This window comes from Paenibacillus sp. FSL R7-0302, assembly GCF_038006885.1.
In the GTDB taxonomy this organism is placed as follows: domain Bacteria; phylum Bacillota; class Bacilli; order Paenibacillales; family Paenibacillaceae; genus Paenibacillus_AQ.
The window spans coordinates 3746781-3804451 of record NZ_JBBOWB010000001.1 but is presented as its reverse complement, the minus strand read 5'-3'; the positions used below and the strand labels follow the sequence as shown (position 1 = coordinate 3804451).

Here is a 57671-nt window from a genome sequence, read left to right as displayed (position 1 = left end):
TCTTGTACAGCTGGTCGCCCGCTACCTGCGGAGCCAGAATGTTCAGTGTGATATTGAATTTGTCTTTCAGCAGCTTGCCGTACCATCCCGTCTGCTCGCCTTGATAGTTAGCTGCGTTGTCGAATACCGTAATGGTTAGAGGTTTGCTGTGATCGATGCCTGTGCTTGTGCCCGGATCGGATGACTCAGTAGGTGTTCCGGGTTCGGCCGTCCCCGCAGCAGTTCCTCCATTGTTGGAATTACCGCTGCAACCACTTAACGCCGTTGTTACCAGCAGGATGGTCGTTCCTAGTAACAGCGCGGACTTTCTGCCCAGCTTAATGTGTGTTTTCATGTGTAGCCCCCCGAATGATTAATGTATCATAATGGCGCAGGTCCGTTAGCCTTTCACGGCGCCAATTATAATTCCTTTGACAAAAAATCTCTGGAAGATCGGATATACCAGCAGGATTGGTGCGACTACGATAATGGTTACAGTCATGCGGATGGAGGTAGAGGTCTGCTTGGTCGCCAGGGTTGCCATCGCTGTCGATCCGGCATTCTGCAGGTTGACCATGGTGGATAAGGAGCTCGCCTGGTTGATGTAGTTATACAGAATGAATTGGAGGCTGTAGAGCTTGCTGTCCGTCACCAGCAGCAGCGTATCCTGGAAGGAGTTCCACTGGTTGACCGCCGAGAAAATGGCAACGGTTGCAAGGATCGGCTTACTGATCGGCAGAATGACTTTGTAGAAAATCGTGAAGATTCCTGCACCGTCAATGCTGGCCGCCTGCTGAAGCTCCTTCGGTGTTGCCTCCACGAAGGTTTTGACCAGGATAATGAAGAAAGGAGCAACAACGGACGGAAGAATATAAGCCAGGAAGTTGTCCGTCAGATGCAGCGATCTCATGGTAAGATACCAGGGGATGATCCCGGCGTTGAAGAACATTGTGATGATGGTGAAGCGGTACCAGAACTTCTTGCCCCACATATCCTCCTGGGCGAACATGAATCCGAGGAAGGCCGAAGCGCCGACCGTCAGCAGCGTACCGATCACGGTTCTGCCGAGGGAGATCATGAACGCATTGCCCAGACCCGGGATTTTGAACACATCGATATAGTTCTGGAAATGAATCCCCTTAGGCCAGAAAATAATTTCGCCCTTTGCGCTAAGATCGTTCGCGCTGATCGTATTGATAATGATCGAGTAGAACGGGTAAACGCAGATGAAGGCGAACAGTGAGAACAGGATATAGATAATAGTAGAGATGATTTTATCGGTAGCGCTGACCTGCATTTTGACCGTTTTTTTGGTGATGTCGATCTCCCGGGTGTTTGGCGTAAGACTGGTCTGGTTGTCACTCATACAATGCCCTCTCCTCTCAGCATTTTGGACAGCCCGTTCACCGAAAAGAGAAGCACCACGCTGATTACACTCTTCAGCATACTGATCGCAACGGAGACGGAATAGCTGCCGCCGCCCATGGCGAGGTTATACACATATAGATCAAGAACCTGAATAGTGTCCTTGTTAAACGCATTTTGGAAGACGAAATATTGCTCCAATCCGTTATTCAGGAAGCTTGCAATCTGGAGCATCAGGAGGACGAAGTAGGTTGGCATCATGCTTGGCAATACGACATGGCGGATAACCTGCATCCGGGTAGCCCCGTCCACATAAGCCGCTTCATACAGCGATTCGTCGATGCCCATGATGGCTGCGATGTACAGAATGGCGGACCAGCCGAGTGTCTTCCAGGTAGCCCAGGCCCACATGGTCCACCAGACATGCTCTGAGCTCTGCAGGAACATTGTAGGTGAATCGGTCAGCCCAGTCATATGCAGGAAGCCGTTGACCATCCCCTCACTGGAGAACATGGAGAAGGCGAGGGAGTACACAAGCACCCAACTGATAAAGTTCGGCAGCGTGGTGACCGTCTGGATGAATTTGCGGAAACGTACCGCCTTGATCTCGGTCAGGAAGATGGCGAAGATCATCGGGAGCCAGGAGAAGAGGATGCCCAGTCCGCTGATGCCGAAGGTATTCCAGATGACCTGCATTAACTGGTCAATCTTGACCTGATTCTCGACCAGGGAATGGAACCATTTGAAGCCGACAAACTCGGATTGTGACAATGGGATAGGCGGGGTGTAGTCAAAAAATGCATATACCCATCCATAGAGCGGATAGTAGGCAAAGACAGCGAGTAAAAGCATAAAGGGAGAGATGTACAGGAATTTCCGGAACGAATTGCTTCTCATGCTCTGGCTGCGCATTGTTTCACTCCTCATCATATTCTCTTTGTATGATTGCTTCCTGAAGCTAAGCCGGGGCAAGCAATCCTGAGTAACTTGTCTGGCTGTCATCCCCCTTCATAATATAAGCAATGAAAAGCAATTTCGGAGCAATTGATAACGCTTTCATGTATGAAACTATAATAAGTTATCGTCTATCTTCCTACAATGACCGATCCTCACCAATTATTGATCTATTGTCAGGTGAAGGAAACGCGGACGAGAAGGGAAAGTGCATGGGAGGGGAAGCGAGAGAAGCAAGGGGCACAGACAAAACGGGACTTTATAGGAGTGGGAAGAAAGGAGGACGGGAGGCTAAACGGAAACCCAGAGGGTGATGAGGGGTATTAGTGCACCTGAATTCTTCAAATGTGGGCAGATGAGCCGAATGAAGGGTATTAATACACCTGATTTTATCAAAAGCGGGCGGATGAGCCGAATGAGGGGTATGAATACCAATGTCATTAAGATAAGTTCGAAGATAAGTTTGGAATTAATAAAGAGAATCCAAAACGGTATGGGGAAACGTCCTATGCCGTTTGTTTTTGGTGTAAGGAAGGAAAAAAGCGCATAGCAAACAAAGCGGATGGAAGATCCACTTAAAAAAATGTTCATGCGAACCGAATTATGCTACTCTGTAGACGAAGCTAATGGCGGATTTGCTACGTATTCTGCGTGTATTCCTTTGCCCAGGACGGGTGAGACGAATCGGCAAAATATTTTTGCGAATCAAAGCTTCCACATCAGGCGGGGGTCCATCGCCCTTGGAGCGCAGGAAATGTCTACAGACGTGAACGGCCACCGTGAAGTTGACTTGGTAGAGGTGCCGTTTATCCTTTTGGGAAATGACTACGTGCGAGGTAATCATTTCAGCGAAATTGTAGAGGATCATTCTTGCGAATATCTCTTGGGTAATGGACTCTTGCTTCTTTGCGTGAAAATGGGTCAGACCGATGGTGTATTTTAAGGCCCGGAAAGAGGTCTCAATCCCCCATCGCAGGTGATACAGTTCCCGGAGTTCATCCGGTGAGAATTCAGCAGCCGGTAGATTGGTAATGACGGTTTCATAATCGCCACTGGGCAGGAGGAAACGAACCACCCGAAAGGAAATCGGGTAAAACAGGTTCTTTTGCATGTCCAGAAAATCAAAGCTAGAGGTGGCCGGAAGAATTTTATAGATTTCGGGGTGATCCCTGAACGCTTTCGTTCGTTTTTTAGTCAGCGTCAGGTGAATCTCCTGATCAAACGCCCCTTCAAAGGTCAAGTGCAAGCCCGAAAGAATGCCATTCGAATGCAAATCCTTGACCCGTATGACGTACTTCCATCCTTTCCGTTCCAGATGCGCGAACGTATTGTAGCTTTCCAATCCTCGATCCGCCAACACAATGACGTTCCCCTGAATAGGGGACCGATCCACCATCGTGGACAGCGCCCTTCCTTCGTTGCGCAGCTTTCGAGGTTGAAGGATGGCGTCCACGTAAAGCCGGTTACAGAGGTCATAAGCAGCGTTCAAGTGCAGAAGGTTAAAGCCTTTCGAGTGGGGCTGACTTTGAGAATAGGTCAACGGGTCCGCAGGATCTGTTGCAATATGCAGATCGGAACCGTCAATGGCCAATAATCGATAGCCTCGATAATCCTTGAATTCCGTATGGGACGCGGTAAAGGTGTGAAACAAAGATTCGACCGCAGACGGCAAAATTTTATTTCTTTGCTGAACAAAAGCAGAAGAAGTTGCGGTGTTAACGTCATAGCCCTGCGATTCCAACAGTTCCTTATAGAGGCTGTTGCCGCCCATAAAGATCAGGGTTTGCATAACCATTTCAAAGGGTAGTTTTTTCGTTCGGGTAAAATCCTTTCCCGGGTTTCTGACGTAAGGCGCGGGGGCAGCCGCCATCTCACGGATGAGAGATGTCAGTCTGTCTTTCAGCGAATTTGCATAAGCATTCATTGGCGTAACCTCCTCGTTTTTTCAAGGGGCTTCGCCACACGTTTTCTACGGATTGTCAAGATTTTTTTGTGCAAAAAAAGAGCAGGCTATCTTTTCGATAACCTGCCTTTTTCTTGTTTTTGGCTCTATATCTTAACTTAATGACATTGGTATGAATACACCTGATTTCATCAAAAGCGGGCGGATGAGCCGAATGAAGGGTATGAATACACCTGATTTCATCAAAAGCGGGCGGATGAGCCGAATGAAGGGCATTAATACACCTGATTTCATCAAAAGCGGGCGGATGAGCCGAATGAAGGGTATTAGTGCACCTGAATTCTTCAAATGTGGGCGGATGAGCCGAATGAGGGGTATTAATACACCTGATTTCATCAAAAGCGGGCGGATGAGCCGAATGAAGGGCATTAGTGCACCTGAATTCTTCAAATGTGGGCAGATGAGCCGAATGAAGGGTATTAATACACCTGATTTCATCAAATGGACGGGGAGCAGCGTTTCTATGGTCTGGCAGGTAGAGGCCGTACTTATTCAGAGCCTTGCTCCAGATTTCTCACAGGCCGCTCACTCCACCCCCCCTCCGCCTCAGGCAATGACGAAGCATTGCTTGCGGTATTCATTGGCGCTGGTTCCCGTGTATTCTCTGAATTTCTTGTAGAACCAGTCGATTTCCGAATATCCGACAGCGTCTGCAATCTCATAGATCTTCATGTCGGTCGTTTCCAGCAGCAGCTTGGCCTTCTCCATCCGCTGGCGCAGAAGGTATTCGTTGAAGGACATCTTCTCCTGCTGCTTGAATTTCTGTCCGAGATAGGCGCAGTTGAAGTTCAGGGAGTCGGAAATCCGCTTGAGTGTAATATTATGATGGAGCTGCTCATCCACGTATTGCTTGATCGTACTGACGATCGGGCACGGGGAGGACGGCTCTTTTTGAATGGTGAACTGAGCATAATCCCGCTCCACAGCAGCCGGTCTGCCGGCCGGAGCCAGCACCCGTCGAACCGCCTCCAGACTTCCGCCCAGCTCAGCCGGGTCCACCGGGTCTGTTAAGTAATCGCTTACATTATAGAGTAAGGCTTGGCGCGCCAGCCCGAAATCTCCGCTGCCCCCGAGCAGAATAATCGGAACGGAGCTTCCCTGCCTGATCTGCTCACAGACTCGCATGCCCGGCGTATGGGCATCCCTGATATTCAGAAGCACCAGTGATATCCCCTCGCTGCGGATCAGCCGCAGAATATCGGATGAATAATCAGCATGCGCATGAATGATGAAATTCTTAAGTCTGCTCCCTGCCATATAAGAAGCGATCTCCCGCACTTGGGCGTTTCGCTCTACACATAAGATTCTGTACAACATGAAGACCCCGCTTTCAGAGAGAAGTTAAGCTTCCTTCATTCATTATGTGCAACAGAGCCAGGCGCTACAATGTGCAATTCTTGCACCAGGCTCCATTTGTTTACCTGATCGAAATCCGGCTGCGCGGTGGATAAGGACTTGCGGGCCGGACCTATAATTTGACAGGTGAACACCTGAAATTAGACGGGTTGCTGCCTGAAAATGTAAGCGCTAAACTTTCGAGGTAAGTCATTCATACTTGGGGGGACAGATCATGCGGGCAAAAAAGGTAATGTCAGTATTCATTAGTATGTTGTTATTAGCGGCAACGACGGCATGTGGAGGAGCGGGGAACGGCGGGAACGCCGGCGGGGGAGCATCAGCCCAGCCGGCGGCGGCTACGGAGGCTCCGGCAGCTGAGGCCACTGCGGAAGCTACGCCCACTGCGGAGCCAAGCAATGCTACACCAGAAAAAGACTTCGATATGGGCGGCAGAACGATCAAGATTGTCTCCTGGTGGGATATGACGATTCCCGAGGACAATCCTGACAATATCCAGCGCTCGAAGAATCTGAAGGAATTGATGGCCAAGCATAATTTCAAGGTTGAATATGTCGCGCTGGACTTCGGTGAATACCAGAAGAAGGTTGTGGCTTCACTGGTCGCCGGTGAACCGCTTGGTGATATTGTCAGAATGGGCAAGGGCTATATGATTCCGGTGCTGACCAAGCAGGATATGTTCTGGCCGGTTGACGAGTATACCAAGAATGAGAACGCCTTCAATCAGCGGATGACTACAGAATTCTCACAATATGAGGGCCGGGGCTATGGCTTCTCGGAGAATGCAGGCAATCTGATCAGCGGGATATTCTATAACCGCACCCTGATGAAGAAGCTGGGCATGAAGCCGCTTCAGGAATATGTGAACGAGGATAACTGGAACTGGGAGACCTTCACCCAAGTCGCCAAAGAAGCGAACAAAGATACAGATAACAACGGAAAACTTGATGTCTGGGGCTTGGCCTCCGGCGGGTTCCTGGAAATGGCGCTGGCCTCCAACGAGACCGATCTGACCGTTGACGACAAACAGAATCTCGATGATCCGAAGCTGCTGGAGGTCTTCAAGTTCATCGCCAAGCTGGGTGCCGAGAAGGTAGCACGGCCGACAGAAGGCGGGGACTGGCAGGAACCGGCGCAGTTCTTCCGTCAGGGGAACACGCTGATGTATGCAGGAGCCGATTATGAGGCGAACGGCTTCAAGACGGATATGAAGGATTATGATATCGGCTTTGTTCCTTTTCCAAAAGGGCCTAATGCTACCGAATACCACAGTGTGGAATCCAATGTCCAGTTCCTGACCATCCCGAAGAAGGCCGAGAATCCGGATCAGCTGCTGTATATCTGGGAGAAGATCAACGATATCGAGTCGATCTACGATTATCCGAAGCAGGCTTCCCTGGAGAGCACGTATGACAACGAGGATGATATCAACAACGCCAAGCTGGTCGAAGGCGGCATGCTGCTCACGAATCATAATACCTTCTCGACTATGCCTTACTACGAGATGATTGACGAACTCAAGAAGGGAACCTCGGCCTCTACTGTCATTCAGAAGTACAAGGCTAAGGTTCAGGCATCTGTAGACGCGGTTTACAAAAAATAAACGGATACCGCATGGAACAACAGTCCCCCGCGGACTGTTGTTCCCATTCTTGCTGAAATTTTATGATCCATCGCTTAAGGGGAGGAGTACGATTGAATATTCGAATCAGGAACATAGCGATTATATTGGTTGTTGTCCTGCTGGCCGGGACGATCTGGATATTTAATTCCTCGGGGCAGCCTGTGCATTCCGACTCTCCGGCAGAAGGCAAGTTTACGGCTGCCTCGCAGGACGCTGCAGAGGGCAGCTATGAAGCCTATCTGAAGCAGCATGCGAACGCCGCACGCCCTGACCGGGAGATCCGCATCGAAGGGGAGAGCTATTCCCCCGGCAGCGGAGATGTCTTCGAGGTGAAGCAGCAATTCGAGGGGCTTGACGGAGCAGCAGTCATTACCCCGGAATCGGGAACCATCTCCTGGGAGGTGCCGGTTCCGGAATCCGGGCTGTATAACATCCGGGTTCATTATTATCCGGTGGAAGGCAAAAGCTCGTCCATTGAGCGTTCCTTATCCATCAACCGGGAGGTGCCGTTCAAGGGAGCGGATACCTTGCTCTTCGACCGGGTCTGGGGGAACCGTGAGGAGGACATTAAGCAGGATGACCGCGGCAACGATCTGCGCCCCAGACAAGTGGAGCAGCCGGTGTGGCAGTCCACGGTCATTGCGGACAGTGAAGGTTTCTATGAGGAGCCGTATGCCTTCTATCTGGAGCAGGGAAACCAGACCCTGTCGCTGACTGCACTACGTGAGCCGATGGCCATTGATTATATTGAGCTGTTCCAGGACCAGACAGTGCGCTCTTATGCAGAGGCTAAGCAGGAGTATGAGACTAAGGGTCTTCAGCCGGTAAAGGAGCCTTATATCGAGGTCCAGGCCGAAGCGGCATCTGCCAAATCCTCGCCCACCTTATATCCATTATCCGACCGCTCCAGCCCGGCAGTGGTTCCTTATGCCGTCTCGAAGCTAAGAATCAACACCATCGGCGGGGTGAACTGGAAGCTTCCGGGGCAATGGATCGAATGGGAGATTGATGTCCCGGAAGAAGGTCTGTACCGGATAGCGCTCAAGGAGAAGCAGAATCAGCTCCGGGGCGTCTATGCCAACCGCAGCCTGACCATTGACGGTGAATATCCGTTCACCGAGATGAAGCAGATCCGCTTCAATTACTCTCCCGGCTGGCAGATGAATGTCCTTGGCGGGGAAGAGCCTTATCTGTTCCATCTTACACAAGGGACGCACAAGCTGAGACTGACCGTGACCCTTGGCGATATCGCGCCGCTGGTCCGTACGGTCCAGTCCAGCGTCCTGACCTTGAATGAAATGTACCGCAATATTCTGGCGATTACCTCCAATAACCCGGATAAGTTCCGCGATTATCAGCTGGAGAAGCGGATACCGGAGATGACTAAGGTATTCCGGGAGCAGGCGGAGATTATCCGCGGTGTCGGCGAATATCTGGAGCAGGCCACCGGAGAACGCAGCGACAAGGTATCCGTGCTGTACTCAATGGTCACCCAACTGGAGGATATGGCTAAGCACCCGGACACGGTAGCCAAACGGCTGGTCTCCTTCAAGACGAATGTCGGCGGACTGGGGACCTGGATTCTTAGCGTGCGGGAACAGCCGCTGACGCTGGATTCACTGGTGGTCTCGGCCCCGGATAAGCCGCTTCCGTCTGCGCAGGCGACCTTCTTCCAGAAGCTGAAGCATGAGCTGAGAGCGTATGGCGCCTCGTATACCGAAGACTATGACAGTATCGGTAACGTGACGAAGAACCAGAAGGCGATTACGGTCTGGATTTCGACCGGCCGGGATCAGGCTCAAGTGATGAAGAGCATGATTGACGATACCTTTACGCCGGATTCGGGCATCTCCGTGGCACTGCGGCTGGTGCCTCCGAACATTCTGCTGCCGGCGACCCTGGCGGGCGAAGGGCCGGACGTAGCCATGCAGATCGGTGAGGATCTTCCAGTGAACTACGCGATGCGCAAAGCATCGGCCGATCTGTCCCGGTTCGCCGACTTCAAAGAAGTAGCTGACCGGTTCCGGGACAGTGCCCTTACGCCTTATAAGTACAATGGAAGCGTCTACGGGCTGCCTGAGCAGCAGATCTTCCCGATGCTGTTCTACCGGAAGGATATTCTGCAGGAGCTTGGCTTAGAGCCGCCTGCTACGTGGGAGGAAGTCTACAATGTGGTCTCTGTTCTGCAGAGACATAATCTGGAGTTCTATCTTCCGCTGGAGGATACACTGAACAACGCGACGCTGGTACCCAATGCGGCCTTCACCATGCTGCTCTACCAGAACGGCGGGCAGCTCTACACAGACGACCAGAAGCGAAGCGCGCTGAACTCGGAGACCTCCATGAGTGAATTTAACAAATGGACCCAGTTCTATACCAATTACAAGTTCCCGGTGAAGGTGGACTTTCCGAACCGCTTCCGTACAGGCGAGATCCCGATCGGGATTGCCGATTATACCATCTATAACAGCCTGACGGTAATGGCGCCGGAAATCCGCAATTTGTGGGAATTCACGGTGGTGCCGGGAACGAAGCAGGCGGACGGCACGGTGGACCATAGCGTGGCCAGCCATACAACCGGTGTCATGCTGCTGGAGAATGCCAAGGACAAGGATTCGTCCTGGGAATTCATGAAGTGGTGGACAGACAAGGACACCCAGGTCCAGTACGGCCGGGAAATGGAAGGGCTGATGGGAGCGGCGGCACGTTATCCGACCGCCAACATCGAAGCGCTGGAGGAGTTGCCTTGGCCGGTGAAGGACTACAAGGAGCTGGAGAGCCAGTGGCAATGGGTGAAGGGGAACCCTCAGGTTCCGGGCGGCTACTTCACAGGCCGGCATCTGGACAATGCGTTCCGCAAGGTGGTCAACGGGAATGTGAATCCGCGTGAAGCCCTGTCGGATTATCTGATCTACATTAACGATGAAATTCAGATCAAACGGAAGGAATTCAAACTTCCGTATTAGGTTGGAGGCTGCAAGCTGATGGTACAAATACACAATACCACTGAACCAGCCTTGCAAGGGCTGGCTGGCGGTCCGCTCAAGGAATCCCGCCTGGCGCAATTATGGAAAGATATCAAGAAGAGCAAGCATTATTATTTCATGATGAGTCCCTATATGATCATCTTCTTCCTGTTCACAGTAATCCCGGTGGTCGTCTCCTTCGGGCTGAGCTTCTTCTACTTCAATATGCTGGAGACGCCGAGATTCATCGGCTGGGAGAACTATTCAAGGCTGCTGCTGGGCGATGATGTGTTCATGATCGCGCTGAAGAACACCTTTCTGTTCGCTGTGATCACAGGCCCGTTAAGCTATATCGCATGCTTCCTGTTCGCCTGGCTGATTAATGAGCTGTCGCCCTTTGTCCGGTCGCTGATGACGCTGGTCTTCTATGCGCCTTCGATCTCGGGCAATGTGTTCTTCATCTGGCTGATTGTCTTCTCGGGGGACAGCTATGGCTACCTCAACGGCTTCCTGATGAAGATCGGGGTGCTGCTGGAGCCGATTCAATGGCTGCAGAATGAGAAGTATATTCTCGCCATTGTCATTATCGTCCAGCTCTGGCTGAGTCTCGGCACAAGCTTCCTGGCGTTCATCGCCGGACTTCAGACCGTGGACCAGACGCTGTTCGAGGCGGGGGCGATGGACGGGATCAGGAACCGCTGGCAGGAGCTGTGGTTCATTACCCTGCCGTCCATGCGTCCGCAGCTGATGTTCGGTGCAGTCATGCAGATTACCGCCTCCTTCGCGGTGGCCGAGGTCTCTATTGCGCTTGCGGGCTTCCCGAGCGTTAACTATGCGGGACATACGGTGGTAACCCATCTGATGGATTACGGGACACTGCGCTTTGAGATGGGCTATGCCTCTGCGATTGCTACCATTCTCTTCGCGATTATGCTCGGAACTAATATGATGACCCAGAAGCTGCTTCGAAAGGTGGGTGAATGACCCTGTATTCAAGAGTGATAGGGGCCCTTCGCCCTCAAAAAAGACTGAACCGTTCCTTTGCTGTCAGCTTTATGCTCTTCGGCCTGCTGCTGGGCTTCGGCGCATTCATGGTTCTTCCGCTGATCTACACGGTGAACAATGCCTTCAAGCCGCTGGATGAGCTGTTCATCTTCCCGCCGAGATTCCTGGTGCGGAACCCGACGCTGGAGAACTTCACCGATCTGATGGTGATCATGGGCAATTCCTGGGTGCCGTTCACCAGATACATTGCGAATACACTGCTGATTACACTGGTAGGAACCGCAGGACATATCCTGCTGGCGTCAGCAGCGGCGTATCCGCTGGCCAAGTTCAAATTTCCGGGCTCAAGCATTCTGTTCAAAATTGTAGTGCTGTCCCTGATGTTCTCGCCGCATGTTACGGCGATCCCCAACTATCTGGTCATGTCGCAGCTGGGGTGGATCAATACCCAGGCGGCGATTATCGTGCCGTCACTGGCCTTTTCACTAGGTTTGTTCCTGATGAAGCAGTTCATGGAGCAGATCCCGGATGCGCTGATTGAGGCAGCCAAAATCGACGGTGCGAACGAGTACCGCGTGTTCTGGCAAATCGTAATGCCGAATGTGAAGCCGGCCTGGCTGACGCTGATGATCCTGCAATTTCCGGCGCTGTGGGGCACAGATGGAGGGAGCTTCATCTACAGTGAGAACCTGAAGACGCTTCACTACGCGCTCAGCCAGGTCATCCAGGGCGGGATTGCGCGTGCCGGGGTCGGAGCGGCAGTCGCACTGCTGCTGATGACTGTACCGATTCTGTTGTTCATTATTTCACAGAGCAGTGTCATCCAGACGATGGCCACATCCGGTATGAAAGAGTAGAGAGGAGGAACGGTGACAATGGTCGCAAGGATAAAGAAACTGAGAACCGGTCTGCTGGCCTTGTGCTGCCTGGTCAGTCTGGGGCTTGGCGGAGAGCTGGTCCTGGCAGAGAGCGCAGCCCCTTCCTACAATTATTCATACTGGGGGAATGCGGTGGCGGCTCCGTCCGCCTACGAGGCTACTACGCTCATCACGGGTGCCAGCTCCGGTGCGGGTTCCTTCAACAATCCGCAGGATATTCAGGTTACGGCGGATCAGCAGATCTATGTTCTGGATAGCGGAAATAACCGGTTTGTCATACTGGATAAGGATTACAAATCCGTCAAGACGGTAGACGCATTCCAGTTCAAGGGGAAGGCGGAGAAGTTCAACAATCCGCAGGGCATCTATGTGACGCAGCAGAAGGAAGTGTATGTCGCGGATACGGGTAATAAGCGTATCGTCCATCTCGACAGCAGCTTCAAGGCGGTGGGGATCATTGAAGCCCCGAAGTCCGAGCTATTGCAGGCGAACTTTGAATTTCAGCCTGTCCGTGTTGCTGTAGACAAGGCGGACCGCATCTATGTGATGTCTGCCGGCGTCTTCGACGGATTCATGGAATTCGGGGCGGATGGTGTGTTCAAATCGTTCATTGGTGCGAACCGGGTGCATGTCGATGCGGTGGAGTATTTCTGGAAATCGATCTCGACCAAGGCGCAGCGCGAGCAGATGGTGATGTATACGCCAACCGAGTTCACGAATCTGGACATTAATGATGAAGGCTTTCTGTACGCTACCAACGGTGACGATTACGGGGACCCGATCAAGAAGCTGAACGCGCAGGGGGCAGATATTCTGCGGAGAGAGGGTTATTACAAGCCCAGCGGTGATCTGCTCTACTCCACGCGCTCAGGGGGTGCCCCGCGGCTCGTGGATATCGATGTGAGCGACAGTGAAATATACGCGGTGCTGGATGCCAGCCGGGGCCGGGTGTTCACGTACAACGGGGACGGCTATCTGCTGTACATTTTCGGCGGAATCGGTAACCGTCTGGGCGAATTCAACACTCCGGTGGCCATTGAGCACAGCGGTGACGATATTCTGGTGCTGGATCAGGCGCTGGGTGAAATCACGGTATTCCAGACCACAGAGTATGGAAGAACGCTGAACAGTGCCGTGCGCAGCTACTATAACGGTGATGAGGAGATGGCCTCTCAGCAGTTCAGCAAGGTCGTCAACCTGAATGCCAATATGGAGTATGCCTATGCGGGCATAGGCAAGGCGTATCTGCGGCAGGGCGAGTACAAGGAGTCGGCGGAGTATTTCGAGCGCAGCATGGACCGGACCAACTATTCCAAAGCGTTCCTGCTCTACCGTAAGGAAGTGCTTCGCGGACATTTCTCCACCATTATGACGGCTCTGATCGCGCTGGTGGCCCTATGGCTGGGCCTGAGAATGTACCGGAAAATGAAGGCCAGAAAGAAGGTGGAGCTCCATTGAACAGAGAAGCGCTGCAACATCCGCTGTATGTGATGGTTCATCCGTTCAACGGGTACTGGGACCTCAAATATGAACGCAGTCAAAAAACCAGTCTGATCATCTCCTTCGGCATTCTCTTTATGCTGATTCTGACGAATGTTCTGGGCAATCAATATAGCGGGTTCCTGGTCAATATGAATAATCCGCGGTATCTGAACAGCCTGCTGGAAGCGGTCTATGTGCTGGTTCCTGTTCTGTTCTGGTGTGTGGCGAACTGGTCGCTTACCACGCTGATGGACGGGGAGGGGAAGTTCACGGAGATTTTTATTACCACCTGCTTCGCCCTGGTTCCGATTGTCCTGATTAATTTCCCCTGGATCTGGATCAGCAATTTCATTTCGGCCCAGGAGAGCTCTTTTTATTATTTTTTCAAAAACTTTGCCATCCTCTGGTCGGGACTGCTGCTGTATGTGGGCATTATGACCGTTCATCAGTTCTCCCCGTCCAAAACGATCGGGACGATTCTGCTGACGCTGCTCGCTATGGCCTTCATGGCCTTCCTGACCCTGCTGTTCTTCAGTCTGGTTCAGCAGATGATTGCATTCGTCTCGACCATATACCAAGAAATTGTCTTGAGGAGATAGGAGGAGGACCGGGAATGAGGAAGCCGTTAATTATGCTGCTCTCGATTCTCTTCAGTATGAGTGTGCTGGCCGGCTGTTCGGCGTCGAGCTCAGGCAGCCAGGCCAGCGGGCATGAACCGAATCTTGAAGTGTCCTTTACGGAAGGGAGCGCGCTGAAATCTGCCTTCACCGATACCGGGGTGAGCGGCATGACAGGGGTGCTCGAGAACGCGCAGCTCCGGCTGTTCATGGATGAAGCTACCGGAGGGATTGCCGTCAAGAATCTGTCGGACGGGACGGTCTGGTACAGCAATCCGCTGGACCGTGAAGCGGATGCCAAGGCCAGCGGGGATAATAAAGACCTGCTGTCCGCGCAGCTCAAGCTGGATTTCTATAACAACCTGGGTCAGGTCAGCTCTGTCAATTCATATACGGACAGCGTGGCCCATAAGCAAATGAAGCTGGAACTGACGCCGGAGGGCGTCAAGGTCTTCTACCAGTTCGGAACGACCGCCGCAACGGCGGAGGATCTGCCGATGAAGATGGGCAAGGAGCGGTTCGAGGAGAAGATCATGAGCAAGATGGATAAGACCGGGCAGCGGACGATGAAAATTGCCTACACCTTTGATGAGGAGAACGGAGTCTATACGCGAAACGATGAAGCGCTGAAGGGGCTTCAGCTGGAGCGGACCCTGAAGGGCTTCGAGAAGGCGGGGTACACAGAGGAAGATCTGCAGCAGGACATCGCCGAGAACAACCTCAGCCAGACCAAGCCTGCGCCGCGTATTTTCCAGCTCGCCATTGAATACGCCCTGGACGGGGATCAGCTGGTCGTCAAGGTTCCGGCAGCAGATATCCGCTATCCTGCGGATTATCCGGTGAATGACATCTCCCTGCTGAGCTTCCTGGGTGCCGGGGGGAGCAAGGATTCGGGGTCCATCCTGGTGCCGGACGGCTCAGGAGCGCTGATTCATTTCAATAACGGCAAGACCCGCTATCCCGCATACAAGCAGGCGGTATATGGTGTGGACGGGACGATGGAGACCACAGATGCCTATGCGCAGCAGCAGGAGGTCAAGCTGCCGGTGTTCGGCCTGATCCGGGAGGAAGGCGCAATGCTGGGCATTATTGAGCAAGGCGCGTCCTTGGCTACCATCAACGCGGATACCAGCGGCAGATTGAACGGATACAACTACGTGTATCCGAGCTTCACCCTGATTGCCAAGGGGGATCTTACCCTGACGTCAAGCGATCAGAACCGTACCCTGCCGAAATTCCAGCAGGAGCCGCCTAAGACAGATTATGTCGTCCGTTACGCGTTCTTGAGCGGAGCAGAGGCCTCTTATCCGGGCATGGCACGTTATTACCAGAGCTATCTGGCGGAGCATGGCGGACTGCCTGAGGCACAGCCGGCCGCTTCCGCAGAAGCTCCTGTGAATACGCCGTTCTATCTGGAGCTGGTAGGCGGAATCACGAAGACCAAGCATGTCCTGGGTATTCCGTATCAATCGCTGGAGGCATTGACCACCTTCGAAGAGGCCCAGAGTATTCTGGAGCAGATGAAGCAGCGCGGCATTGATAATATCAAGCTGAAATATGCCGGCTGGTTCAACCGGGGCCTCGATCACAAGGTGCCGGACCGGCTGTCTGTGGATCAGGCGGTCGGCGGCAGCAAGGGACTGAACCGGCTGGCTGCATACGCCAAAGAGCAAGACATTCAGCTCTTCCCTGATGTGGCTCTGCTCCGGGCGAACCAGACCTCCGGCTTCCGGATTAATCAGAAGGCTTCCCGGATGCTCAGTGAGATTCCGGCAGCTGTCTATCCGTACAATATGGCCTTGAACCGGCGGGACCGTTCCTTCACCCCGGCCTACATTATTTCGCCAAGCAGGGTCGGCGGATATGTCGATGCCACACTGAAGGAGATTGCGCCGTTTCAGACCGGGGGCATCTCGCTCAGGGATATGGCCGATCAATTGAACAGCGATTTCCGTAAAAATCAAGAAATTGACCGGTCTGCATCCGAGCAGATATCGGTCCAATCGCTGGAGAAGATCACCGGACAGTCCTTGCGCATTCTCGCGGATGGCGGGAATGCCTACGCCCTCCCGTATCTCTCTGACATTACGGATGCTCCGGTGTCCAGCAGCCGGTTCAAGCTGGAGGATGAGGAGATTCCGTTCTATCCGATGGTGGTGCGGGGATATGTGAATTACACCGGCAAGCCTTTTAACCTGTCCACGTTCACGAATCCAAGGCAGTATATCCTGAAGAGTCTGGAGTACGGCTCCGGTCTCTATTATGAATGGATGTATGCGCCTAATTACAAGGTGAAGGATACCGACTTCGATAACCTGTATGCGGTCAATTACGAGCAGTGGATTAACCAGGCGGCTGATATGTACACTGAAGTGAACACAGTGATGAAGAACGTTCAGAATCAGCGGCTGACAGGTCATGAGAAGCTGGCAGACGGTGTCTATAAAAGCACTTACGGTAACGGGATGTCTGTCATCGTCAACTACAATAAGACCGCAGTCCTTGCCGAAGGCCGGACGGTTGAGGCCGAAAGCTATATTACGGGTGGTGAGCAATCTTGAAATCCATACTTAGACTGGACCGCAGATCCTACAATGAGCAAAAGGCATTAATGGGCTTCTTCTATGTACTGCCCTGGCTTCTGGGGTTCATCTTCTTCTTCCTGATTCCGTTGTTGTCTTCGCTGCGCTACAGCTTAAGCTCGGTGCAGGCCAACTCCGACGGACTGATTGTTCATTTCAGCGGCTTCCAGAATTACGTTGAAGCGCTGACGGTGAATACCGAATTCAACCGCTCGCTGGCCGATGCCATGTTGAATATGGTCATCAATGTGCCGCTGATCGTCATCTTCAGCCTGTTCCTGGCGGTGCTGCTGAATCAGAAATTCATCGGCAGATCGCTGGCCCGCTCGATCTTCTTCCTGCCCGTCATTCTGGCCTCCGGGGTCATTCTGAGCCTGGAGAGCACCAGCCTGATTCAGGCGGTTAACGATCAGAATGCCGGAGCGGGAGCGATTCAGGGACTGGGCACCTTCGAGCTGGAGGGGCTGATGCTGGATGCGGGCTTAAGCGAATGGGTAGTGAACTATCTGACCAGCGCCGTGAGCCGCATCTATAGTATTGTAAGCCAGTCCGGCGTACAGATTCTGATTTTCCTGGCCGGCATCCAGACCATCTCGCCGCAGCTGTATGAGGCGTCCAAGATGGAAGGGGCAACCGGCTATGAGGCCTTCTGGAAAATCACTTTTCCCATGGTCAGCCCGCTCATTCTGGTGAATTCTATCTATACGATTATCGATTCCTTCTCGAATAACGCCATGACGGACCTGATCCGGGAGACCGGCTTCACCCAGTTCAACTTCGGTCTAAGCTCTGCGATGGCCTGGCTGTATTTCGCCGCAGTGGCCTTAATTCTGGCTGTCAGCAGCTATCTGATCTCGAAGAAGGTCTTCTACTATGATTAAAGGGAGGATGGGACTAATGCATGCGACCCGCTTACTGTCGCTCGAACGCTGGAAGAAATGGATATGGTCCTTCGTGCGGCTGACGCTCATTGCAGGCCTGTCGTTCGTGATCCTCTATCCGGTACTCCAGAAGATATCCACGGCCTTCAAGGCCAAGAGCGATCTGTATTCACCGATTGTCGTCTGGCTTCCCGAGAATTATACGCTCGACAATTTCGTCAAAGCGATTGGAATTATGGATTACTGGCAGGCCTTGCTGAATACCTTCACCCTGTCGGCGACGACTACAATCTTGACCGCCATCTCCTGCGCGCTTGCAGGGTATGGCTTCGCCCGGCTGAAGTTCAAAGGGAGCCAGCTGCTGTTCGCCGGGGTCATATTGACGATCCTGGTTCCGCCGATCACGATTCTGATTCCGGTCTACCTGAATTTGAAGGATTTCAGCCTGATGGGGCTGATTCCACTCCTGACCGGCAAATCGGTGAATCTGCTCAACACCTACTGGCCGTTTATTCTAACCTCTGCTACGGCGAATTCGCTGAAGGCGGGGCTGTACATTTTCATCTTCCGGCAGTTCTTCCGGGGGATTCCCAAAGAGGTGGAGGAAGCGGCTTATATCGACGGGGCCGGGGTAGGCAAGACCTTCTACCGGATTATGCTGCCTAACGCGATACCATCCATTGTTACGGTACTGCTCTTCTCGTTCGTGTGGCAATGGAACGACAGCTTCTTCACCACGACTTATCTGACATCCAGCAAGGTGATGGCGACCCAGCTCGGCTCGCTGCCGTATAATCTGGCGATTCTGCTGGAGGACGGGGCCAATTCCAAGGCTGATCCGTTCTACCTCAGCATGGTCCAGGATACAGGGATTCTGCTGGCGATCCTGCCGCTGATCATTATCTACCTGTTCGTGCAGCGGTATTTCGTGGAGAGTATTGAGCGTACCGGGATTGTGGGATAACCGTAGAAGGAGGATAACTGTGCGCCAAAATAACAGAACAAGCACTCCGGCCAGACTGGCCCGGAGTATAGTCTTCGCAGCCGCGCTTCTAGGGTTATCCGGCTGCTCCACTTCGGGCGGGGATGCAGCTCCGGCTGCTTCCCCGCCAGGGAATGTAGCGTCCTCCCCGGCAGCCTCACCCGCCGGGACTCCGGCACCTGCCGCCACAGCTTCGCCTGAAGCTGCGGCGGAAGCTCCGGTGCAGCAGGAGGCTCCGCCGCTGGCGGCAGCCTATGCGGATTACTTCCCCATAGGCGCTGCGGTGGAGCCGGACCAGACAGAAGGGGCCACGGCAGAGCTGCTGAAGCGGCATGTGAACTGGCTCGTGGCCGAGAATGCCATGAAGCCGGATGCAATTGCACCGGCTGAGGGCACCTTCACCTGGGAACGGGCCGACCGGATCGTCGCCTTCGCCAAGGCGAACGGCATGGGGCTGCGCTTCCACACCCTGGTGTGGCACAACCAGACGCCGGAGTGGTTCTTCCGGGATGAAGCCGGCCGGGCGATGGTGGATGAGACCGATGCGGCGAGGCGCGAAGCGAACAAGAAGCTGCTGCTGAAGCGTCTGGACGGCTATGTCACTGCCGTGGTCGGCAGGTATAAGGAGGACATCTCCTCCTGGGATGTAGTGAATGAGGTGATTGAGCCGAATGACCCGGATGGTATGCGGGCGAGCGACTGGTACAAGCTTACCGGTACCGGATTCATCGAGACCGCCTTCCGGGCGGCCCGCAAGGCTGGAGGACCGGAGCTTAAGCTGTACATCAATGATTACGGCACAGACAACCCGGAGAAGCGGGACCGGCTCTACGAGCTGGTGAAGGACATGCTGGCGAAGGGAGTGCCGATTGACGGGGTTGGCCACCAGACCCATATTAATCTGGAGTATCCTTCGGTGGAGAGCATTATCGAGTCCATGGAGAAGTTCCATGCTCTGGGCCTGGATAATCAGATCACCGAGCTGGATATGAGCCTGTATGTCTATAACGATCTCAGTGATGTCGGACCCGTGGTTCCCGAAGACATCCTGCAGCGGCAGGCCGCGCGGTACGGCGAGCTATTCGCTGCGTTAAGAGACCGGAAGGAGCTGCTAAGCGGGGTCATGTTCTGGGGCATTGCGGATGATCATACCTGGCTGAGCACGTTCCCGGCCGAGCGGACCGAGGCCCCGATGCTGTTCGACAGGCAGCATCAGCCCAAACCGGCCTTCCGAGCGGTCACCGATTTTTAAATGGTAAAGAACGGGTAAGCCAAACAAGAATTGCACCTTACAATTTCATTATTTTTGCCGGGATAATATAATATTCCGGTATTCATAATCTTGCAAAGTGAGGTTGCAACTGGTGCCCAAAACAATCAAGAACACGATGGCCTGGACTGTCACAGCATGCATGGCCGTACAACTGTTGACCGCTTGTGAGAGGAGCGATAGCCTTGCGGAGCGTTCTCCGGTCCCTGAGGGACAGCCGGGGAGCGCTTCGTTATATGAAGAGCCGGGTCTAAGCAAATATGATCCGGCCATCCAGCTGTCGTTCGTACGTGAGAACAACGATGCGCTGGAAGAAATACTGAAGGAATTGCCGGGAGAGACGCTGGAGCATAACCGCTGGACCGAGCTGTATGAAGAGGTGCTCGGCATTAAGATCACCTATGATTGGACGGAGTGGAGCTCCATCTACTCCCGCAAGCTGGGGGTATCTCTGGCCTCCGGGGATATCCCAGATATTGTGCGGGTGAATGCTTCGCAGCTCAGGGTGCTGAGCAATGCAGGGCTGATCCAGGACCTGAGCGAAGTCTATGACAAGTATGCAACCCCGTTAACCCGCAAGGTGCTGAGTGAGGAAGGAACGGGTCCGTTCGAGACGGTTACCCTTGACGGCAAGCTTATGGCGATCCCGGAGACCAATTCGTCCATTGAGGGCGCGATGTTCCTGTGGATTCGGACGGACTGGCTGGAGCGGCTCGGCCTGCAGCCGCCGCAGACGATGGCAGAGGTGCTGGCTATTTCGAAAGCGTTTACGCAGCAAGATCCTGACGGTAACGGCAAGCATGATACCTATGGCCTTGCGGCAACCAAATATCTGTGGGACCCGGTCATGGGACTTACGGGGTTCATGGCCGGTTATGGTGCGTATCCCGGAATCTGGATTAAGGACAAGACCGGCAAGCTGGTCTATGGAGGGATCCAGCCGGAGGTCAAGCATGCCCTGCAGGTGCTTCAGGACTTGTACCGGACGGGGCAGATTGACAGGGAGTTCGCCTTCAAGGACGGGGTCAAGGCCAGCGACTGGATTGAGCATGAGCAGGTCGGCATGATGTACGGGGAGCAGTGGGGCTCCTTCCTCGCGCAGTCCAGCCGTGAGCATAATCCGCAGGCCGAGTGGCAAGCCTTCCCGCTGGTCTCGGAGTCGGGGGCCGCGCCGAAGGTGCCGCTTCCGTTCAGCACTAACCAGTTCCTGGCGGTCAAGCAAGGCGTCCAGCATCCAGAGGCGCTGATTAAGCTGATTAACCTGCATCTGGAGAAGAATTGGGGGGCTACGAGTGAGGTGGAGCGGTACTATAACGCTCCGCAGGCGGTGTGGAAGCTGTCGCCGGTGACACCGTTTCCGGTGCAGAAGAACCTGGAGGCCTTCCGGGAGCTGGAGACCTTCCGGCGCACCGGCGATGCCTCCGTGCTTCAGGATGAAGCGAAGACGATCCAGAAGCGGATTGCCGCTTACGAGGCCGGAGGTGCGGACAGCGAGACAGGCTGGGGCTGGGAGCGGACGTACGGGCCTTCGGGTGCTTTTTCTATCCTGGACGGGTATGAACGTAAATCTCAGCTGCTCTATGAGAGCTTCGTCGGCGCACCTACAGAGACGATGATCGAGAAGCAGAATATTCTAAATAATCTTCAGATTGATGCCTTTCTTGATATCATTCAAGGCAGACCGCTCAGCGAGTTCGATGATTTCGTGGCCCAGTGGAACAAGCTGGGCGGCGAGCAGATTACGGCTGAGGTTAACGACTGGTATGCAGAGAAGGGCGGGAGCGGCAAATGATCGGACATGAGCAGAGGAGTGGAGGCGGTGCAAGTGCTTAAGTTTCCTGCGGTGTCGATGCGCCACACTATTTTTATCCGGATGGTTGTCACTTATCTCGCTATTATTCTGCCGATTCTGCTGCTTGGACTCTACCTCTACAACTGGAGCTACAGGAATGCAAGCCAGGACCTGTCCAGAGCGACCCTGTCGCAGCTAACCTATTATCTGGAGGACCTGAACCGCGAGGTGGAGTGGATGGAGATCCAGCAGTATGATCTTGCCCAGGATACCGAGCTGAACAAGATTGCCGTGACCTGGAATTACATGGACGATGTTCAAAAGCGGGAGAGCCTGAACTACATCACGCAGCGGCTCACCTCCCTGAAGAACAGCAGCGCCTACATCGGCGATGTGTTCGTTCATATCCGTACCATTAACAAAACGCTGTCCGCGATGAACGGCATCGATGATTTTGACAGCAGCAAGTTCAATTTCTTCCGGTCCGTCGATCTCAGAAAAGAAGGCCGGCTGATCAACTGGAACAACTTTCTGGAGCTAAGCGTTACCCAATCCAGCGGCAGGAGGAATGAGCCTCCGCTGTTCATCGTTCAGATCGAGCTGGACAACGAGAAGCTGAAGGATTCGCTCCGGGCGATCAACGCGTACGAGGAGAGCGGCTCGCTGCTGGTCTCGCGGCTGACGGATTATGCGCTCGGTACAGAGAACAGCTCCCCGGAGCTGATTGAGAGCTATCACCGGGCGATCGATGAGGGGAATCTGTACAACTGGGAGCTGGACGGAATACGGTATCATATTGACAGCTTCACCTCGGACAAGCTGGGGATGGCTGTGGCCACTTATTTGCCGGAGAAGGCGGTCAAGCGGCCGCTGACCAAGTTCGTGGTCTGGGCCTGGCTGTTCGCGGCGGCGTCCTTCCTGGCGGTGCTGATCTATTCCTACGCGACCTATAAGTTCGTCCAGAAGCCGCTGCTTGTGCTGATCCGCAGCTTCAAGCGGATGGAGAGCGGCTCGCTTGATATTCAGATTGACCATGGCCGCAAGGATGAATTCGGCTATCTGTATCTCCGGTTCAACCAGATGCTCAGCCGGCTGCGGATGCTGATTGACCAGGATTACACCCAGAAGCTGATGATGCAGCGGGCGGAGCTGAAGCAGCTCCAGTCGCAGATCAACCCGCATTTCCTCTATAACAGCTTCTTCATTCTCAGCGCCCTGGCGAAGCAGGGGGACAGCTCCCGGATTGAGGAATTCTCCGGCATGCTGGGCGAATATTTCCGGTTCATCACCCGTAACGGAGAGGATAATGTCCGGCTTGCGGAGGAGACGCGCCATTCCCGGATGTATACGGAGATCCAGAAGATGCGCTTCTCCAGGCGCATTCAAGTGCAGTTCGATGACCTGCCGGAAGCGATGGAGGAACTGCGGGTTCCGCGTCTGATTCTCCAGCCGATTATCGAGAATGCCTATGAGCATTGTCTGGAGAAGCAGGCGGAGGATGGGGAGCTGCGGGTTTCTTTTGAACAGGAGGAACGGGAGATTCGCATTATTGTTGAGGATAACGGAAGCGGGCTGACCGATGAACGGATCGAGACCCTGAGAAGGCGGCTGAATCAGAACGGCGGAACGCATGAAGTTACCGGCATGAGCAATATTCACCGGCGTATCCAATTAATCTACGGGGAAGGCAGCGGCCTGTTCCTGGACAGAAGCATGTTAAGCGGCCTCCGGGTCGAGATCCGGATTAGGCTGACGGGAGGTGAAGGTCTTGTACAGACTATTGATCGTTGATGATGAAGAGATAATAACAGACGGCTTATACGAGGCGTTCAACCAGCTGCTTCCGGACAAGCTTGATGTCTACAAGGTCTATTCGGCCAAAGCGGCCCTGGAGTGGCTCTCGCGCACCCGGATCGATATTGTGCTGACCGATATCCGCATGCCCGGCATGAGCGGGCTGGAGATGTCTGAGCAAATCCGGGAGTTCTGGCCGCGGTCGCGGATTGTTTTTCTGACCGGCTACAGCGAATTCGATTACGCCTATAGTGCGCTGCAGCTTCCCGGGGCCCGTTATCTGCTGAAGACGGAGGGCTTCGACAAGATTATTGAGACGGTGCAGGAGGTGCTGCAGGAGATTGAGCAGGGCAATATGCTGAGCGAGCTGCTGGAGCAGTCCAGGGAGCAGCGCGATTCCATGGAGACGGCGGCGCAGGGCGATTATCTCCGCCATCTGCTTCAGGACAGCCAGGCCTTGTGTAAGGATACGGATGCGTTACGTGCAGACTTCAGCAAGCTGGGTATCAGCCTTAATGCTGATACCCCGGTCATGCTCGTTCTTGGACGGCTTACCTACCCGGAGGGCATCTCTTACATGGACCGGCGTGAGCTTCTGACCTCTTCCCGGCTGATCTGGAATTCCCATCTGGCGGAGATGACCCGGCATGCCTGGGTGCTTGACAGGCACGGGGATCTCCTGTGGCTGCTGCAGCCCCTGCATAATGCCGGGGCTGCCTTCGGCGTGAATTTTGCGCGGTATCTGGAGGGGACGCTGGAGATGATCCAGGAGTCCTGCCGGCAGACGCTGGGCCTGCCGGTTGCTTTTACGGTCAGTGGCTCGGCCTGTGCCTGGACAGAGACCGGACGCCATTACGAGCGGCTTCACCGGCTGCAGCAGATGAAGATCGGGGACGGCATCTCCATGGTGCAGATTGACCGCAGCGGTCCGCCGGAGCCTGACGCAGTCCGTGAGACTGGGGTCCGGCTCCACCAGCGGGTGGAGAATCTTGCGGCCCATCTGGATGCCGGACGGCGGGAGCGGTTCGCTGAGACGCTGGAGGAGATCCGGGAAGGCATTCATTCGGGCGTCTCCGTGGAAGAAGCCGCCGAGCTGTATTATACAGTTGCCCTTGTGCTGCTGTCCCATATGAACCGCTCGGAGCTCTACAGCCTTGTCAATGAATATGGCAAGCTGATGCGGCTGGATGAGCATTCGTCCCTGGGGGAGGGCATCTATTATCTGGAGAGGCTGGCCTCAGATCTCTTCGAGCGGAGAAGCACAGCCGAGAAGGAACGCTCCTCGGAGGTTATTGAACGGATCTGCGATTATATCCATAGCCATTTGGGCGAAGACCTGTCTCTGGTGCGGCTGGCCGAGCTGCATTATTTCAATCCGTCGTACCTGTCCCGCTTCTTCAAGCAGGAGCAGGGCATTAACCTGTCTGAGTACATTGATCAATGCCGGGCTATCAAGGCGAAGGAGCTGCTGGGAAATGAAACGCTCAAGATCCGCGATGTAGCGCTGTATGTCGGTTATGAGGCCCACCATTCCTTCACCCGGTTCTTCAAAAAAATGACGGGAATGACCCCCCAGGAATACAGGGAGTCTCTGCATGTAAATTTATAATCTGAGTCTATCAACTATAATTTGTAAGTCTATCAACTATAATCACACAGGTTTCAGCCCGTCTCCCCGCAGAGTACAATTCAGATGTATTCGCTTTCATTGAGACGGCATCTGCCGATTACACGTTCATGAGAAGGAGATGGGTATCTGTGAGAAAAAGGAAGTTAAGCTTATCCATGAAGCTGCTGGTGATGCTGGCCCTGCTGCTGACGCCGATGCAGTCCGGCGGCGGCACTGCAAACGCTTGGGAGGGTTCGCCTGTTCCCAAGCTGCATGTAAGCGGCAATCAGCTGGTGAACAGCAGCGGGCAGCCTGTGCTGCTAAGCGGCTGGCATCAGCCTACCGGGGCTTACTGGACGTATCAGAACAGCAATTATTACCTGAACCGCAACGGCGGGAACCGGCATAAGGCTACTCTGGAGTACCTGAAGGAGATCACGGATACCTTCACCAGCACCTCCGGCAAATACGGCAACAGCCACGGCTGGTACTCGAATCAGGTCCGCCTGTTCATCGACCGGGAGGATATGGGCGATGTCGCAGCAGGAACGTATAACTTCGCGGGCCTTCAGGCAGCTACCCAGAATCTGATCATTCCCTATGTGGAGTATGCGAAGACTAAGGGGCTGTATGTCACGCTGGGGCTGGACTTCACCCTGCTGGACAATAAGGCGACCACCCAGGCCAATCTGGACAAGTTCAATCAGATCTGGGGTTACCTGGCCTCCCAGCCGGGACTCAAGAGCGCGGATAATGTCATGTTCGAGCTGGTCAACGAGCCGGTGCTGAGCGATGTGAACGGACAATGGGGCGGCAATCCCTCCCAGCCTAACTTCGCAGCGTTCTGGAATTCGCTGAAGAACTTCCAGAACTCCATGATCTCCACGATCCGCAGCAAGGGCGCGGATAATGTGATCTGGGCTTCCGGACTCGGCTGGGATCAGCACTATCAGCTGACGGCATCCAGTCCGCTGACCGATCCGCTGAACAATTACGGCTATGCCGTACACTGGTATCCGGGCTACGGCGCTTATGACAATTACAACTCGCTCCAGCAGATCTGGGATAGCAGCATCAAGCCTGCTGCCGATGCTTACCCGATCAATATTACGGAAACGACCTGGTTCAAGAACCAGCCAGGCGACTCCTCGTATTGGGATCTGTTCAACGGTACGAACGCAGGCTTCGGCAAGAATACCAAAGCGATCTTCACCGCCGCCGGCAATGTCAGCATTGCCGTCCATATGAACGGCTTCCTGCTCAATCCCGGGCCCAAAAGCTCCTTCGCCGATCCCGACGGCGGGCTGCTCTATGACGGCAACGCCACCCGGGACGGCATGGCGCGCTTTATCTTCGAATGGTACTACGAGCGGGCACAGTTCAACCCCTGGAACGGGGTGTGGAACGGGGTCACCAACAATGCGAAGTATAAGCTGATCAACCGGGCGTCCGGCAAAGCGATTGACGTTCCGAACGGGCAGAATACGAACGCCCTTCAGCTCCAGCAGTGGCCGGAGAACACCGCGCTGGCTCAGCAATGGACGGTTACGGATATGGGTACGTACAATAATATTTACCGGCTGCGCAGCGTGAATTCTTCCGACAATAAGGTGATGGATGTGCGTAACGGCACGAAGAATAACGGCGAAGCCATCCAGCTGATGCAGGATTTGAACAACACCGCCCAGCAGTTCCGGCTCATCAAGCTAAGCAATGGCTACTGGAGCATTCTTAATGTGAACAGTAACAAGGCAGTCGAAGTCACAGGAGCCTCCACCGCAGACGGCGCGAAGCTCCAGCAGTACCTCTACCGCGGCGATCTCCACCAGCAGTGGAAGCTGGTTCAGGTTAACTAGGGGTTTATGGTAAGAGCCCCCTTCTCCATCTGCAGGGCAGTCCGGGACAGTACCGGATTGCCGCGCGGGGGGAAGGGGGCTTTTTTGAGCATGCGGGAGGTGCGAGTGCCGAATGTAGTCGCAAAACCGATTACATTGGGCAGGACGGAGGCGTGCGGGCGAAATGTAATCGGAAAACCGATTACATTCAGCGCTGCGGAGGCGTGCGGGCGAAATGTAATCGCAAAACCGATTACATTCGGCGCTGCGGAGGCATGCGGGCGAAATGTAATCGCAAAACCGATAACATCGGGCGTGTGTGTAGGCGAGCGGACGAAATGTAATCGCAAAACCGATTACATTCGGCGCTGCGGAGGCGCGTGGGCGAAATGTAATCGCAAAACCGATTACAATCGGCGCTGCGGAGGCGCGTGGGCGAAATGTAATCGGAAAACCGATTACATCGGGCGTGTGTGTAGGCGCGTGGGCGAAATGTAATCGAAAAACCGATTACATTCAGCGCTGCGGAGGCGAGCGGGCGAAATGTAATCGCAAAACCGATTACATTCAGCGCTGCGGAGGCATGTGGGCGAAATGTAATCGGAAAACCGATTACATTGGGCAGGACGGAGGCGCGTGGGCGAAATGTAATCGGAAAACCGATTACATTCAGCGCTGCGGAGGCGAGCGGGCGAAATGTAATCGGAAAACCGATTACATTCAGCGCTGCGGAGGCATGCGGGCGAAATGTAATCGCAAAACCGAATACAATGGGCGGGCGCAGGGCGTACGGGAGACGGATGTCGGAGGCTGGAGTGCCGGGCGGAAATGTGCGGAGGGAAACAATTGCCTTTTATACACTTGCTGATCAACGGAAGGCTTCTCCTACAGCAACGGTTGGAAAAACAACACTTACTCCCGCCCACTCCCGTCGAAGTTGCTGCATATGCGCCCACAAGCATCACAATCCGCATAAAACAAACCAAGCTCTTCATACCTTCGACTCTCTCACTCCTTATATAAGAAAAGCAACATTCATCCATATGAAAGCAACGTCAAGCTATAGATTACAAGGATTGGGTGTGATTAAATACATAAATAATACAGCATTTGCCCAGGGATCAATTCCTGTCATAATGCGAAAGGATGAATACAAATCATGGACAAACAGCAACAGCTTGGCTTAACCCCTCCGATGGGATGGAATTCGTGGAACACGTTTACTTGGGATATCAACGAGCAATTGATCCGGGAAGCGGCCGATACGCTGGTGGCGGACGGTTATAAGGATGCAGGGTACGAATACATTGTCATTGACGACTGCTGGAGCCTGAAGGAACGGGACAAGGATGGCAAGCTGGTGGCTGACCCGGTCAAGTTCCCGAACGGAATGAAGGCGGTTGCAGATTATATTCACTCTAAGGGACTGAAGTTCGGCATGTACTCTTGTGTGGGAACGCATACCTGCGCAGGGTATCCGGGCAGCTTCGAGCATGAATTTCAGGATGCCGCGTCGCTGGCGGAATGGGGCGTAGACTTCCTGAAGTATGACTACTGCTTCAAGCCGAGACATATGTCGGGCGAACTGCTGTACAAGCGGATGAGTCTCGCACTTAAGAACTGTGGAAGAGATATTCTTTTCTCCGCATGTAACTGGGGTGAGGATAATGTCTACCAGTGGATTCGTGAATCCGGCGCGCATATGTACCGTTCCACCGGCGACATTCAGGACAGCTGGGAATCGATCAAGACCCTCGCACTGTCGCAGCTGGATAAAGCCGCCTACACCGGGGCCTACTGCCACAATGATCTGGATATGCTCGTCGTGGGCATGTACGGGGGCAGCAACAGCGACTTCATCGGCAGCCAGATTGGCGGCTGCACGGATGTGGAGTACAAGACACACTTCTCGCTGTGGAGCCTGATGGGTTCTCCGCTGATGATCGGGAGTGACATCCGCAAGGCGAATGAAGCTACGAAGAACATTCTGCTTAACCCCGATCTGATTGCCATCAACCAGGATATCGAGGGCCGCGGAGCTTACCGCATTAAGCCTGAACCGCAGTGGTTCCATACCAACGAAGTGTTCATGCTGGTAAAAGTATTAGCAGACGGCGACCTGGCCATCGGGTTCTTCAATCTGAGTGATGGTCAAAGAGAGATGTCCCTGCAATTCTGGGATTTCGGGCTTCCGTATGCCTCCGGCAAATCGCTGTCGCTGTATGACTGCTGGGAGCACAAGGAGCTTGGGGTGTTCAGAGAACGGTTCGCTCCGGTTGTGCCAGCTCATGATTGTCTGATTGTACGGGCCAAGATCGTCTAATAGGCAGCCAAAAGATGAGCAGAACCTGCAGAAAATGCGGCGTCCCCTTAATGACCGATGATGTGGCGATTTACCTGAAGCTGGTCACCCGCAATGCCCAGGATTTCCTGTGTATCGACTGTCTTGGCGAGCAGCTGAAATGCGGCCGTGAGCCGATTGAGAAGCTGATCAAGTACTTCAGGGAATCGGGGAAATGTGTGCTGTTCCGTTAGTTGTACCCCTTGTATGACCCTCTATTGGCAGGCACCGGAAGACAGCAGCGGACAAGATGCTGCGGACCGTGTGCGTGCCGGTAGGGGGTTTTTCTCATATAGAGCAGGATGACTGAACTCAGGAATATCAGGTATAATTCAATTACTATATAATAAAATGAAAGTTGTGATGGAATGGAACACTACATGAAGCAGATGTTCGTCACCTCTCTGGACCGTTCGCTGCCCCTGTTCATCGAGACGATGGGGTGGAATGAATGGCAGGAGGAGTTCAGCCGCCCGCAGGGCTATCACTGCTACCATTGGCTTCAGACGACCGGAGGGGAAGGACAATTCGAAATCTCGGATACCATCGTCACGCTGGCGCCCAATCAGGGGATTCTGCTGCCGCCGAGTGCTTCTCACCGCTATGTCACCCGCTCACACCCTTGGTCCACCTGGTATATCACTTTCAATGGACACCTTGCCCCAATGATAGTCTCTTCTCTTGGCTTGTCAACCTCCACAGTCATTAGCTGGGAGCCCGGATCACGGCTGTCTGCTCTGCATAAGAGAAGCCGGAATCTGGCGAGACAGAGCTTCGATTTCAACGGGATGGACGGTTCTGCTTTTGTATACCGTTTTCTGATGGACCTCAAAAGATATGGACAGGTGGACAACCAGCGCTCCTTCTCCCAATATACGGAACGAATGCTGCCCTTCATCCGGTTTCTGGAAGAGAATTATGCCGACCCGGCCTTCGGACTCGCGCAATTGTCGGAGTACGCCGGCATCAGCTCACAGCGGCTGAACTACCTGTTCAAGAGAACCACAGGGATGAGCCCGTATCAATACCTGATCCACCTGCGGGTCCAGAAGGCCAAGGAGTACCTGATCAACGACAAAAAGCTCACCGTCAAGGCGATTGCCTCTTTGGTGGGCTTTTTGGACAGCAGCCATTTCGTGTATACGTTCCGCAAAATCGAAGCCATGACTCCCCAGAATTACCGGGATCTCAATTAGAGAAGCGTGCTCTCCCTGAATTCCTGGGGTGTGACGCCAAAATGCTCCTTGAAGACTTTGATGAAATACGTGGGGTTCTTGTATCCCAGGCGGTTCGCTATCTCATAGATTCTGTACCTGCTGTCCTTCAGTAAAAAGACAGCCTTCTCCATCCGCAGCCTCAGCAGGTAATCGGACAGGTTCTCTCCCGTCTCCCGCTTGAAGACCTTGGAGACATGGGTTGGATGCATATATACATATTCGGCGATAGCCTGAAGGGAGACATCCTCCGACAGATGCTCCTGTACGAATTGATGAATCTGTGCGACAACGGAGTGACGGGAGGCGGACAGCTCGGTGTTCATCTCATGCTGAAGTCTGTCCAGCAAGCCCGTTGCCCAATATTCCAGTTCTCCGATGCTCCTGATATCAAGCGGCGTATGCAGGCGGTAGTCTGTCAGCAGACCGCCGTTCTTATGCACAAAGTAGGAGAAAGCGGACTTCAAGGCGTAAACAATCTCCGATAAATGCTCATGCGAGCCGCTATACTTCGTGCCCCATTCCTGCAACACCACATGCAGCTTCTCTCTTGCCGCCTCCCAGTTCCCGGCCTCAAGCAGATGCGGGAACAGGGGAGGCGAGTAGAGGGAAGCGACCACCAGGGAGGCCGGTTTGACATGATGACCGCCGAGCTGAACGACGAAGTCGTTGTCGTAGCCGATCTGCGAGCGGACCGTGGCGACGCAGCGCTGATACAGCTCCTCCACACTGGCCGGAAAGGTCCCGGAAGGGGAGAGAATGACCGAGATCGTCAGATGCAGCAACCGGCTGACAATCTGCCTCATCTCATCCGCGGTCTGCTCCAGTTGACGGCCGCTTGCATCCCCGCCGCCATTCACAATGAACAGAAGATGGCCGTATACATCCTCGCAGCTCCAGCTTTGGAAGTGCCGGGAAACCAGCTCCTCTACGATATTGGTAACGGCGTAGCCCGGAAGCGACATATCGGACGGATCGTAGCGCTTCTGCGGGTCCTCGATGCGGATCAGAATCAGCGAGATCGTATCGCCTAATCCGATTGGAAGGCCGTATAACTGGAGCTGCTCTGTCAATTTGCGTTCAGTCCACATGCGTCCCTGGATCAGATGGTTCAGCAGGTTGGAGCGCAGGATAGGCAGATTGCGGTGAACCATTGCCTGTGACTGCACGTAGGCAGTCATCTGCTCCCGTTCTGCCTGCAGCGCACGGGCCGCATCAGAGACGGCAGCGAGCAGCTCCTCATCCTTCACCGGCTTGAGGAAATAATGTGCCGCCTTAGCTTTCAGCCCCTGCTGAGCATATTTAAATTCGGCATGGCCGGTAAGCAGAATACTAACCGTCCTCGGCCACTTCTGCTTGACCGCCCGGATCAGCTCAATGCCGTTCATGCCGGGCATTCGGACATCGGTCACCACAATGTCTGCGGCGTTCTTGTCCATCTGCTCCATAGCCTGCTTGCCGGAATAGGCAGAGAATACGCTGGTAATGCCAGCCGTCTCCCAGGCAATGCTTGCGGTCATGCTCTCCACTAGATGCTCTTCATCATCCACGATTAACAGCTTCATTCTCCACCGCCTTCTCTGTCCAGTACAGTTCTACCCGCAGTCCGAAGTCCGCATTGACCGACAGCTTCACCCCTGAATCCGCCCCGTACCGGAGCTGAAGCCGCCGGTGCACATTCAGCAGGCCGCAGGCTTCCGGCCGTTCTCCATACCGGTTCGCAAGCAGCTGCTGAAGCTCCTGAAGCCGGCCAGTGGTTATAGTACCGCCGTTGTCGTCAACTATCAACGAATATCCGCTGCCGTCCAGGCTCCCGGTAATCGTTACTACTCCAACGCCCTCCAGGGCTTCAATCCCGTGAATCAGCGCGTTCTCGACAATCGGCTGGAGAATCAGCCGGGGAACTTCAAGGTCCCGCATGAGGTCCGCCACCCCGATGCTGTAGCGGATGCGGCTCATCCGCATCCGGTGGATGCTGAGGTAATCAGCCGCGTTCTTCAGCTCATCCGCCAGCTTCACCGCCTGATTCTCCACCCGGGTCGTATAGCGGTAGTAATCGGACAGGTGATAGGCCATTTGCAGCACGGCATCCTTCCGTTCCAGCTTGGTCATGCTGATCACGTAGGAGAGGCTGTTGTACAGAAAATGAGGGTTAATCTGTGATTGCAGCTGCTTCAGCTCGGCCTCGTGCGTAAGCAGCTGCTGCTCCAGCACATTCTCGATCAGCTGCTGGATTTGCGCCGACATTTCATTGAATCTGGATACAATGAGCCGGAATTCGTTATTGGCCTGAAGCGGAATTCTGGTCTTGTATTGTCCCATCTTGATGAGCTGAACCCCTCTGACCAGAGCGCGCAACGGGACCTGAACATTCCGGTATAGCAGCCACGATAAGGCAATACCCACGATGAGAATCAGTCCGAGGACAAGATAGGCGAACCGGTTGGTTACCCTTAGAGGAGTCAGAATTTCGGATAAAGGCACAATGTTGACCACATACCCGTCCAGCACCTGCACATCGGAATAAGACAGAAGATAGGAAATTCCGCTGACATCCAGAGTAATGTTGCCCTCATCCGCCAGCTGAGTCCGCTTTAAGGCGGATACAGCCTCCTGGAGAAGCTCAGGCGGGCAAGAGGGCGTGGATAAGAAGATGTCATCAGGTTTATAAAAAAGCGCTTCCCCAATTCCCTGCGATTGAAACTGCTCCAGCATCCACATTACGTTGTTCATGTGAAAGCTGATTTCAATGATGGAATTGGCTTTGGCAATACCGCTGCTGGACTGGTAGGGCTCAAAGGTCAAGTGGATGACCGTGCCCTGTTTGTCTGCGTGATCGTCATTCATAATGAAATTCCAGTTGTCCTTGCTCAGCCGCTGAAGACGCTCCAGATCATAGGAGGTTCCGTTGACCGTGGAGATGGTCTGCCCCGAACGCGGCGAATAGACCGTGATTTCATTGATCCATTCCGTCGAGGCGCTTTGCAGATACAGCTTATCCTGAATGAGCTTTTTGCGGCTGATTTGTTCGTAGTAGCTGGAATTCAGCAAGGACAGGTCCTGGAATTCAATGACGTTCGGATCACGGATCAGGAGGTAGGTGAAGGTCTCCAGCTGCGTAATAATATTGTCCATTTGTGTGGCTAAGGTAGATAATCGGCTGATGCTTGATTGTTTGATTTGGCCGGTAATCACGTTCTCGTTGACTCTGTTCGAATAGACCGACAAGATCAGCACCGGCAGCAATAATAACACCAGCGAGCCGGCCAGCTTGGAGAAGAGACTGCGTTCCTTGTTGCCCATCTGCTTCTGGCTCCTAAGTTTTGTGCTTATCTTATTCTTTAACCGCGCCCATCGTCAACCCTTGTACGAAAAACCTCTGCAGGAACGGATAGACGAGCAGGATCGGCAATGCTCCTATCAGGATTTGCGCAGAACGCACCGTGCGTTCCGACAGAATTTTCAGCTGACTGGGGTCAATGTTCGTGTTGCGCATGTCGCCGCTCTGAATGATCGTCTGCAGAAATGTTGCCAGCGGATACTGCCGGTAATCAGTCATATAGATCAGCCCGTCAAACCAGGAGTTCCAGTGCCAGACCATCGAGAACAAGGATAAGGTGGCCAGGGAGGGAAGCGACAAGGGAAGATAGATCGTGATCAGAGACCTCAGATAACCCGCTCCGTCAATGCTTGCCGCTTCCTCCAGCTCTTTGGGAATGGCGCGGAAGAATTGCATCATCAGAATGGTATTGAACACATTCACCGCAGACGGCAGAATCAGGACCCACAGCGTGTTGGTTAAATGAAGCTGCGTGATCAGCAGATAGGTTGGAATCAGGCCGCCGTTGAACAGCATGGTAAAGACAAAAAACCAGGAGTAGAAGCTTCTGCCGTAAAATGAACGCGACAGGGTATAAGCGGCGGTAACGGTTAACACCATAGACAGCAGGGTTCCCGCGAGCGTTCTTTCCACAGATAGAATTAGGGAACGCAGAAACAAGGGATTCGTAAGCGTTCTGGAGTAGGCTTCAGCCGTGAAGCCGACCGGCCAGAAAAACACCTGATTAGCTGTAGCCGCCGCACTGGAACTGAAGGATACGGCCGCTACGTGCACAAGGGGAAGGATACATAATACGGCCAGGACTGCAAGAAGCGCAGTGTTGAGCACTGTAAACCAGCGGTAAGAGATTGTTTTCCGATACATAGATTCCGCCTGCCTTTACTCAAAAGATGCGATAATTTCCGAACCGGTAGGCCAGCCGGTAAGCCGTAACGATCAGGATGAAGCTGATGACCGATTTGAATAAGCCGACGGCGGTCGCGAAGCTGAAAGAGCCGTTCATGAGACCTACCCTATATACAAAGGTATCTATAATATCCCCTTCACGGTAGACCAGCGGATTGTACAGGTTGAAGATCTGGTCGAAGCCTGCATTGAGGATATTGCCCAGCGCGAGCGTGCCCACAACCAGGATAACGGGAACCAGCGCCGGCAAGGTGACATGGAGCGTCTGCTTGAACCGGGTTGCGCCGTCGATCTCGGCGGCTTCATACAGCGACATATTGATGCCGCTCATGGCGGCGAGATAGATAATTGCGGCGAAGCCGAACTCCTTCCAGACATCACTGACCACTACGGTGATCCGAAACCAGGTTCCGTCTCCAAGGAAAAATACAGTATCGGCGCCAAGGAGCGTCAGCAGGTGATTGACGATGCCTTTATTGCCGAGGATATCCGTCAGAATCCCGCCCAGAATCACCCAGGACAGGAAGTGCGGGAGGTACACGAGGGTCTGCACAAACCGTTTGAACAGCAGGGCGCGAACCTCATTCAGCAGCAAGGCAAAGAGGATCGGGACTATAATGTTGGCCGTAATCTTAAGCGAAGCGATGAGCAGGGTGTTATAAATGACCTGTACACTGTCAGGATAAGTAAACATATATTGAAAATGCTCGAAGCCAACCCATGGTGAATGCAGGAACCCAAGCCGGGGCTTGAAGTCCTGAAAAGCCATCAACAGCCCCGCCATAGGCGCATAATTGAAGATCAGCAGACAGATTACAGATGGCAGTATGAGCAAATGAAGAGGTAGCTGGCGAGTAAATCGCGTCTTGCTCTTCTTCCATTCCATCATCCGGACAACTCCTCTATAGGTTCATTTGGCAAAAGTCTTCTATTGTTTAAGCGCCTGATACCACTCGTTTACCTCCCGGGTGATCTCATCGCCGCCGGAGGACTTCCATTTCTCCACGAAGCTGTCGAACGAATCCGGCGATTCTTGGCCGTAAATAATTTTCAGAAAAGCTTCGCTTTCCATTTTTCGAAGCAGCTCGCCCTTTTGCGCCATGGTTGCTGTTGGAGGTCCGGTGTATTTATCGAAGACGGAGGCTTCGTCGATGTAAGTCTGCAGTACGGCGGCAGCCTCTGCCCATTTCTTCGGTCTGGCCGAGAAATACATTTCGTAAGGGGTCTCAGGTGTTTTTCCCTGGCCGAGCTTGGCCATGACCTCCAGCTCCTTTTTGGGGGTCTGAATGTCGTTGCCGTAGATGGTGTATTTCTTCACATCAATCCATCCGCCCGGGATTTTGTCCTGGTCATAGACCGGTTTGCCATCCACGATGACATAGTCGTAGCCCTCGGCCCAGCCGTTAGCCAGCTCGGAGGTAGGATCGTAGAAGCCGGGTCCCATGATGGCGTCCAGATAGTTGAAGAAGGGCTCCATATATTTGAAATCCTTGTTGAAATAGAAACGGACCGAGGATTGCGGTTCACTGCCAAAGCCCATTTTGCCGTCAATGCCTGCAGGAATGGGAACCGGTACATAATCAAAGGTCATATCCGCACTGAACGGATAGGAAGCCATCCAGGTAGGACCGAAGACCATGCCGGATTTGCCCTGAACGAAGCTCTCCGCCGCCTTGGCTTCATCCATAATCCCGGCGTCTTTATCCAGATAGCCTTTGCTCATCCATTCGCTAAGCTTGATCAGGCCTTCCTTGACTGTAGGCTGAACAGATCCGTACTGAAGCTTGCCGTCCGCACCCTCTGTCCAGTACGTAGGGATAGCGGCTTGTCCGAAAAGGAAATCGCTGGATACCATGAAGGTGTCCTTCACGGCCGTGACGCCTTTTTTGAGCGACAGGGATAATCCGAGGGTGTCCTTGATGCCATTGCCGTCGGGATCGCGGTTGACGAACGCATCCATTACAGCTTCCATATCCGCGATAGTCTTGGGCGCTTGCAGACCTAAGGTATCCAGCCAATCCTGGCGAATCCAGAGCACGCTGAAAGAGCTGTTGGCATTGAAGGTGGGCAGGCCGTAATGCTTGCCGTCATAAGTAACCGTATTCCATATTTCAGGGTACTGGGCATACAGATCTTTAAGCCGCTGCGAAGCGTACTTGTCAAAGGCCTCGTCGATATTCATCACCTTACCGGAATCAACGACCTGATTCTCAAGCGTCGGATCGTTCAGGGTGAAGACATCCGGCAGCTTCTCATTTGAATTGAGCAGAAGACGGAGCTTGGTGGTGTAGGCATCTCCTGTTCCCACGGTCCAATCTACCTTGAAGTCAATGCCGAATTTCTCCTTGGCCCATTTGGTGTGGACATTATTTTCGATGGTCTCCCCATTCTTGAATTTGTTGTCGGAGCCGACCACACGGCCTAAGGTAATCGTAGCCTCTTGTTGCCCGGCGTTTCCCTGATCCCCCTGTGCAGCCTGACCCGGATCGGATGCCGCACTGCAGCCGGCAACAGCTGTCAGCATGACTCCGGCCACAAGGGCGATAGACGCCTGCTTCGCAAACTTTATCTTCATGTATTGACCTCCCTGTATGTGATGCTGTTTAGTATATCGCCCATGGGACCCAGGGATAAATAACAATATTGCGAGATTCATGCAAATATATTGGCCGTTCTATTTTACTTTCATTTTATTATATGAATTGATTTATTTATTATATTTCATATTATCAAGGCAGCATTTAATATAGTTTGTGTATTTTACTATTTTTATATGGCGGTGATTAGATTGTTGTATGCAGGAGCGAATTACCATCCGCATGACTGGCCCAAGGAGAGATGGGCACAAGATATTGAATGGATGCGGGCAGCATCCTTTAACGTTGTCCGGCTGGGGCATTTGTGCTGGGACAGCTTTGAGCCCTCTGAAGGCAACTTTACGTTTGAATGGTTCGATGAAGTCATGGATCTGTTTCACGAGGCGGGTATACAGGTCGTGCTGGATATCGCAACCCGCCCGGCTCCGACATGGCTCCACAAGAAGTATCCGGCGATTGACCGGACCGATACAAACGGCATCCGAATGGAAGCGCAAACACGATATATGGAGGATATCGGCCACCCGGCCTTCCAGGAATACGCGTATAAGTTCGCCGAGACACTGGTATGCAAATACCGGAATCATCCGGCCCTGTATGCCTTCGGACTGTGTAATGAGCTGGGCTCGGGAGCGCCTTCCTATTCCAGAGAGGCCAGAGACCGCTTTGAAGCTTGGCTGAAAGACAAGTACGGCACGGTAGACCAGTTGAACCGGGCATGGACTACCCAGCGCTGGTCGCGCAAATTGAACAGCTTCCACGATGTCGTGCTTCCAGTCTCCGGCCAGATTCAAGGCGCGCCGGAACGGGTGCTGGACATGTGGCGCTTTTATTCCGATGAAGTCTTGGCTTATATGCAGGGTCTGAGCCGGATTGTCAGGCAGTTCGCGCCTGAAGCCAGGGAATCTACAAATCATTGGTCAGAGAATCCCGGCTACGGGTTCGATTATCTGAAGCAATATGAGGAGATCATTGATCTCCCCGGTATCGGGTTCTATCCCGGCACCAATCCCGAGGACAGACGGGCCTTGACCGCCGCCTGCTTCTTCATGGATCACCGCATTGGCGAGCTTGACCAGCCGATCTGGTGCCTTGAATTCCAGACTGGTGACTTCGGGGGCTACGCTTCCCCGCGCCTGGCCATGAGAATGTATGCCTATCTCTCGCTTGTCCACAGGGCTCAGGCTGTCTGCGCATGGACCTGGCGGACGATGCTGGGCGGTGAGGAGCAATATGTATTCGGTCTGGTGGATCATGACGGGACGCCGGGCTGGAAGTATGAGGAGTTCAAACAAATCGCTGAGGAATTCAAGCTGCTGCAGGAACGCGGGCTTCCCAGACAGACCTCTCCGCAGATTGCCATCGCCTACTCGTACGAAAGCTTGAAGGTGATGGACGGCAACCGGAGTTACTACAAAACCGATTATACCCGGCAAGTTCTGGAGGCCTATGAGGCTATTGAGCGGGCCAATCTGGACTGTAATATTGTGAATCTGCGCAGTCTGCGCAAGGATTACAAGCTTCTGATCGTGCCGGGACATGCCGTCATGGATGCAGCCTCAGCGGCCGCCATTCGCACCTTCGTTGAGGCAGGTGGCACCGCTGTGATGACGGCGTATTCTGCGAAGGTCAATGAGCATAACCGCGTGTTCGACACCCCTATGCCCGGCGGGCTAAGCGATGTCTTCGGCATCCGCAGCGGAGCCTTCATGAGCACCCGGAGCCATACGCCTGCGGAGAATGCCGGGGGTCTTGAGAAGACAGAGCTTCATCTGGAACGGGAAAAACCGGCTATTCTGCTCGGGGAGCAGGAATGTCAGCCTGAGATCAGTTATTACGAGATCCTGGAAGCCCGCACGGCCGAGACTGTGGCTTCGTTCACGAATACACTCGAGAAGTCGCCCGCAGTCACGCGGAACCGTTACGGCAAGGGAGAGGCCATCTATGTTGCGATACCGGCAGATGCCGATTTTCTCGGTCGACTGCTGGATATGCTGTACCCGGCACTCGATATTGAGAAAGGGCCGGTTACTCCTTCAGGCGTTGTCGCACGCAGCCTGGAAGACGGCTCCTTCATCTATGTCAACACCACCGGCACAGAGCAGACCCTCCCGCTGGAGGGGGAGGCATCCGGGCTGCTGTCCGGCAGCCGCTTCGCGGATTCGCTGACATTGGGCGCTTATGAGGTAGAACTGGTAACGTTACTAGATTAGAAGCACTAAAGAGATAAACAAAAAGCAAAAGAAGCGGAGGGAAAATTTGGAACTGTAGGAGCGGTAGCGACCGCCTTTGTCTGCGGATTTCCACCGCGAACAGCGGTATAAATCAAGAAATCTGCAGACAACAGCGGCCGGAAGTCCAAATGTTTACCGCAGTGACGATGAAGCTTCAAGTTCAAATCTTAAGTGCGTCTTATATAAGCTACTATCAAAGGGGAGCATAAGGATGAATGATAATATCAGAAACGCAGCGCAGGTAGTACCCTCAGCACGGCAGCTGGCCTGGCAGGAGCTGGAATTCTATTCATTTATACATTTTGGCGTCAATACGTTCACCGATAAGGAATGGGGACTCGGCGACGAAGCACCGGCGATCTTCAATCCCACAGAATTTGATGCCAAGCAGTGGGTCGAGGTGTGCAAATCGGCGGGGATGAGAGGCCTGATCCTGACCTGCAAGCATCATGACGGGTTCTGTCTCTGGCCCAGCAGCCATACCGGGCATTCCGTGAAGCACAGTCCATGGCGCGATGGCCAAGGTGATATGGTACAGGAGGTAGCGGATGCCTGCCGTGAGGGAGGACTGAAGTTCGGGGTGTATTTGTCTCCGTGGGACCGACATGACGGACGTTATGGAACTTCGGAGTATAACGAATACCTCAAGGATCAATTACGTGAGCTGTTAACCGGGTACGGGGACATCTTCTGCGTCTGGTTCGACGGTGCATGCGGTGAAGGTCCGAATGGCTTGAAGCAGGTGTATGACTGGGACGGATATTATGAGGTGATCCGGGAGCTGCAGCCGGGCGCGGTGATCTCCGTATGCGGTCCGGATGTCCGCTGGTGCGGCAATGAGGCGGGCCATACCCGGGAATCCGAGTGGAGTGTCGTTCCGGCAGAGCTGCAGGATTGCGAGAAAATCCAGGAAGAGTCGCAGCATGTGGATGACGGTGAATTCGCCAGACGGAGCAACTCCCGCGATGAGAATCTGGGCAGCCGGGAAGCCATCGCCGGGAAGGAGCTCGTCTGGTATCCGGCGGAAGTGAATACCTCGATCCGGCCCGGCTGGTTCTACCACGCTGCTGAGGACGACCAGGTCCGCAGCCTCGAAGTGCTGCTGGACATCTATGATAAGTCGGTTGGCGGGAACTCGACGTTCCTCCTCAATCTTCCGCCCGACAAGCGCGGTCTCATCCATGAGAATGACGCCCGGCGAATGGCCGAGCTGGGAGAGGTAATCCGGTCTACCTTTGAGTATAATCTGGCTGCGGGGACTCAGGCCGCCGCAACGGAGACGGCGGGAGAGAACAATGCGGCCGGACGGATACTGGACGGGAATAGAGATACGTTCTGGTGCCCGGAGGAAGGTACGGAGCAGGCTTCCATTGAGATTGATCTGAAGGTGGAGCAGTCCTTCGATACGATCGTGCTCAAGGAGCATATCCTGTCGGGCCAGCGGATAGAACAGCTTCATCTGGAATACCTGGACGGAGATACCTGGAGACAATTTAGTGAATGCACAGTTGTCGGACATAAGCGTATTCTCAAATTCCAGGAGGTTAAGGCAAGGCATATCCGCCTAACCATAGATAAATCACGGTGGTGCCCGACCCTGTCTGCGTTTGAAGTGTACCGGAGCGCGGTGGAGTAGGCCAAGACAGCAGGGGGCGTCCCATAAGTCATGTAATGGCTGCGTGGGATGCCCCGTTATCCTACGATTTGTTGTTCCTTATTTTTTGTAACAGTCGATCTAAAATGAAACCAACAAGATACCAGAAAGCTAAAGTTGTGAGATAGACTACTGCTATTGGAATGTCTGTTTTTCGTACAAAATGAGAGAATTCGTATATCCAGACTAACGGACTAGTTATGGCCAACAAGATGTTATAGTCGTCTTTCCCTGAAATATTTACAACAATAGCAACAAATGAAATTAAAACTAACCAAAATCGGAATGATTTCATTAAACGAATTAGTTTCATTAATCACACCTCCAATTCACTTATGAGAGCGTCCCATGGATAAAACTTGGCGGTGAAAGTCTACTACGGGCTGCTATGGGGCGAGCTATATGCTACTACCGTACACGATCTACCATCAAAAGTAAAAAGAAATTGGCTAAGATCGTTGAAGAAGCAAAATGAGCTGTAGCGGCTTGCTATGCGTTTAGATACCAAGGAAACTCCGGTTTTATGTGCAATCATTCCATCCTTTACATACATCAATCCACTCTGAATAACTAGAGTATTGTTCTAATTGTTTTATTGTAAGTTCAATCGCACTATTGCTACTCCCGCAAGCTGGATAGATTGTCTTAAAACGTTTTAAAGAGATGTCTAGATAAACAGAGACATCATTTTTAATAGCAAATGGACAAACACCTCCAATTGCATGACCAACCCTATCAATGGCTTCATCTGGAGAAAGCATTTTTGCTTTTGTTTTGAAATACTCTTTGAATTTTTTGTTATCCACTTTTGCATCACCGGCGGCAACTACTAAAACAGCTTGTCCATTTACCATAAAAGAAAGTGTTTTTGCGATTCTCTCTGGCTCACAACCTAATGCAGATGCAGCCAAATCTACGGTTGCACTAGATACTTCAAATTCTTTAATCTGAGAATCCATCCCATATTGTTTGAAAAAATCTTTTACTTTTTCAATTGCCATAATCATCACACCTCATTTTTTAATATTGTCTAGAAGATCATAGATGAAACTTGCCTATGCTCTTGGGTAAAAAATCATGTTGTAAATGACACATGTTTCTTGATAGGGATTATTGTAGGAATGAGAAACATTAGCCCGAAAGCGGAGTGCTTGCTTTTCTTTTAGAACAATTTTTTTTGTGTTGACTACCATTTCTAACATACCTTGCTCCACAAAAACATATTCTTCCACACCATCAAGGTGCTTTTTAGATGGATGCTGGCATCCGGGATCAAATTCGATATAGAATATTTCAACGTTACGGGTAGGATCAAAAGGAAAAACAGGAAAGGCTCTCATTTTTCCATCCTCTTCGAGGATAGCGTTTTTGGACAGTGTATCAACCACACTGCACTCCTCTTCTAGCTCTTCCAATAATAAAGATAAAGGAACTTTTAAGCCCACTGCGATTTTCCAAAGAGTTGTAATAGTTGGTGAAGACTGCCCTCTTTCAATTTGTCCAAGCATGGGCTTACTTACATCGGTAAGTTTAGAAACATCTTCAAGTGTAAGATTTCTAGTTGCTCGTATTTCTTTTAACCGTTCTCCAATAGCTAATACTGGCGATTGCACTGCATCACTCCTGACGTATGTCATGACATTTTTTAATATATTATAACATACAAACCACAGATGCAAGACCAATAAATGAAGTGCAAGAAATGTAAGCTGCCTTCTATAAACAAGCCTCCATAAACCAAAAACAGCAGAGCAGCAATTCTCCTGTTATTGAAGAATCGCTGCTCTGCTTGATTTTTATAGTGTTGAGCGCATAGCTTAGTTCATTAATTCCGCTTGCATCAGCAAGCGGAGAATAACGGTTGCCGCCTCCGCACGGGTTGCGGATTGTCCCGGCTGGAATTGCCCGGCCGGTGTCCCGGTGATCAGGCCTGCCTGAACCGCCTTGGCCACATCCTGCTGCGCCCAGCCCGCAATCTTGTCTGCATCCTTGAAGGCTGCAGGCTGAAGCTCTGAAGCTGGGAGCGGCGAGCCTGCAAGGGCCATCGCCTTAACCAGAATAATGGTCATCTCCTGGCGTGTTATGATGTCGTTTGGCCGGAAATTATTGTCCGTTCCGCCCTGCACCAGACCCAGCTCAGCGGCTGTTCCGACACTTCCGGTGTACCATGCGCCGGAGGGGGTATCCTTAAACGAAACATCTGCCGAACCGGAGGAGGAATAGCCCAGCGCACGAACCATCATCGCTGCGAATTCCGCGCGCGTTGTGGTAGCGTTCGGTGCGAATTTGCTGTCCGTTAAGCCGGTGAGGATGTACTTTGAGGCCAGCTTTTCGACGGATGGCTGTGCCCAGTGCCCCTTGATATCCTCAAATGTCTTGTTGCTTGAAATCACTGCAAACGTGCCGTTGCTCGGACTATAGAACGTTACACCAGTGCCGTTGAAGACCGCCGGGACGAAGGTGAAGCTTCCGTCCTTCCCGATCCGGACCACGGTTGTATTCCGGCTGTCCGCCGGATTGTCAAGCTGCAGAGTGCCCCGGGAATAGCTTCCCTTGAACCCCGGAATCTCCACTGTACGCCCATTGGCTTCAGCTGTTACCGTGTATTCAATAGCAGGTCTGATTAATTTGCCCTGGGCTGCCAGGACAGCCTGAAGGATCTCTTGCTGCCGCTGTTCCGGCAGGACCGTCATACTGACCTTAAGCTTCCAGTCTTCGGTTCCCAATTGCTGGCCCCAAGCTGCGGTATCAACCGCTTTGACAGGGAAGTGGAAGGTGCCGAGCGGAGACGAGACGGTGATCTGGTCTGCCGCTTTTACTTTCTGCGCATCCAGTGTGGCTGTAGCAGTAGTTCCTGTAACCTCTGCTTCGACGGTCAAATGGCCGCTGCCGCTTGGTGCTTCCGGCTGAACAGGGGTGACCGAACCAACGGTAGTGCCACCGCCGTTGCCACTCCCGGCGTTATTGCCGCCGTTATTGCCGCCGCCAGGATCACCGCCGCCGTTATTGCCGCCGCCAGGATCACCGCCGCCGTTATTGCCGCCGCCAGGATCACCGCCGCCGTTATTGCCGCCGCCAGGATCACCGCCGCCGTTATTGCCGCCGCCAGGATCACCGCCGCCGTTATTGCCGCCGCCAGGATCACCGCCGCCGTTATTGCCGCCGCCAGGATCACCGCCGCCGTTATTGCCGCCGCCAGGATCACCGCCGCCGTTATTGCCGCCGCCAGGATCACCGCCGCCGTTATTGCCGCCGCCAGGATCACCACCGCCGTTGTTGCCGCCGCCAGGATCACCGCCGCCGTTGTTACCGCCGCCAGGATCACCGCCGCTGTCAGTCGCAAGCGTATGCCGGGCATAAATATCGAACCGGTCGAACGCAGGCGCGTATTGGCGCGGTACTGCCGTATAAGGAGTGAAGCCTTGCGCCCCGGTTCCTCCATAAGGGTTAGACCCGCCGTCATACGTATTATTATTGGAGAAGCGGATGCTGTTGGTGCCTGCTTTCAGTTCAACATCAAAGGTCTGTGTGGCGAACTGCTGCCATGAGATGGTGTTCTTGAAAAAGACCGTCTGCGGCTCGCCGCCGTTGACGCTTACTTGCGCATACCGTTCAACAACGTCATTGTTGTAGGCGTGCGTCCCGGCGCTTTCACCGTTCGCGTAGGTAACGACCAGTTTATAAGTGCCTGCTTTGGGCACCGTGATGTCCTTCAGCTCCAAATACCGTTCTGCTCCGTCGAAAGAGGTAATGCCGTTCACATATTTGCCGCCGGAAGCGTATTTGGCAAAGGCATCCTCGCGGATGAGCGGCAGCTCGGAGCCGGCCGGAGTACCTACGACCGTTGCTGCCTCTGCCTCAACGGAATATACAGAAGTCTGGCTGACGAAGGCTGCATTAATATAATCCAGGCTAAGCGCAGCGCTGGAACGCACATCAACCAGGTTAATGCCTGTGCGTAAGAAGACTGGTACTGTAGCGGTCTGCCATTGTCCGCCGGTATCGGTAACAGGCAGATCCACGAGCGGCTTGCGGTCATGTTGAATTTGCAATTTGCCCGCGCCCGATGCGGCATAGCGGATCTGCAGATCATACATGCCGTCTTGCAGCACACTTACCACAAAGCGGGTATTGGCGTTCTGGCTGCTGCCGTAACCGGTCACATATCCGGCACCCTCGAAGCCTTCGAGGCTGCTCTCTCTGGATAATCCCAGCGCAGAATCATAGTCGGCGAATTCCGCTTGAACACGGTAGCTCGGCTCTGCGCCCAACACACCGCTATAAGTTAATTCCATCGCATCAAGGGTGGATTCGCCCTGGCCCGCTTCTCCCGTATCCGGGTTGTACTTGCTGATGCCGATGGAATGTGTCCCTTGCGTCAGATCGGCAAAAATCGTATTGCCTCCCAGCAGCTGCATGTTGTAATCCGCACGCAGAACCACCTTCGTTGCCGGCTGATCATCAATCTTGATGAACCATTCGGAATTGATGCGCTGATTCGCATCTCCGGTATTGGATTGATTGCGCAGGGTGGAGGTTGCGCCGCTGCCGCCAATCAGATCCATACGGTAGCTCCCGTCTGCCGGAACCGTAACCTCCGTCCATTTCACCAGGCTGTCCACAGCCTTGATGCCTTGGACATACTGGCCGTTCGAGGCAGAGCGTCCGGTGCTCTTGCGCGGATAGTGATCCGTCAGTGTCACATTGGTCCGCACCTCTGCATTCTCAGCCTCGAAGCGCTTATAGAAAGTCTCCTTCGGGGCATGAGCTACCGCCGGAGTAATGACTGCATAATACGCCGAGGTGTAATCGTTCAGGTTGACATCCAGAGTGACCGTGCCGTTCTTGACAGGATAATCACGGTCCAGAATCTGGGTAGGCTCTACAAGAAATCCGGTCAAGCCTGTATATCCAGCGTACCATACGGTGATATGCACCGCTTCTGCTTCTGTGAGGAAGGAGGGGCTGTTCCCATTGCCGGTCACGTTATTGAACACGATCTGGCCGTCTCCTTGTGTGCCTCCGAACGCGATACTGACCTGCTTTTTGTTGTCTTGAATGGAGCTTAGCCCGTACAAGCCGGGGCCGAAGGCATCCTTCTCATGTCTCGCGTTGATGACCTCAATCTTGGCCATGTCGCCGCCCATCATATCGGCATACCATTTGTAGAGCCACCATGCCCCGTTAGGCTCATTCTGCCCGGCGAGCAGGGACCCGTAGGAGTTGGCCGTGTTCCAATACGGCAGCATGCTGTTCATTTTCAGCTCATCATAACGTGCGATGTAATGAATCAGCGAGCCGCCTACGGCAATCTCCGAGGTTGCGGCATACTCATTGATGTCCACCTTGATCGGGAAGGGGACCGTCCGGTCCGGGTACAGCTCCCGATAGCGCTGCACGGACCTCTCTTCCACCGTCCGGAAGGTGGCTACGTTGGAGGGAGCCTGGTTGAAGGCTTTGTCCCACAGCATATGCCAGCTGATAATGTCCGGCAGACAGTCATTCTCTACGCAGTAGGGAATGAAATCCTCGAATACCTTGGCTCCGTATTGAGTCAGATTCACACCCGAAATGACTGCGCCGGGGTCAATCTCTTTGATCTTCTTCGTTACCGCCAGCCAGTCGCTGTTGAATACGGCTCTTGAATTCTTGCCTGTCTGGTTATCCGCCAGCAGCTGGGGATAACGGGTATTGTTCTGCTCAGGCTCATTGAACGGGATATAAATGAATCTGGCATCCGCATCCCGCCCCGGATTCGCGGCCTCCCATTGCTGCTTGTAGGCCTTGACAGCTGTTGTAATCGGAATGACGGCTTCCTGAATATATTCGTCAGCCGTTCTGGACGGATAGTACCAATGCTGATAATAATCCTGCATGACGATATTGACAGCTTCCCCGCCAGCCTCGAAGAAATAGTCCGACACCCGCAGCGCGTCGCCGGTCGGATGCTGGATGCCGTTTGGCGGCTTCTGGGAGATATGCGAGGGCTTGATCGGAATCAGTGTATTGATATCCGGCACATTCGGCTCGCTGATCGCATACAGTGCGCCGGAAGATCCATGGAATACAGGTCCGAGCGAGCGGTCTGCCAGATCGACCGAGATTTTGGCCGGCTTGGCTGAAGTGTTCTCTTCATGCTTCGTCGCCGCATAGAGTGCGCTGACCTGAGTGGCATTTAACTGGACATTATAGATCCGCAGATCGTCGAATTTCCCCTTGATATCTCCATCCGAGGTATAGAGCGATCTGCCGAAATCGTTGAATTTCAGCGCGTTCAGATAATCACGCGAGAAGAAATGCTCCAGAACGGAGGACATGGTCGCTTCAGGGGAGCTTTTGCCCTGATCCAGACCTTTGGTGCCAACGGGAACACCGTCCAGGTATACCTCATAGGCCCCGCTGCTGGTCATAGTGACGGTCACCTGCTGCCACTTGCCCTTGACCGGGTTACGGTTCCAGACGATATCGCCTTTGTAGCTGGCAATCTGACTTGGATTCGTGCCGGTATAGATCCGGTTGCTGAACGTGCCGTCCCCGGCGATGATAATGAATTCGGAGTCCTGCCAGCCGCTTACCCCGGCATTCGTCAGCCCCTTCTCGGCAATTGTGGAGGACAGCAGACGGTTATAGGCGTTAGCCGAAGAGTCGATGTTGGCCCAAAAGGAAATGGACAGTTCATCCTTGATCCTGCTGTAGAGCTGATCGGGCAGCTTCAGCCAGGCAGTACCGTTCCCGCCGCCTGGTAAAGAGAGGACGTCTCCGCGCTGGTCGTCATAGACAATGGCTGCTACTCCCTTAAGCTCAGCACGTTCAGCGGCCGCATCGGGGTAGACGCTGTTCACCACCGTGGTGCGGTCAAGCACCTGTCCGGGGCGGAAGCTCCACTGGAACAGCGGGGCCGCCTCAGCAGCGGTCTTCAACTGGAGCTGATCCGGCGCAGTCTCCTGAACAGGAGCCGCCTCCCGCAGTGCAGCAGCGTCCGCCACCGCAGCAGCATCCGGCTCTGCCGGGGAAGCGGGCACTTCATCGGAATCAGGTGCCGGAACCGGATCGGTCACTAACTCCGGATCAGTCACCCATACAGAATCTGCCACAGGAACCGGGTCTGCGGCCGGAGCTGTGGAAGCGCTTGCCAAACTGGAGGGCAGAAGAGTCAGAATTGCCAGTATAGATATCAGTGAACGCTTAAGATATGGCCTCAATAGATACTCACCTCTTTTGTTTTTTGGGGATACCTGTCCTAATAGAACGGTCTGCACACTTGAAACAATTCTCTATTCACTAACACTTATCTCCGCATAGGCACCGCAACCTCCCTGTCATTGCTGCTTCGCTTCACCGAGAATGTTAAGTGAATGACCCTTACTATAAAATCAAGCTTTTTTACTGTTTTTGTTCCTTTCTTTACGTCTCTGGGTTACTGCCTGGAGCGGGCAGACAGGGAAGCAGAAGCGGGAGCCGTAGAATCCTGCCAGTCCTTTCCCCGTAATCCCCCTACATGTAAAAAAGGGAACGAAAAGAGTAAAAAAAAGACATGCAGAGCAGGGTGGCGGGAAAGCAGCCGGGAGTCTATCATTAAAGATATTCTACAAAGGTGTTCCACCAACTCTGCCGCCGGAGGTTATGACTTGAAAGCTCCCTTCACCTTGAAGCCCAGCCGCCGTTTTGTGAGCGTGAAGAACAAAATGCTGTTCTTTTTCCTGCTGGCCATTCTGATTCCGGTTGTGATTCTGTTCGTTACCTCCTATATCTCCTCCCAGCAGATGCTTGAACGTAAATATACGGACCTGCTGGCCGATGTGACGAGACAGTCGAATATCCGCATCGAGGAATTCCTGGAGGACACGAAGCAGATTTCGCTTATCGCCAGCTACGGGATTAACAGCTACATCTCAGCCGTCTCGCAGGAGAACTACCCGGTACAGAACTATCTGCACGACAGCTCTGTGACGAACGAACTTCAGGCCACGCAATTGCTGATGAATTACATCACGATGAAGGACCGCGCCATCTCTATCTATGTCTACAATCTGGTGAATGGCAGCGACCTCTATGTGGCCCCGAACAAGCCTGTCGACTATACGTATAACCCCCGTGAGGAGGACTGGTTCACCGAATTCCTGCGTTCTGACGATATTACGCGCGATCTGCCGACCCGGCTGGACCTGCAGACCAAGGCGGACAGCAATTGGACGATTTACAATCTGCGTAAAATCTTCGATATGGAGAACGGCAAGCTGATCGGCGTAATGGCGGTAAGCGTAGACATAGATTTCATCAACCGGCTGAACAAGCGGATGGAGGCAGGCAACCGTTCGGCCTTCACCGTTACCGATGACAGCGGCAGGATTATATTCAACAACAATTATAACCTGATCGGCAAGCCGTTCAGGACACTTTTTCCGGTGCGTGAGGAAGAACTTGCCGCAGGTTCAGGCAGGCAGATTGTCCGTGTATCCAGCAAGGACTATATTCTGATCCAGTCGCCATTTGAGGAACATAGCTGGAAGACTTATATGTATATGCCCGTGGAAGAGCTCGCGGTGGAAGGCGATATCCTGAAGCGGAATCTGTGGACGATTGCTGTCGTGCTTATCCTGTTCGCCCTGGCCAGCTCGGTGTACATGTCGAATCTGATCACCCGGCCGATCAAGCAGCTGATCCGCAATATGACGCTGGTGGAGCAAGGGAAATTCGATAATCTCCCGGCGGTCCGCTCGAATGATGAGATCGGTGTCATGGCCAGCCGGTTCGAGCAGATGTCCGCTGAACTCAAGCAGCTGGTGGAGCGGATCTACGTGGAGCAGGAGCAGAAGGTCGAGGCTGAAATTCGCGCGTTGCAGGCCCAAATCAGTCCGCATTTTCTGTACAATACGCTGAATTCAGTCAAATGGATCGCCACCATGCAGCAGTCGGAGAAGATTGTTGAGATGACCGGAGCGCTGATCTCTATGCTCCGTTATACCGCCAAGACGGACAATCGGCTGGTGCCGATCCGTGAGGAGCTGGAGCACATCGGCCATTATATAATCATTCAGAAGGTGCGGTATTTCAACCGGATCGAGTTCCATTCGGAAGTGGAGGAGACGCTTGCGGAGCAGGAGATTCCGAAGCTGAGCATCCAGCCGCTGGTCGAGAATGCGATCTTCCACGGAATTGCCGACCAGGAGGACGGGCTGCTGTCTATCGAGGTCCGGCGGGCCGGGAATGCTGAACTCACCATTACGGTCAGAGACAACGGTGCCGGCATAAGCGCTGAGGCGGCAGCGAAGCTGCGCAGCAGACTGGGCGGTGCAGAGGACAGCGGCGGCATCGGTGTTACCAATGTGCATCAGCGGATACGCCGGTTATACGGCGAGCCGTACGGGGTATCGTTCGAGAGCAGTCCGGGCCAGGGTGCGGTATTCGTGATCACAATTCCTATTCGGGACAGGAAGGGGGCTTATTGAGTATGCTGGGTGTGCTTATCGTGGATGACGAGCTGCTGATGCGTATCGGCCTGAAATCGATTATTCAATGGGAAGATGAGGGATTTACGATTCTGGGGGAGGCCGCAAACGGGCGCGAAGCGCTGGAACTGGCCGGGACGCACCAGCCGGATCTGATTATTACGGATATCAAAATGCCGGTGATGGACGGTCTGGAGCTGATCCGTGAGGCCCGGCGGCTGGACATCGGCGGGCAATTCGTCATTCTTAGCTGTCTGGAGGAATTCCACTATGCCCAGGAGGCGCTCAGGCTCGGGGCGGCGGACTATCTGATCAAGAGCGATATGAAGCCGCAAGAGCTGGTACAGGTGCTGGAGACGGTTAAGAAGCGGGCGGTCCGCCTCTCCGATGGCAGCTCCTCCGCAATGCCGCCCGGCTCCTACAAGGAGAGCATCGAGCATTTGAAGGAGACGCTGTTCAAGGAAGTGCTGAGCGGCTTCAAGGGAGCCGAAGAGGTGCTCGCCCGGCGTGAAGCACTGCATATCCGCCTGCCGGACGGGCCGATGGTGCTGATGAAGCTGCGGATCAACCGGTTTGACCAGCTGCGGCGCAAGTACGTGGAGCAGGATGAGAAGCTGCTGCGCTATTCGGTGGCGAATATTCTGGAAGAGATCCTGCCCCGCAAGCGGGCGAAGGAGATCATCGTCATGAATTCCGCGGAATATGTGCTGCTGCTCGATCTCGGAGAGGAGGGGCGGATTGTCCGCGCGGAGATCGAGCGCGCCGCTGCCAAGATCCAGGCGGCGATGAAGGATTTCCTGAAGCTGACGCTGTCGATCGGGGTCAGCGGTCCGGCTCCCGGCTTTGACGGCCTGAAGCGGGCCTATCAGGAGGCGGACATGGCGCTTGACGAGCTGTTCTTCGCCAGCGGGAGCGGCCTGTCCTTCTATGATAAGGCCAGGAGCCGTCAGAGAAGCGGGGAGCGGCTGTTCATCGACAAGCCTTGTATGCGGAAGTTCAGGCAGGATACCGAGAGCGGAAGCGAAGGGGCGCTTGCCTTCCTGAACAGCCTGAAGGATACTATGCTGCTGGAGGGCTGCACGAAGCAGGCGGCGCGTTCGACCTACATACGGATGCTTGGCGCGATTCTGTCCTGCTTCCCGGCTCTTCCCGAGCCGAATGAAGCCGGGCTTACGGTGTACGAGAGCATTCTCCATGAAGAGAGTCTGGAGGGGCTGCACCAGACCGTCGCCGGTTATCTGGAGCAGTGCAGAGCGCAGATGTCGGAGGGACAATCCTCCCGGAGTTATGCAGAGCAGGCGAGTGAGCTGATGATGCAGCTCTACGCAGAGGATATCTCGCTGCAGTCGGTGGCGGAGCAGATTAACGTGAACGCCTCTTATCTCAGCAGGGTATTCAAGCAGGAGACCGGCGAGAATTTCGTCAGCTTCCTGACCCGGCTTCGTATGGAGAAGGCCAAGAGCCTGCTCAGGGACAGGAACATCAAGGTCTATGAGGTTGCTGAGCGTGTGGGTTATCCGAACACCGCGTACTTCAGCAAGCTGTTCAAGAAGCTGAACAGTATGAGTCCGGAGGAATACCGGGGCTAGAAAAGTATCAGATTAACGGACCTGAGAGACCCTATTCCCAGCAAAACGCCACCTTTTGCGGATTAACGGACTCAGTAGCCCTTATCGTCTCTCTACGAGAGGTTTAGGAGTAGAGATTCCAAGAATAAGCACCATGAGGTCCGTTACTTGCCCAAGTGGTGACGTTAAACCAGAATAAGCGCGCCTCAGTCCGTTACGCCGAGCTATTACGCCTTTAATGGACAACTCCCGTCTTCATCTGGGAATGGCACCTGAAGGGGCGATCCACTCCTCTAGTCATTCAGGCAGGATAGTGGCCCATCCACCAGTATAAATCGCTTTGGTAAATCGTTTGCTGTGGGTTTGCAGCGCCCCGATTACCATACCTGCTCATGAGCGCTACGCTTAATTGTATTTTGTGCAACTAAAATGTCTGTTTTACTCCTTCTTCTCACCTTAGTTGTATTTCGTACAATTAAAATCTCTACTTTCCCTGGGTTCCGTCCTTTGGGGCAGATTTAGTTGTACAGATTACAGCTAGAAGAGGTAAGCCTTCTTTTTCGCTGTTTTTAAGTGTACATTTTGCAACTATCACTGAATGTCTACTTGGAACCATAGGCTATAATGCGCTTCACGGTTGAACCCCATTCACTTCTTTAGTTCTGATGATCTACTAGAACGGCAATTGTCAAAAAAAGAACAGAGTCTGTAAAAGAAGTGCATCCGCTGCGGGTGCACTTCTTGCCGCTTCCGGGGATTGGTCAAAAAAAGGAAATGTTCCGTAAAAAACAGCCATTTCGATACCTGCCCCCTTCACCTACTATTGGAGGTGCAGCAGATGCAGCACATCCTAAATGGAAGTTGGGGGTAATTCTAGTGAAGAAAAAAAGCTTGGCTACCGTGTTGTCTATCTTACTTGCGGCGGTCACCTTGACGGCTTGCGGCAGTGGTAACGGCAACAGCAACAGCAATACATCGGCTTCACCACCGGCAGAGGCAACGGATGCCGCAGCGGCTACCCAGGCGGCAAGCGGAGAGAAGGTCCAGCTGACCTACGCGATCTGGGATTCCAATCAGGAGAAGGGGCTGCGGACCATTGCCGATGAATTCGAGAGCAAGAACCCGGACATCAAGGTCGATATTGAGGTGACCGGCTGGTCCGATTATTGGACGATGCTTGAAGCGGGAGCCACCGGCGGCTCGCTGCCGGATGTCTTCTGGATGCACTCAAATGAGATCTACCGCTATGCGAACAACGGCATGCTGCTTGATCTGACAGACCGCATCAGTAAGAGCGAAGAAGTCAAGCTGGAGAATTACCCGGAAGGCCTGAACCAGATCTATAATCTGGGGGGCAAGCAATATGCGGTTCCGAAGGATTTCGATACCATCGGACTGTGGTACAACAAGACGCTGTTTGACGAGGCGGGTGTGAAATACCCGGATGAGAACTGGACCTGGGATGATCTGCACAGCGCAGCGAAAGCGCTCACCAAGGACGGGGTATACGGCTTCCTCGCGCCGATGCACAACCAGGAGGGGTATTACAACTTCGTCTATCAGAATGGCGGCACCATTATTACAGCGGACAAGAAGTCAGGCTATGACGATCCGAAGACGATCGAAGCGCTGGATTTCTATATAAGCTTCGTACGTGACGGACTGTCCCCTGAGGTGTACGGAGATGCCGAGCGTGCCGATCTGCTGAAGAACGGCAAGGCGGCGATGGGCCTGTTCGGTTCATGGAACCTTAGCGGCTTCACAGAGAACGAGTTCATGGCGAAGAATTTCGATGTGGCCGTCCTGCCCAAGAAGGCTGCACAGGCCTCCATCTATAACGGCCTTGGCAATGCGGTTGACGCCAAGACGAAGCATCCTGAGGAAGCGTGGAAGTTCGTGGAATACTTAAGCTCCAAGACAGGCCAGGAGCGCCAGGCGGAGCTGGGTGTTGCCATCTCGGCGTACAAAGGTGCGGCTGACAAATGGGTGGATTCGAACAAGACCTTCAACATCAAGGCATTCGTTGACATGGTCAGCTATGGCGTAATCCGTCCGTATTCCAATACAACGGCTGTCTGGGAAGACAAGGCTTATGAAGCGCTGAAGCCGGCGTTCTCCGGCAAGGTGTCCGTAGAGGAAGCAGCCCGTAATGCAGCGAAGGTGATGAATGAGAGTCTCGCGGAAGAGAAATAAGCAAGAGTCATATGCCTGCGGCAGCCTGGGGGCTGCCGCAAGTTTGATAGGAGAGGAAAGCAGATGAATCAACCCGTCAAGAGGAAAATAGGAGCCAAAACCTGGAATGAATGGTCCTGGGGCTGGTTCCTGATCGCGCCAACGATGATCGGCCTTATCGTCCTCAACTTCATTCCAATAGTGCAGACCGCTTACCTTAGCTTCTTCAAGAGCGGAGATTTCAGCAGAGGCAATATCTATATCGGAGGGGAGAATTACCGCAAGCTGATTCATGATCCCCAGGTATGGCATGCGGTCGGCAATACACTGCTCTATACATTGCTGGTCGTTCCTGTCAGCATTGCCATCGCCATGCTGGTGGCCGTCCTGCTGAACGGTAAGCTCGCGGGCCGCTCGTTGTACCGCACGATCTATTTCATCCCGATGGTCGCCGCTCCTGCGGCAGTGACCATGGTATGGCGCTGGATGTATAACCAGCACTACGGCCTCATTAATTACGGGCTATCCAAGCTGGGCCTTCCGGCTGTCAACTGGACGACGGACCCGAGGGTAGCGATTTTATCCATCGCGGTGATCGGAATCTGGAGTGTCATCGGCTATAATATGGTGCTGCTGCTCGCCGGTCTGCAGGAGATCCCGAAGGACTACTACGAGGCCTCGGATATCGACGGAGCCAGCCGGGTGCGCCAATTTTTCGTGATCACTCTGCCGCTTGTAACGCCAACATTGTTCTTTGTTGTGGTGACCACGATTATCCAGGCCATGCAAGTGTTCGATGTCATCTATATGATGATCGATGTGAGTAACCCGGCCTATGACCATACAGTATCGCTTGTGTATCTCTTCTATAATAATTCGTTCAAGTACTCCAACAAGGGTTATGGCTCAGCGATTGTAATGGTGTTGCTCGCGCTGATCATGATCATCACCTTCTTCCAGATGCGAGCGCAAAAAAAATGGGTCAACTACATGTAGGAGGCGGCACTATGGCCAAACATAAACAACTTAACCGTATCTTAGCCCACCTTGTGCTGCTCCTGGGAGCAGCCGCGATGATTCTTCCGTTCGTCTGGATGGTGCTGACCTCGTTCAAGTCGGTTACGGAGTCCACCTCGATGAATCCCTTTATCTTTGTCCCCAAGACCTGGCGGATGGAGAATTATCTGGAGGTATGGCGGCAGAATAATTTTTTGATCCTGTACTGGAATACGTTTGCGATGATGGCTCTGCGGGTGCTATGCGCGGTGATGTTCAGCGCGATGGCGGCGTATGCTTTTGCCAGACTAAGATTTCCGGGGCGTGACTTCTGCTTCAGTCTGGTGCTGTTCCAGATGATGGTGCCGACCCAGATCTTCATCATCCCGCAATATCTGATGGTCGATGCGCTGGGGATGCGCAATACGATCTTTGCCTTGCTGTTTCCGGGGCTGGTCAGTGCCTTCGGTACCTTCTTATTGAGACAATTCTTCATGGGCCTGCCTAAGGAGCTGGAGGAGGCGGCGAAGATCGACGGCTGCAATATCGGCCAGACCTTCGCCAGAATCATGCTCCCGCTGGTCCGCTCCGGTCTGGTGGCCCTCGGGATATTCACGGCCCTTTTCTCCTTCAAGGACCTGATGTGGCCGATGATCGTCAACACAAGCTCGGACGCGGCGACCCTCTCCTCGGCCCTGGCTAAGATTCAAAGCGCCTTCGCCGTGGACTACCCGGAGCTGATGGCGGCTTCCGTGCTGGCCATTTGGCCGATGCTGCTAATCTACATCCTGTTCCAGCGGCAATTTATCGAAGGGATTGCAACTTCGGGGGGCAAGCTCTGATTGTCCGTTGACTGCAATCTATTGGATCGGTCAGAATATAACGATAGGGCAAGAACGTTACAGAAGCGAATGGAGAATAGATTAAGGAAGGGGAAGCGTCATGAAGAAGTGGAGACCCGGTATCGGGGGCAGCATTGTTCTGCTGCTGTTCACGATTGGCGGCTGTGATACCCGGAGCAGTACAGACGCTTCCCTGCTGTCCGGCGGAGGCGGAGCGGCAGACACCGGCGAACCTGTCACCCTCCGGTACTCCAGCTATCTGCTGGATACGGCACAAGCAGGCAAAGTGTATTTTGACGCGATTGGCGAATTCGAGAAGCTGTATCCCCACATCCAGATCGATGCAGATTTCATCCAGAACAATAATTATACAGCGGGGATCAAGATCCGGCTGCTTGGCGGTGAGAAGGTGGATGTATTCGATACGTGGTCGCCCAGCCTGTTCGAGGAATTCCGCGCTCTGCGGAGCGATATGTACCTGGACCTGACCGGAGCCGATTTCCTCAAGGAATTCTACCCGAACTCCCTGCTGCCGGTTACGGTGGGCGGCCGGGTATACGGAGCGCCGGAGGTCATGCACAGTGACGGGCTGCTCTACAACAAAACCTTGTTCGACTCTTTCGGGCTGGAGGTTCCGCGCACCTGGGACGAGTTCCTTGCGCTCTGCGTGAAGCTGAAGCAGGAAGGGCTTATTCCGGTGGCAATGGATGCGGAGTGGTCCACGGCCCAGTTCTTCTGGGGGTCTATCATGTCGGATAACGGGGCGGATGCCGCCTGGACGAAGAAGCTGGAGAGCGGGGAGATCACTATCGATGATCCGGTGTTCGTGGATGCCATCCAGAAGCACCGGGAGATTATCGACCGGGGGTTCGTGCCGCCCAACTGGAAGAGCCTGAAGCATGAGCAGGCCAAGGATCTGGTCGGCACAGGCCAGGCGGCCATGATTATTACCGGCACCTGGGACATCCCCAGCATCAAGGAGCGGAATCCGGCACAGGATATCCGGTTCATGATGGTGCCGGGCAGTGTGCGGACGGTGCCGAACATCAATGTCGGCACGTACCGGGTGATCAGCTCGCGGACGGAGCATCCCGAGGAGGCCAAGCAATTCGTGGCGTTCATGAACGGCAGGGCTACACAGGAGAAGCTGGCCGCAGGCGCTTTGGCCGTGCCTTCGGTCATCTCGGCCCCGACGGACCGGAGCGATTCGGTCTCGTCCATTGCCGCTGCGGTAACGCGCGAGGACGCCACGCTCTATTGGCCGCATACGGTATCGACCGAGTCGCTCCAGGTGAAGATTCTGGAGGGCGTCAACCAGTATCTTGCCGGACAGCCCATGGAGACCGCACTGGCCAATATCCAGCAGGCGATTGATGAGGCTGCGGCCAAGCGGCAGCAATCAGAGTGACCTGAGCAGGAGATGG

39 protein-coding genes (1 of these 39 only partly in view) are annotated in these 57671 nt (G+C 53.6%); 25 read left to right on the top strand and 14 right to left on the bottom strand.

Annotation, left to right across the window (positions count from 1 at the left end):
• The 5 genes from MKY96_RS16665 to MKY96_RS16645 all read right to left on the bottom strand — a co-directional run.
• Positions 1–334 carry the beginning of a hypothetical protein gene (locus tag MKY96_RS16665; RefSeq protein ID WP_340941741.1) on the bottom strand. The gene continues 1463 nt to the left of window position 1, outside the view, so the window shows 334 of its 1797 coding nt (coding positions 1–334); its start codon is at positions 332–334; its stop codon lies beyond the left edge, outside the window.
• 45 nt (positions 335–379) lie between these two features.
• Positions 380–1345 (bottom strand): carbohydrate ABC transporter permease, encoded by a 966-nt coding sequence (locus tag MKY96_RS16660; RefSeq protein WP_081751123.1) that lies wholly within the window; start codon positions 1343–1345, stop codon positions 380–382.
• A complete protein-coding gene (locus MKY96_RS16655; protein ID WP_235191861.1) occupies positions 1342–2241 on the bottom strand; it encodes an ABC transporter permease subunit in 900 nt (299 codons plus the stop codon). Before MKY96_RS16655 ends, MKY96_RS16660 begins: the two co-directional genes overlap by 4 nt.
• 658 nt (positions 2242–2899) lie before the next feature.
• A complete protein-coding gene (locus tag MKY96_RS16650) occupies positions 2900–4222 on the bottom strand; it encodes an IS4 family transposase (RefSeq protein WP_076086935.1) in 1323 nt (440 codons plus the stop codon).
• A 585-nt stretch (positions 4223–4807) separates the two neighbouring features.
• Entirely contained in the window at positions 4808–5518 is a 711-nt protein-coding gene (locus MKY96_RS16645) for a helix-turn-helix domain-containing protein (protein WP_445671443.1), read from the bottom strand.
• A 313-nt stretch (positions 5519–5831) separates the two neighbouring features.
• On the opposite strand from MKY96_RS16645, the gene MKY96_RS16640 reads away from it, so the two are divergent.
• From MKY96_RS16640 to MKY96_RS16575, 14 genes are all read left to right on the top strand, one after another.
• Positions 5832–7220 carry an ABC transporter substrate-binding protein gene (locus MKY96_RS16640; RefSeq protein ID WP_340941738.1) on the top strand — a complete coding sequence of 463 codons (1389 nt, stop codon included), beginning with the start codon at positions 5832–5834 and terminating at the stop codon, positions 7218–7220.
• A gap of 92 nt (positions 7221–7312) precedes the next feature.
• Positions 7313–10207, top strand: coding sequence for an extracellular solute-binding protein (locus tag MKY96_RS16635; protein WP_340941737.1), 2895 nt, complete (start codon positions 7313–7315; stop codon positions 10205–10207).
• Positions 10208–10225: 18 nt separating this feature from the next.
• Positions 10226–11191, top strand: a complete 966-nt coding sequence (locus tag MKY96_RS16630) for a carbohydrate ABC transporter permease (RefSeq protein ID WP_209992410.1) — start codon at positions 10226–10228, stop codon at positions 11189–11191.
• On the top strand, positions 11188–12069 hold the full coding sequence (locus MKY96_RS16625) for a carbohydrate ABC transporter permease (RefSeq protein WP_036724919.1): 882 nt from the start codon (positions 11188–11190) through the stop codon (positions 12067–12069). The genes MKY96_RS16630 and MKY96_RS16625 overlap by 4 nt, the downstream gene beginning before the upstream one ends.
• A gap of 18 nt (positions 12070–12087) precedes the next feature.
• Positions 12088–13548 (top strand): hypothetical protein, encoded by a 1461-nt coding sequence (locus MKY96_RS16620; RefSeq protein ID WP_340941735.1) that lies wholly within the window; start codon positions 12088–12090, stop codon positions 13546–13548.
• Positions 13545–14171, top strand: coding sequence for a YIP1 family protein (locus MKY96_RS16615; RefSeq protein ID WP_036724916.1), 627 nt, complete (start codon positions 13545–13547; stop codon positions 14169–14171). The genes MKY96_RS16620 and MKY96_RS16615 overlap by 4 nt, the downstream gene beginning before the upstream one ends.
• A gap of 14 nt (positions 14172–14185) precedes the next feature.
• Positions 14186–16750, top strand: a complete 2565-nt coding sequence (locus MKY96_RS16610; RefSeq protein WP_340941734.1) for a DUF5696 domain-containing protein — start codon at positions 14186–14188, stop codon at positions 16748–16750.
• The gene (locus MKY96_RS16605; protein WP_340941732.1) at positions 16747–17652 is read left to right on the top strand and encodes a carbohydrate ABC transporter permease; all 906 of its coding nucleotides are present in this window, start codon (positions 16747–16749) and stop codon (positions 17650–17652) included. Before MKY96_RS16610 ends, MKY96_RS16605 begins: the two co-directional genes overlap by 4 nt.
• 16 nt (positions 17653–17668) lie before the next feature.
• The gene (locus MKY96_RS16600) at positions 17669–18616 is read left to right on the top strand and encodes a carbohydrate ABC transporter permease (RefSeq protein ID WP_340941730.1); all 948 of its coding nucleotides are present in this window, start codon (positions 17669–17671) and stop codon (positions 18614–18616) included.
• A gap of 19 nt (positions 18617–18635) precedes the next feature.
• Complete coding sequence (locus tag MKY96_RS16595; RefSeq protein WP_340941729.1) at positions 18636–19886, top strand: endo-1,4-beta-xylanase; 1251 nt, start codon at positions 18636–18638, stop codon at positions 19884–19886.
• 160 nt (positions 19887–20046) lie between these two features.
• Positions 20047–21696: an extracellular solute-binding protein gene (locus MKY96_RS16590; RefSeq protein WP_340941728.1), complete on the top strand. Its 1650-nt coding sequence runs from the start codon at positions 20047–20049 to the stop codon at positions 21694–21696.
• A 6-nt stretch (positions 21697–21702) separates the two neighbouring features.
• Complete coding sequence (locus tag MKY96_RS16585) at positions 21703–23487, top strand: sensor histidine kinase (RefSeq protein ID WP_340941727.1); 1785 nt, start codon at positions 21703–21705, stop codon at positions 23485–23487.
• Positions 23465–25099 (top strand): response regulator, encoded by a 1635-nt coding sequence (locus MKY96_RS16580; protein ID WP_340941725.1) that lies wholly within the window; start codon positions 23465–23467, stop codon positions 25097–25099. The genes MKY96_RS16585 and MKY96_RS16580 overlap by 23 nt, the downstream gene beginning before the upstream one ends.
• 149 nt (positions 25100–25248) lie before the next feature.
• A complete protein-coding gene (locus MKY96_RS16575; protein WP_340941724.1) occupies positions 25249–26955 on the top strand; it encodes an RICIN domain-containing protein in 1707 nt (568 codons plus the stop codon).
• Here MKY96_RS16575 and MKY96_RS16570 read toward each other — a convergent pair.
• Positions 26952–27284 carry a hypothetical protein gene (locus MKY96_RS16570; RefSeq protein ID WP_340941723.1) on the bottom strand — a complete coding sequence of 111 codons (333 nt, stop codon included), beginning with the start codon at positions 27282–27284 and terminating at the stop codon, positions 26952–26954. The genes MKY96_RS16575 and MKY96_RS16570 overlap by 4 nt on opposite strands.
• A gap of 809 nt (positions 27285–28093) precedes the next feature.
• Here MKY96_RS16570 and MKY96_RS16565 point away from each other — a divergent pair.
• The 3 genes from MKY96_RS16565 (at position 28094) to MKY96_RS16555 (ending at position 30471) form a co-directional block, all read left to right on the top strand.
• Positions 28094–29257 carry a glycoside hydrolase family 27 protein gene (locus tag MKY96_RS16565; protein WP_340941722.1) on the top strand — a complete coding sequence of 388 codons (1164 nt, stop codon included), beginning with the start codon at positions 28094–28096 and terminating at the stop codon, positions 29255–29257.
• 50 nt (positions 29258–29307) lie between these two features.
• Positions 29308–29469, top strand: a complete 162-nt coding sequence (locus tag MKY96_RS16560) for a hypothetical protein (RefSeq protein WP_340941721.1) — start codon at positions 29308–29310, stop codon at positions 29467–29469.
• A gap of 174 nt (positions 29470–29643) precedes the next feature.
• On the top strand, positions 29644–30471 hold the full coding sequence (locus tag MKY96_RS16555) for an AraC family transcriptional regulator (RefSeq protein WP_340941719.1): 828 nt from the start codon (positions 29644–29646) through the stop codon (positions 30469–30471).
• Here MKY96_RS16555 and MKY96_RS16550 read toward each other — a convergent pair.
• From MKY96_RS16550 to MKY96_RS16530, 5 genes are read right to left on the bottom strand one after another with little or no spacing between them, the layout of a single operon-like run.
• Entirely contained in the window at positions 30468–32054 is a 1587-nt protein-coding gene (locus MKY96_RS16550) for a response regulator (protein WP_340941718.1), read from the bottom strand. The two genes, MKY96_RS16555 and MKY96_RS16550, sit on opposite strands and share 4 nt — an antisense overlap.
• Positions 32032–33792 (bottom strand): sensor histidine kinase, encoded by a 1761-nt coding sequence (locus tag MKY96_RS16545; protein ID WP_340941716.1) that lies wholly within the window; start codon positions 33790–33792, stop codon positions 32032–32034. The genes MKY96_RS16550 and MKY96_RS16545 overlap by 23 nt, the downstream gene beginning before the upstream one ends.
• Before the next feature lie 31 nt (positions 33793–33823).
• Complete coding sequence (locus MKY96_RS16540) at positions 33824–34693, bottom strand: carbohydrate ABC transporter permease (protein WP_340941715.1); 870 nt, start codon at positions 34691–34693, stop codon at positions 33824–33826.
• A gap of 19 nt (positions 34694–34712) precedes the next feature.
• Positions 34713–35624: an ABC transporter permease gene (locus MKY96_RS16535; RefSeq protein ID WP_340941714.1), complete on the bottom strand. Its 912-nt coding sequence runs from the start codon at positions 35622–35624 to the stop codon at positions 34713–34715.
• Positions 35625–35663: 39 nt separating this feature from the next.
• Positions 35664–37310, bottom strand: coding sequence for an extracellular solute-binding protein (locus tag MKY96_RS16530; RefSeq protein WP_340941713.1), 1647 nt, complete (start codon positions 37308–37310; stop codon positions 35664–35666).
• A gap of 198 nt (positions 37311–37508) precedes the next feature.
• Between MKY96_RS16530 and MKY96_RS16525 the strand changes: the two genes are divergently transcribed.
• On the top strand, positions 37509–39545 hold the full coding sequence (locus MKY96_RS16525) for a beta-galactosidase (protein WP_340941712.1): 2037 nt from the start codon (positions 37509–37511) through the stop codon (positions 39543–39545).
• A 232-nt stretch (positions 39546–39777) separates the two neighbouring features.
• Positions 39778–41202 carry an alpha-L-fucosidase gene (locus MKY96_RS16520; RefSeq protein ID WP_340941711.1) on the top strand — a complete coding sequence of 475 codons (1425 nt, stop codon included), beginning with the start codon at positions 39778–39780 and terminating at the stop codon, positions 41200–41202.
• 539 nt (positions 41203–41741) lie between these two features.
• On the opposite strand, the gene MKY96_RS16515 is transcribed toward MKY96_RS16520, so the two are convergent.
• The 3 genes from MKY96_RS16515 to MKY96_RS16505 all read right to left on the bottom strand — a co-directional run bounded on the left by MKY96_RS16515 (position 41742) and on the right by MKY96_RS16505 (position 48422).
• Complete coding sequence (locus MKY96_RS16515; RefSeq protein ID WP_340941710.1) at positions 41742–42221, bottom strand: YbaK/EbsC family protein; 480 nt, start codon at positions 42219–42221, stop codon at positions 41742–41744.
• 54 nt (positions 42222–42275) lie between these two features.
• A complete protein-coding gene (locus MKY96_RS16510; RefSeq protein WP_340941708.1) occupies positions 42276–42833 on the bottom strand; it encodes a helix-turn-helix domain-containing protein in 558 nt (185 codons plus the stop codon).
• 204 nt (positions 42834–43037) lie between these two features.
• Positions 43038–48422 carry an S-layer homology domain-containing protein gene (locus tag MKY96_RS16505; protein WP_340941707.1) on the bottom strand — a complete coding sequence of 1795 codons (5385 nt, stop codon included), beginning with the start codon at positions 48420–48422 and terminating at the stop codon, positions 43038–43040.
• Between the two features lie 426 nt (positions 48423–48848).
• On the opposite strand from MKY96_RS16505, the gene MKY96_RS16500 reads away from it, so the two are divergent.
• The 6 genes from MKY96_RS16500 (at position 48849) to MKY96_RS16475 (ending at position 57655) form a co-directional block, all read left to right on the top strand.
• Positions 48849–50669 carry a sensor histidine kinase gene (locus MKY96_RS16500; RefSeq protein WP_340941706.1) on the top strand — a complete coding sequence of 607 codons (1821 nt, stop codon included), beginning with the start codon at positions 48849–48851 and terminating at the stop codon, positions 50667–50669.
• A 2-nt stretch (positions 50670–50671) separates the two neighbouring features.
• On the top strand, positions 50672–52258 hold the full coding sequence (locus MKY96_RS16495; RefSeq protein ID WP_340941705.1) for a response regulator: 1587 nt from the start codon (positions 50672–50674) through the stop codon (positions 52256–52258).
• 855 nt (positions 52259–53113) lie between these two features.
• A complete protein-coding gene (locus MKY96_RS16490; protein ID WP_340941704.1) occupies positions 53114–54430 on the top strand; it encodes an ABC transporter substrate-binding protein in 1317 nt (438 codons plus the stop codon).
• Between the two features lie 63 nt (positions 54431–54493).
• Positions 54494–55405, top strand: coding sequence for a carbohydrate ABC transporter permease (locus MKY96_RS16485; protein ID WP_340941703.1), 912 nt, complete (start codon positions 54494–54496; stop codon positions 55403–55405).
• Between the two features lie 11 nt (positions 55406–55416).
• On the top strand, positions 55417–56247 hold the full coding sequence (locus MKY96_RS16480) for a carbohydrate ABC transporter permease (protein ID WP_340941702.1): 831 nt from the start codon (positions 55417–55419) through the stop codon (positions 56245–56247).
• Positions 56248–56347: 100 nt separating this feature from the next.
• Positions 56348–57655, top strand: coding sequence for an ABC transporter substrate-binding protein (locus tag MKY96_RS16475; protein ID WP_340941701.1), 1308 nt, complete (start codon positions 56348–56350; stop codon positions 57653–57655).
• Positions 57656–57671 lie beyond the last annotated feature (16 nt).

Coding starts and splice junctions, on each gene's coding strand:
- MKY96_RS16660 (WP_081751123.1), bottom strand. CDS start 1,345: ATGAGTGACAACCAGACCAGTCTTACGCCAAACACCCGGGAGATCGAC.
- MKY96_RS16655 (WP_235191861.1), bottom strand. CDS start 2,241: ATGAGAAGCAATTCGTTCCGGAAATTCCTGTACATCTCTCCCTTTATG.
- MKY96_RS16650 (WP_076086935.1), bottom strand. CDS start 4,222: ATGAATGCTTATGCAAATTCGCTGAAAGACAGACTGACATCTCTCATC.
- MKY96_RS16645 (WP_445671443.1), bottom strand. CDS start 5,518: ATGGCAGGGAGCAGACTTAAGAATTTCATCATTCATGCGCATGCTGAT.
- MKY96_RS16640 (WP_340941738.1), top strand. CDS start 5,832: ATGCGGGCAAAAAAGGTAATGTCAGTATTCATTAGTATGTTGTTATTA.
- MKY96_RS16630 (WP_209992410.1), top strand. CDS start 10,226: ATGGTACAAATACACAATACCACTGAACCAGCCTTGCAAGGGCTGGCT.
- MKY96_RS16625 (WP_036724919.1), top strand. CDS start 11,188: ATGACCCTGTATTCAAGAGTGATAGGGGCCCTTCGCCCTCAAAAAAGA.
- MKY96_RS16620 (WP_340941735.1), top strand. CDS start 12,088: ATGGTCGCAAGGATAAAGAAACTGAGAACCGGTCTGCTGGCCTTGTGC.
- MKY96_RS16610 (WP_340941734.1), top strand. CDS start 14,186: ATGAGGAAGCCGTTAATTATGCTGCTCTCGATTCTCTTCAGTATGAGT.
- MKY96_RS16600 (WP_340941730.1), top strand. CDS start 17,669: ATGCATGCGACCCGCTTACTGTCGCTCGAACGCTGGAAGAAATGGATA.
- MKY96_RS16590 (WP_340941728.1), top strand. CDS start 20,047: ATGGCCGTACAACTGTTGACCGCTTGTGAGAGGAGCGATAGCCTTGCG.
- MKY96_RS16585 (WP_340941727.1), top strand. CDS start 21,703: ATGAGCAGAGGAGTGGAGGCGGTGCAAGTGCTTAAGTTTCCTGCGGTG.
- MKY96_RS16565 (WP_340941722.1), top strand. CDS start 28,094: ATGGACAAACAGCAACAGCTTGGCTTAACCCCTCCGATGGGATGGAAT.
- MKY96_RS16560 (WP_340941721.1), top strand. CDS start 29,308: ATGACCGATGATGTGGCGATTTACCTGAAGCTGGTCACCCGCAATGCC.
- MKY96_RS16555 (WP_340941719.1), top strand. CDS start 29,644: ATGGAACACTACATGAAGCAGATGTTCGTCACCTCTCTGGACCGTTCG.
- MKY96_RS16550 (WP_340941718.1), bottom strand. CDS start 32,054: ATGAAGCTGTTAATCGTGGATGATGAAGAGCATCTAGTGGAGAGCATG.
- MKY96_RS16545 (WP_340941716.1), bottom strand. CDS start 33,792: ATGGGCAACAAGGAACGCAGTCTCTTCTCCAAGCTGGCCGGCTCGCTG.
- MKY96_RS16540 (WP_340941715.1), bottom strand. CDS start 34,693: ATGTATCGGAAAACAATCTCTTACCGCTGGTTTACAGTGCTCAACACT.
- MKY96_RS16535 (WP_340941714.1), bottom strand. CDS start 35,624: ATGATGGAATGGAAGAAGAGCAAGACGCGATTTACTCGCCAGCTACCT.
- MKY96_RS16530 (WP_340941713.1), bottom strand. CDS start 37,310: ATGAAGATAAAGTTTGCGAAGCAGGCGTCTATCGCCCTTGTGGCCGGA.
- MKY96_RS16525 (WP_340941712.1), top strand. CDS start 37,509: ATGGCGGTGATTAGATTGTTGTATGCAGGAGCGAATTACCATCCGCAT.
- MKY96_RS16520 (WP_340941711.1), top strand. CDS start 39,778: ATGAATGATAATATCAGAAACGCAGCGCAGGTAGTACCCTCAGCACGG.
- MKY96_RS16515 (WP_340941710.1), bottom strand. CDS start 42,221: ATGGCAATTGAAAAAGTAAAAGATTTTTTCAAACAATATGGGATGGAT.
- MKY96_RS16495 (WP_340941705.1), top strand. CDS start 50,672: ATGCTGGGTGTGCTTATCGTGGATGACGAGCTGCTGATGCGTATCGGC.
- MKY96_RS16485 (WP_340941703.1), top strand. CDS start 54,494: ATGAATCAACCCGTCAAGAGGAAAATAGGAGCCAAAACCTGGAATGAA.
- MKY96_RS16480 (WP_340941702.1), top strand. CDS start 55,417: ATGGCCAAACATAAACAACTTAACCGTATCTTAGCCCACCTTGTGCTG.
- MKY96_RS16475 (WP_340941701.1), top strand. CDS start 56,348: ATGAAGAAGTGGAGACCCGGTATCGGGGGCAGCATTGTTCTGCTGCTG.